The organism is Faecalicoccus sp. LCP19S3_E2, from assembly GCF_052121255.1.
GTDB lineage: Bacteria > Bacillota_I > Bacilli_A > Erysipelotrichales > Erysipelotrichaceae > Faecalicoccus.
The window spans coordinates 1-55252 of record NZ_JBQKEP010000012.1 but is presented as its reverse complement, the minus strand read 5'-3'; the positions used below and the strand labels follow the sequence as shown (position 1 = coordinate 55252).

The 55252-nt window shown below is 42.6% G+C and carries 72 protein-coding genes (1 of these 72 cut by a window edge); 6 read left to right on the top strand and 66 right to left on the bottom strand.

Annotated features, from left to right (window positions below):
* The 48 genes from ACTQX6_RS10290 to ACTQX6_RS10055 all read right to left on the bottom strand — a co-directional run.
* Positions 1-291, bottom strand: the start of a protein-coding gene (locus tag ACTQX6_RS10290; RefSeq protein ID WP_441657463.1) for a phage tail protein. It extends 3327 nt beyond the left edge of the window; the window shows 291 of its 3618 coding nt (coding positions 1-291); it begins with the start codon at positions 289-291; the stop codon falls past the left edge of the window.
* Positions 292-1863: a distal tail protein Dit gene (locus ACTQX6_RS10285; RefSeq protein WP_441657464.1), complete on the bottom strand. Its 1572-nt coding sequence runs from the start codon at positions 1861-1863 to the stop codon at positions 292-294.
* Positions 1864-1865: 2 nt separating this feature from the next.
* Positions 1866-5516: a tape measure protein gene (locus ACTQX6_RS10280; RefSeq protein ID WP_441657465.1), complete on the bottom strand. Its 3651-nt coding sequence runs from the start codon at positions 5514-5516 to the stop codon at positions 1866-1868.
* Positions 5509-5811, bottom strand: coding sequence for a hypothetical protein (locus tag ACTQX6_RS10275; protein ID WP_441657466.1), 303 nt, complete (start codon positions 5809-5811; stop codon positions 5509-5511). The genes ACTQX6_RS10280 and ACTQX6_RS10275 overlap by 8 nt, the downstream gene beginning before the upstream one ends.
* Before the next feature lie 71 nt (positions 5812-5882).
* Entirely contained in the window at positions 5883-6254 is a 372-nt protein-coding gene (locus ACTQX6_RS10270; RefSeq protein WP_441657467.1) for a tail assembly chaperone, read from the bottom strand.
* Positions 6255-6319: 65 nt separating this feature from the next.
* Positions 6320-6883: a phage major tail protein, TP901-1 family gene (locus ACTQX6_RS10265; protein ID WP_441657468.1), complete on the bottom strand. Its 564-nt coding sequence runs from the start codon at positions 6881-6883 to the stop codon at positions 6320-6322.
* Positions 6884-6886: 3 nt separating this feature from the next.
* On the bottom strand, positions 6887-7291 hold the full coding sequence (locus ACTQX6_RS10260) for a hypothetical protein (protein ID WP_441657469.1): 405 nt from the start codon (positions 7289-7291) through the stop codon (positions 6887-6889).
* Between the two features lie 11 nt (positions 7292-7302).
* Positions 7303-7674 carry an HK97-gp10 family putative phage morphogenesis protein gene (locus ACTQX6_RS10255; protein WP_441657470.1) on the bottom strand — a complete coding sequence of 124 codons (372 nt, stop codon included), beginning with the start codon at positions 7672-7674 and terminating at the stop codon, positions 7303-7305.
* On the bottom strand, positions 7674-7976 hold the full coding sequence (locus tag ACTQX6_RS10250) for a hypothetical protein (RefSeq protein ID WP_441657471.1): 303 nt from the start codon (positions 7974-7976) through the stop codon (positions 7674-7676). Before ACTQX6_RS10250 ends, ACTQX6_RS10255 begins: the two co-directional genes overlap by 1 nt.
* The gene (locus ACTQX6_RS10245) at positions 7973-8293 is read right to left on the bottom strand and encodes a phage head-tail connector protein (RefSeq protein WP_441657472.1); all 321 of its coding nucleotides are present in this window, start codon (positions 8291-8293) and stop codon (positions 7973-7975) included. Before ACTQX6_RS10245 ends, ACTQX6_RS10250 begins: the two co-directional genes overlap by 4 nt.
* A 13-nt stretch (positions 8294-8306) precedes the next feature.
* The gene (locus ACTQX6_RS10240; RefSeq protein ID WP_441657473.1) at positions 8307-8462 is read right to left on the bottom strand and encodes a hypothetical protein; all 156 of its coding nucleotides are present in this window, start codon (positions 8460-8462) and stop codon (positions 8307-8309) included.
* 215 nt (positions 8463-8677) lie between these two features.
* A complete protein-coding gene (locus ACTQX6_RS10235) occupies positions 8678-9586 on the bottom strand; it encodes a hypothetical protein (RefSeq protein ID WP_441657474.1) in 909 nt (302 codons plus the stop codon).
* A gap of 13 nt (positions 9587-9599) precedes the next feature.
* Complete coding sequence (locus ACTQX6_RS10230) at positions 9600-10271, bottom strand: DUF4355 domain-containing protein (RefSeq protein ID WP_441657475.1); 672 nt, start codon at positions 10269-10271, stop codon at positions 9600-9602.
* A 346-nt stretch (positions 10272-10617) separates the two neighbouring features.
* Entirely contained in the window at positions 10618-10914 is a 297-nt protein-coding gene (locus tag ACTQX6_RS10225) for a ribosomal-processing cysteine protease Prp (protein ID WP_441657476.1), read from the bottom strand.
* The gene (locus ACTQX6_RS10220) at positions 10911-11258 is read right to left on the bottom strand and encodes a hypothetical protein (RefSeq protein WP_441657477.1); all 348 of its coding nucleotides are present in this window, start codon (positions 11256-11258) and stop codon (positions 10911-10913) included. Before ACTQX6_RS10220 ends, ACTQX6_RS10225 begins: the two co-directional genes overlap by 4 nt.
* 51 nt (positions 11259-11309) lie before the next feature.
* A complete protein-coding gene (locus ACTQX6_RS10215) occupies positions 11310-11441 on the bottom strand; it encodes a hypothetical protein (protein ID WP_275056001.1) in 132 nt (43 codons plus the stop codon).
* On the bottom strand, positions 11420-12964 hold the full coding sequence (locus ACTQX6_RS10210) for a minor capsid protein (protein ID WP_441657478.1): 1545 nt from the start codon (positions 12962-12964) through the stop codon (positions 11420-11422). The genes ACTQX6_RS10215 and ACTQX6_RS10210 overlap by 22 nt, the downstream gene beginning before the upstream one ends.
* Positions 12951-14330, bottom strand: a complete 1380-nt coding sequence (locus ACTQX6_RS10205) for a phage portal protein (RefSeq protein ID WP_441657479.1) — start codon at positions 14328-14330, stop codon at positions 12951-12953. Before ACTQX6_RS10205 ends, ACTQX6_RS10210 begins: the two co-directional genes overlap by 14 nt.
* A 1-nt stretch (position 14331) precedes the next feature.
* Positions 14332-15576, bottom strand: coding sequence for a PBSX family phage terminase large subunit (locus tag ACTQX6_RS10200; protein ID WP_441657480.1), 1245 nt, complete (start codon positions 15574-15576; stop codon positions 14332-14334).
* The gene (locus ACTQX6_RS10195) at positions 15560-15997 is read right to left on the bottom strand and encodes a terminase small subunit (RefSeq protein WP_441657481.1); all 438 of its coding nucleotides are present in this window, start codon (positions 15995-15997) and stop codon (positions 15560-15562) included. Before ACTQX6_RS10195 ends, ACTQX6_RS10200 begins: the two co-directional genes overlap by 17 nt.
* Positions 15998-16204: 207 nt before the next feature.
* The gene (locus ACTQX6_RS10190; protein ID WP_205140299.1) at positions 16205-16681 is read right to left on the bottom strand and encodes a hypothetical protein; all 477 of its coding nucleotides are present in this window, start codon (positions 16679-16681) and stop codon (positions 16205-16207) included.
* A gap of 3 nt (positions 16682-16684) precedes the next feature.
* Complete coding sequence (locus tag ACTQX6_RS10185) at positions 16685-16930, bottom strand: hypothetical protein (RefSeq protein ID WP_441657482.1); 246 nt, start codon at positions 16928-16930, stop codon at positions 16685-16687.
* A gap of 119 nt (positions 16931-17049) precedes the next feature.
* Entirely contained in the window at positions 17050-17292 is a 243-nt protein-coding gene (locus tag ACTQX6_RS10180; RefSeq protein WP_441657483.1) for a hypothetical protein, read from the bottom strand.
* Positions 17289-17639, bottom strand: a complete 351-nt coding sequence (locus ACTQX6_RS10175; protein WP_441657484.1) for a hypothetical protein — start codon at positions 17637-17639, stop codon at positions 17289-17291. The genes ACTQX6_RS10180 and ACTQX6_RS10175 overlap by 4 nt, the downstream gene beginning before the upstream one ends.
* Positions 17640-17656: 17 nt before the next feature.
* Positions 17657-17986 carry a hypothetical protein gene (locus ACTQX6_RS10170; protein WP_441657485.1) on the bottom strand — a complete coding sequence of 110 codons (330 nt, stop codon included), beginning with the start codon at positions 17984-17986 and terminating at the stop codon, positions 17657-17659.
* Positions 17987-18691: 705 nt separating this feature from the next.
* Positions 18692-19042, bottom strand: coding sequence for a hypothetical protein (locus ACTQX6_RS10165; protein WP_441657486.1), 351 nt, complete (start codon positions 19040-19042; stop codon positions 18692-18694).
* A gap of 102 nt (positions 19043-19144) precedes the next feature.
* Entirely contained in the window at positions 19145-19525 is a 381-nt protein-coding gene (locus tag ACTQX6_RS10160; protein ID WP_441657487.1) for a DUF551 domain-containing protein, read from the bottom strand.
* Positions 19522-19782 (bottom strand): hypothetical protein, encoded by a 261-nt coding sequence (locus tag ACTQX6_RS10155; protein ID WP_441657488.1) that lies wholly within the window; start codon positions 19780-19782, stop codon positions 19522-19524. The genes ACTQX6_RS10160 and ACTQX6_RS10155 overlap by 4 nt, the downstream gene beginning before the upstream one ends.
* A gap of 53 nt (positions 19783-19835) precedes the next feature.
* Positions 19836-20132 (bottom strand): hypothetical protein, encoded by a 297-nt coding sequence (locus ACTQX6_RS10150; protein ID WP_441657489.1) that lies wholly within the window; start codon positions 20130-20132, stop codon positions 19836-19838.
* Positions 20129-20434: a hypothetical protein gene (locus ACTQX6_RS10145; RefSeq protein ID WP_441657490.1), complete on the bottom strand. Its 306-nt coding sequence runs from the start codon at positions 20432-20434 to the stop codon at positions 20129-20131. Before ACTQX6_RS10145 ends, ACTQX6_RS10150 begins: the two co-directional genes overlap by 4 nt.
* 2 nt (positions 20435-20436) lie before the next feature.
* Positions 20437-20685, bottom strand: a complete 249-nt coding sequence (locus ACTQX6_RS10140; protein WP_441657491.1) for a hypothetical protein — start codon at positions 20683-20685, stop codon at positions 20437-20439.
* Positions 20686-20687: 2 nt separating this feature from the next.
* Entirely contained in the window at positions 20688-22046 is a 1359-nt protein-coding gene (locus tag ACTQX6_RS10135; RefSeq protein WP_441657492.1) for a DEAD/DEAH box helicase, read from the bottom strand.
* Entirely contained in the window at positions 22036-22335 is a 300-nt protein-coding gene (locus ACTQX6_RS10130; protein WP_441657493.1) for a hypothetical protein, read from the bottom strand. The genes ACTQX6_RS10135 and ACTQX6_RS10130 overlap by 11 nt, the downstream gene beginning before the upstream one ends.
* Entirely contained in the window at positions 22328-22513 is a 186-nt protein-coding gene (locus ACTQX6_RS10125; RefSeq protein WP_441657494.1) for a hypothetical protein, read from the bottom strand. Before ACTQX6_RS10125 ends, ACTQX6_RS10130 begins: the two co-directional genes overlap by 8 nt.
* Before the next feature lie 13 nt (positions 22514-22526).
* Positions 22527-22808 (bottom strand): hypothetical protein, encoded by a 282-nt coding sequence (locus ACTQX6_RS10120; RefSeq protein ID WP_441657495.1) that lies wholly within the window; start codon positions 22806-22808, stop codon positions 22527-22529.
* 268 nt (positions 22809-23076) lie between these two features.
* Positions 23077-25500: a VapE domain-containing protein gene (locus ACTQX6_RS10115; RefSeq protein ID WP_441657496.1), complete on the bottom strand. Its 2424-nt coding sequence runs from the start codon at positions 25498-25500 to the stop codon at positions 23077-23079.
* Between the two features lie 8 nt (positions 25501-25508).
* Complete coding sequence (locus ACTQX6_RS10110) at positions 25509-27458, bottom strand: DNA polymerase (RefSeq protein ID WP_441657497.1); 1950 nt, start codon at positions 27456-27458, stop codon at positions 25509-25511.
* Positions 27455-28057 (bottom strand): DUF2815 family protein, encoded by a 603-nt coding sequence (locus ACTQX6_RS10105; RefSeq protein WP_441657498.1) that lies wholly within the window; start codon positions 28055-28057, stop codon positions 27455-27457. The genes ACTQX6_RS10110 and ACTQX6_RS10105 overlap by 4 nt, the downstream gene beginning before the upstream one ends.
* A 14-nt stretch (positions 28058-28071) precedes the next feature.
* Positions 28072-29214: a DUF2800 domain-containing protein gene (locus ACTQX6_RS10100; RefSeq protein WP_441657499.1), complete on the bottom strand. Its 1143-nt coding sequence runs from the start codon at positions 29212-29214 to the stop codon at positions 28072-28074.
* Positions 29204-29608, bottom strand: coding sequence for a hypothetical protein (locus tag ACTQX6_RS10095; RefSeq protein ID WP_441657500.1), 405 nt, complete (start codon positions 29606-29608; stop codon positions 29204-29206). The genes ACTQX6_RS10100 and ACTQX6_RS10095 overlap by 11 nt, the downstream gene beginning before the upstream one ends.
* A 187-nt stretch (positions 29609-29795) precedes the next feature.
* A complete protein-coding gene (locus ACTQX6_RS10090; protein WP_441657501.1) occupies positions 29796-30116 on the bottom strand; it encodes a hypothetical protein in 321 nt (106 codons plus the stop codon).
* Positions 30097-30423, bottom strand: a complete 327-nt coding sequence (locus ACTQX6_RS10085) for a hypothetical protein (RefSeq protein ID WP_441657502.1) — start codon at positions 30421-30423, stop codon at positions 30097-30099. Before ACTQX6_RS10085 ends, ACTQX6_RS10090 begins: the two co-directional genes overlap by 20 nt.
* 21 nt (positions 30424-30444) lie before the next feature.
* Positions 30445-30618, bottom strand: a complete 174-nt coding sequence (locus ACTQX6_RS10080; protein WP_441657503.1) for a hypothetical protein — start codon at positions 30616-30618, stop codon at positions 30445-30447.
* Positions 30619-30622: 4 nt separating this feature from the next.
* The gene (locus tag ACTQX6_RS10075) at positions 30623-30796 is read right to left on the bottom strand and encodes a hypothetical protein (protein WP_441657504.1); all 174 of its coding nucleotides are present in this window, start codon (positions 30794-30796) and stop codon (positions 30623-30625) included.
* A gap of 59 nt (positions 30797-30855) precedes the next feature.
* Entirely contained in the window at positions 30856-31104 is a 249-nt protein-coding gene (locus tag ACTQX6_RS10070; RefSeq protein ID WP_441657505.1) for a hypothetical protein, read from the bottom strand.
* Between the two features lie 58 nt (positions 31105-31162).
* On the bottom strand, positions 31163-31303 hold the full coding sequence (locus tag ACTQX6_RS10065) for a hypothetical protein (RefSeq protein ID WP_441657506.1): 141 nt from the start codon (positions 31301-31303) through the stop codon (positions 31163-31165).
* A gap of 14 nt (positions 31304-31317) precedes the next feature.
* Positions 31318-31521 (bottom strand): hypothetical protein, encoded by a 204-nt coding sequence (locus ACTQX6_RS10060; RefSeq protein ID WP_441657507.1) that lies wholly within the window; start codon positions 31519-31521, stop codon positions 31318-31320.
* Between the two features lie 40 nt (positions 31522-31561).
* Positions 31562-31765, bottom strand: coding sequence for a helix-turn-helix domain-containing protein (locus ACTQX6_RS10055; RefSeq protein WP_441657508.1), 204 nt, complete (start codon positions 31763-31765; stop codon positions 31562-31564).
* 142 nt (positions 31766-31907) lie between these two features.
* On the opposite strand from ACTQX6_RS10055, the gene ACTQX6_RS10050 reads away from it, so the two are divergent.
* The 3 genes from ACTQX6_RS10050 to ACTQX6_RS10040 all read left to right on the top strand — a co-directional run bounded on the left by ACTQX6_RS10050 (position 31908) and on the right by ACTQX6_RS10040 (position 35203).
* On the top strand, positions 31908-32540 hold the full coding sequence (locus ACTQX6_RS10050; RefSeq protein ID WP_441657509.1) for a LexA family protein: 633 nt from the start codon (positions 31908-31910) through the stop codon (positions 32538-32540).
* An 11-nt stretch (positions 32541-32551) separates the two neighbouring features.
* Complete coding sequence (locus ACTQX6_RS10045; protein WP_441657510.1) at positions 32552-33538, top strand: hypothetical protein; 987 nt, start codon at positions 32552-32554, stop codon at positions 33536-33538.
* Between the two features lie 153 nt (positions 33539-33691).
* On the top strand, positions 33692-35203 hold the full coding sequence (locus ACTQX6_RS10040; RefSeq protein ID WP_441657511.1) for a recombinase family protein: 1512 nt from the start codon (positions 33692-33694) through the stop codon (positions 35201-35203).
* Between the two features lie 37 nt (positions 35204-35240).
* Here ACTQX6_RS10040 and ACTQX6_RS10035 read toward each other — a convergent pair whose 3' ends face one another.
* Entirely contained in the window at positions 35241-36080 is an 840-nt protein-coding gene (locus tag ACTQX6_RS10035; protein ID WP_272002856.1) for a C39 family peptidase, read from the bottom strand.
* A 111-nt stretch (positions 36081-36191) separates the two neighbouring features.
* Between ACTQX6_RS10035 and ACTQX6_RS10030 the strand changes: the two genes are divergently transcribed.
* A complete protein-coding gene (locus ACTQX6_RS10030; RefSeq protein WP_294689194.1) occupies positions 36192-37118 on the top strand; it encodes an alpha/beta fold hydrolase in 927 nt (308 codons plus the stop codon).
* Positions 37119-37181: 63 nt separating this feature from the next.
* Here the strand turns inward: ACTQX6_RS10030 and ACTQX6_RS10025 are convergent, their stop codons facing one another.
* The 10 genes from ACTQX6_RS10025 to ACTQX6_RS09980 form a co-directional block, all read right to left on the bottom strand.
* A complete protein-coding gene (locus tag ACTQX6_RS10025) occupies positions 37182-37748 on the bottom strand; it encodes a TetR/AcrR family transcriptional regulator (protein ID WP_294689193.1) in 567 nt (188 codons plus the stop codon).
* Positions 37718-39016 carry a cation:proton antiporter gene (locus ACTQX6_RS10020; RefSeq protein ID WP_294689191.1) on the bottom strand — a complete coding sequence of 433 codons (1299 nt, stop codon included), beginning with the start codon at positions 39014-39016 and terminating at the stop codon, positions 37718-37720. The genes ACTQX6_RS10025 and ACTQX6_RS10020 overlap by 31 nt, the downstream gene beginning before the upstream one ends.
* Before the next feature lie 116 nt (positions 39017-39132).
* Positions 39133-40071, bottom strand: a complete 939-nt coding sequence (locus ACTQX6_RS10015) for a Gfo/Idh/MocA family protein (protein ID WP_294689189.1) — start codon at positions 40069-40071, stop codon at positions 39133-39135.
* Between the two features lie 11 nt (positions 40072-40082).
* A complete protein-coding gene (locus tag ACTQX6_RS10010; protein WP_294689187.1) occupies positions 40083-40853 on the bottom strand; it encodes a Cof-type HAD-IIB family hydrolase in 771 nt (256 codons plus the stop codon).
* A gap of 107 nt (positions 40854-40960) precedes the next feature.
* A complete protein-coding gene (agaD, locus tag ACTQX6_RS10005; protein WP_117446039.1) occupies positions 40961-41758 on the bottom strand; it encodes a PTS galactosamine transporter subunit IID in 798 nt (265 codons plus the stop codon).
* Positions 41745-42548: a PTS galactosamine transporter subunit IIC gene (gene agaC / locus ACTQX6_RS10000; protein WP_117446040.1), complete on the bottom strand. Its 804-nt coding sequence runs from the start codon at positions 42546-42548 to the stop codon at positions 41745-41747. Before agaC ends, agaD begins: the two co-directional genes overlap by 14 nt.
* Positions 42549-42565: 17 nt before the next feature.
* Positions 42566-43033, bottom strand: a complete 468-nt coding sequence (agaB, locus tag ACTQX6_RS09995) for a PTS galactosamine transporter subunit IIB (RefSeq protein WP_220412071.1) — start codon at positions 43031-43033, stop codon at positions 42566-42568.
* Positions 43034-43127: 94 nt separating this feature from the next.
* A complete protein-coding gene (locus ACTQX6_RS09990; RefSeq protein ID WP_294689184.1) occupies positions 43128-45842 on the bottom strand; it encodes a sigma 54-interacting transcriptional regulator in 2715 nt (904 codons plus the stop codon).
* 3 nt (positions 45843-45845) lie between these two features.
* Positions 45846-46343 (bottom strand): PTS sugar transporter subunit IIB, encoded by a 498-nt coding sequence (locus tag ACTQX6_RS09985; RefSeq protein WP_259295327.1) that lies wholly within the window; start codon positions 46341-46343, stop codon positions 45846-45848.
* Between the two features lie 10 nt (positions 46344-46353).
* A complete protein-coding gene (locus ACTQX6_RS09980) occupies positions 46354-47625 on the bottom strand; it encodes an RNA polymerase factor sigma-54 (RefSeq protein WP_294689182.1) in 1272 nt (423 codons plus the stop codon).
* A 241-nt stretch (positions 47626-47866) separates the two neighbouring features.
* Here ACTQX6_RS09980 and ACTQX6_RS09975 point away from each other — a divergent pair, with 241 nt between their 5' ends.
* Entirely contained in the window at positions 47867-48445 is a 579-nt protein-coding gene (locus ACTQX6_RS09975; protein ID WP_117446044.1) for a TetR/AcrR family transcriptional regulator, read from the top strand.
* 52 nt (positions 48446-48497) lie between these two features.
* On the opposite strand, the gene ACTQX6_RS09970 is transcribed toward ACTQX6_RS09975, so the two are convergent.
* The 7 genes from ACTQX6_RS09970 to ACTQX6_RS09940 form a co-directional block, all read right to left on the bottom strand.
* Entirely contained in the window at positions 48498-48800 is a 303-nt protein-coding gene (locus ACTQX6_RS09970) for a hypothetical protein (RefSeq protein ID WP_117446045.1), read from the bottom strand.
* A gap of 489 nt (positions 48801-49289) precedes the next feature.
* A complete protein-coding gene (locus ACTQX6_RS09965) occupies positions 49290-50078 on the bottom strand; it encodes an ABC transporter ATP-binding protein (RefSeq protein ID WP_117446046.1) in 789 nt (262 codons plus the stop codon).
* Positions 50078-51079, bottom strand: a complete 1002-nt coding sequence (locus ACTQX6_RS09960; RefSeq protein WP_117446047.1) for a FecCD family ABC transporter permease — start codon at positions 51077-51079, stop codon at positions 50078-50080. The genes ACTQX6_RS09965 and ACTQX6_RS09960 overlap by 1 nt, the downstream gene beginning before the upstream one ends.
* Positions 51076-52068, bottom strand: coding sequence for a FecCD family ABC transporter permease (locus ACTQX6_RS09955; protein ID WP_272002890.1), 993 nt, complete (start codon positions 52066-52068; stop codon positions 51076-51078). The genes ACTQX6_RS09960 and ACTQX6_RS09955 overlap by 4 nt, the downstream gene beginning before the upstream one ends.
* A 1-nt stretch (position 52069) precedes the next feature.
* The gene (locus ACTQX6_RS09950; protein ID WP_294689175.1) at positions 52070-53086 is read right to left on the bottom strand and encodes an iron-siderophore ABC transporter substrate-binding protein; all 1017 of its coding nucleotides are present in this window, start codon (positions 53084-53086) and stop codon (positions 52070-52072) included.
* A gap of 145 nt (positions 53087-53231) precedes the next feature.
* On the bottom strand, positions 53232-53819 hold the full coding sequence (locus ACTQX6_RS09945; protein WP_168965261.1) for a histidine phosphatase family protein: 588 nt from the start codon (positions 53817-53819) through the stop codon (positions 53232-53234).
* On the bottom strand, positions 53816-54334 hold the full coding sequence (locus ACTQX6_RS09940) for a GNAT family N-acetyltransferase (protein WP_294689174.1): 519 nt from the start codon (positions 54332-54334) through the stop codon (positions 53816-53818). The genes ACTQX6_RS09945 and ACTQX6_RS09940 overlap by 4 nt, the downstream gene beginning before the upstream one ends.
* Positions 54335-54551: 217 nt before the next feature.
* Here ACTQX6_RS09940 and ACTQX6_RS09935 point away from each other — a divergent pair, with 217 nt between their 5' ends.
* Entirely contained in the window at positions 54552-55115 is a 564-nt protein-coding gene (locus tag ACTQX6_RS09935) for a manganese efflux pump MntP (RefSeq protein WP_294689172.1), read from the top strand.
* The last annotated feature ends 137 nt before the right edge of the window (positions 55116-55252 follow it).

The window sequence follows — 55252 nt, the reverse complement described above, 5'->3', positions numbered from 1 at the left end:
TAGCGTCAGTCCGTATGCCTGCATATAGATCTCATGTTCCGACTTTTCGACATGGACGATAGTGCAGTAATAGTCATGGTTTTTGTAACGGAAACTACAGTGATTACCCTCAACGATAAACTGTGCATCCTCATGATCCGCCAAAGTGCGCAGCTCAAAGGTGTACTGGGATCCTTGTAAATAGGTATGCAGTACGTCGTCCCAGTACGGTGCGCATTTATCCACACTGTTATCTAAAAAAGCGCAGACGGTATCATCTGCGCTCAATATAGCAATTCGTACATTTTCCATTTACAACCATGCCTCCCTGATACGTACCGTGATTGTTGGATCTTGCGTCACCCAAGACGACATATAAAAGCGCACTTTGGATTGACCCGGCGGCGCTTTAAAGTATTGGGTGCCCACGATCTCATCATCCTGTTTTGGCATATTGTTCACGTAGATCTTGGCGTACTCTCCGTCAATCGTGACCGTTGAACCGGCACTGTAACGGTTCGGTACGTCCCGCCATTTTTCAACGTTGAGTTTTTGGAAATTAAAGACGTCAAATCCAAAGTACGTCAACAGTTGGCTGCCGCTACGGTTGCCCCATTGCTTACAAGCAATCTGGATCTTTTTGCATACCATATTCTCAACTTCCGGCACGTTGTAGGCAGGATAGCCGCCCCAATAGAAAAATTGGATCTTGCTACCCTCTTTTTTGATGTCGCAGTGGCCCCAATCCCAGTACCACGGGTTTTGTGTCTGTAGATGACTGGTTGTGTAGTCATAGGTTTTAACCACTTTACCAGCCATTTTATCTGTTGGCTTGGCATCGGGGTTGTGGACGACTAGATCATAGTGAGCCGTATTCCCGGACACATCCGTTTTATTCCAATTGACCCCACAGATCAGCTCGTCATCCTCTGTCAAAAAGCTAATGGACATCTCACCGGTTTGACCCATTAGTCCAGCGTAAAAAATGAGGTGGAAATAGGCGTAAAAGTTTTTACAGCCGGCCGCTCCTTCGGAGTCAACCGGTATGGTGATAGTACGCAATCCACCATTGGCATCGCCTTTGATCGTACCAGGTGTGCCCAGCGTTAGAAACTGTGTACCAAACCATGTCTTTGTGGTCAGTGTGCCATCCGTACCATAAAGCGGATGCATGGCATCATGACCGCCTACATCATCGGGTGCAGAGATAAAATCAGAGAGGTGTAGCAGTGTTTCATTCTGCTTGTACGTTTCCCCATCGACTTCTTCCCTTTTGCCAAACTCCATAACGCCCGATTCGGCCACAATGCCAATATAGCCGTTGTCCTGCCGGTTGATGATTTCGTAATCGATACAGGCAGGCATAGATCCATCATTATCGATCGTGGCCTCCAGGATACCCTCCTCATTGCGACTTGCCGTAAACTCTTTAAGCGTAGTCGCATATTTACGAGGATCGGGGCAGTAGATCTCAAACTCGCTGACAATGGCGTTTATCCCCGGATCAGGAGTTTCATTGCCGACCTTGGTACCAATAAAGTATTTGTCGGTTTCGTCAGCAAAAATGATCTGCACCTGTTCAGCCGATAGGATCTGATTCATCTTGTTAAAGGCCGATCGAAAGGCTGCGTTGTCTTTAGCAATCAATTGATAGCCAATGGTAATGGTACGGGGTGGATAGGTCTTGCCGTAATAGACAGACCCATCAATTCCCGTGATTTCCTTTTCTTGAACCTCCGACTCCATGAGCTCTCGTCCGGATACATAGAGGGTTTGATAGCCAGGTATCTCATCCTCTAAATACACACCGTTATACTTCATGGCCTCGGCCGGCAGTGCCTTACCGCCGGCCGGGCCTGTAGTGGTATCTACAAAGTTGTACATGACTATCTAACCCCCTTTATACGATCTTTTATCTTGGCTCTTGCAGAACCCTCTTTATCAAAGTCATCATATGTGGCTTTAGCAAACTCACGTCCATTGACGTCTAATGGTACCTCGATGGTGTAGTGCACATCATGGTAATAACTGTAGTCATCACTTAAAGATGCGTTGACACCGGCAAAGGCGAGCTTTGGATTGGACAACTGCGGTATATCAAACAGTCCATAAGCCGCTTGACGCACCTTACCGTACATACCCTCGATACCATTGACCAAACCTTGCCCGATCCACATACCATTTTTATCAGCGACTTTTGACGGTGATCCGATCTTGGCTTTGGCACGGATAGCCTCATCCGCGGCCGCTGCTAACTGTGCAGCAACAGCTCTGACCGTACCCAGCTGAGAGCGCATACCGTTGGCCAATCCGATACCAATATATGCACCGGAGCTGTAGGCTGCGGATTGTGCGCTGTTGAGGACACTGATCATTGAGCTTACCGCCGACTGTGCGATTGTCGGTAACTGCTTTAAACCGGACTGTACGCTCTTTGTAAAGTTTGTACCGATCGCTTTACCGGCGCTCTCAGCCTCGCCCTGTGCCTCTCTAAATGAGCTCACGAGTGATTGCATGGCGGAGCTACCTACTGCGCCAAGAGAGCTCAATGCGGAGCCGACAGAGCTTGCTACACCTGTCAATCCACTGATAGCGGACTGCGCCGACTGTGCACCGGACGCAAGACCGGCGAATGCGGCCACTGCGCCTGTGATCACAAGCATGTAGCCCGTAAATACTGCGGTAACCTGCTGTACGGATGCGTTAAGCATCGCCATTGTCATCGTAAAGGTCATACAGCTTACTGTAGATGCCGCCAATGTCGTAAATGCCTGCATGGCGTTATCCGCAAATGTCTTGATCTGCTCACTGACGTTTGTCAGCTGAGGACCTAACTGCGGTAAGGTTGTGGATAATGGAGTGACCGCTGCGTTGATCGTTGTCAATGCGGTAGCTGCCACTGTACCATTTTTGCTCACTTGCTTGATTCCGTCCGCAAATTGTTTCATTCCCGTTCCGGCCTCGGCAAGTCCACCGGATAAGGCTGTTACACCACCTAAGGCTAATACAACCGCTCCTACTGATGCCGCCATATCAAACAGGTTAAGCTTGGTAATACGCTCTACACCCTTTGACAGCTCGTTAAAACCTTTACCGGCATTGAGCGCCGCCTCACCGATCGAGTCGATGATGTTGGCCAAGGAGTCAAGTACACCACTAATGGCATTACCAATAGAGTCAATAATTTTGGACATACCGTCTGTTACGCTTGTTACAACGTCACTGACGGCCGTACCTAAAGATGTAACTACCTCAGAGATGCCTGAACAGGCAGTTTTAACGGCGTTCCCCACCGACTCAAAAATGCCCGGCAGTAAGCTCAGTGCGCTGACGATACCGTTGACTACAATCTGTACGATCGGCGCTACCGAACTGATCACGTTAGCTACGCCATTAAGTACCATCTGCAGCCCCTCACCTTGAGAGCCAACTAAGGCGAGTGCCGCACCAAACATTAAGGCAGCTGCGCCAATAGCCAGCCAGGTCGTTGGAGGGATCATGGCCAATGCACTACCTAGACCTCTTAGGGCAATTGCAATACCCTCGCCAATACCTTTGGCTAGAGTAGCTAAGGCAGTACCTAAGGATTCGATGACAGGTGATAAGCCCTCTAGTACAGATTTGATAGCTGTACCAATGGACTCGATTACGGTACCAACACCCTCAAGGGCTGACTTGATACCCTCACCGATACCTTTAGCAGCATCGGCAATGGCGGTGCCTACAGATTTAACGATATCAGCGATACCATTCAGAGCTTGCCGGATACTGGATCCTGCCTTTTCAACGGTGTTGGCGATACCTTCCCATTTGGCCTTGATGGCGTTCGCACCACCATTGCCGCCACCACCGGTTTGTTCTGGTAATTCCGGCTGATCCTGTTTGCCAAAAATCTTTTTTAGACTGTCTTTTAAACCGTTACCCTCTTTGATAGAGTCCCAAAGCTTTTTAACGTTGCTGCACAAACCTTTGACACCATCGATAGCACCTTTGGCCGTACTGCCAAAACTCTTGACCTTGTCAATCGCAGGTTTGATCAGCTTGTAACCTACGTAAGCCTCAAACAGTTTTTCGATGACTCTGGTAAAGGTCTTGATCACCTCAGGATCAAGGCTCGAAATAAAGTCCGCTATCTTACCGATGACCAGAGAGAGCTGTGTACCTAAATTACCTAAAAAGTTACCAAACTGCTCAATGGCTCCCGACTCCGATACCGCATCGACTACGTTTTTGATGGCGCTTTTGAGTTTGGTAAGTGTATCGACCGCTGTTTCGATGACGCCCGTCTCTTTAAAGGCGTCCCAAGCACCCAATACGGCAGTTTTTAATTTACGGACTGAGGTGTTGATCTCTTTGCAGACATCATTTATAGTCTCTAAATTAACAAACTTGTTAATAATCAGCGCGATATCAGTAGATACCTCCATAATCGCATCATGGATTTGACCAAATACATAGGCCACTGTCCTAAAAGCATTAGATTTGGTAACTACGTCTATAAAGCGACCAAATACCATGCTACAGACACCTATGGCTCTTGCGGTTGATGTGATAGCTCCTGATTTTTCAAAGCCGTCCATCATCTTGGACACGACTGTACCGATACGCTCAAATACATCCTCGATTTTTTTTAGGACATCCGGTTTAAACACGTAGTCGATTCCGTTAGACGATTCCATAAACGCTCCACGGACATTGTAGATAGCCGTCTTGATGTTGTCTAAAACGTCTACGATACCGCCAAAACCTTTGGAGTTAACGATATTATCCACGGCCCCAATGACAGCCATCTCAAAGTTTTCGACCGCCGACTTGATGTTGGTAAAGCCTGTCCGTATCGTCTTACTGGCATCTTTGGCAGTCTCCGCAAATCCGCCAGCCTCTTTGTCGCACTCGATCAGTGCCTTGTTAAACTGATCAAAGGTGATATCTCCCTCTTTCATGGCGTCATACAGTTTCAGAGTATTCCCACTCGCGATACCCAGTTTTTTAGCGACTTTAGTTAAGGCCGGAGACATGGTCTCCTGCAGAGTACGCCAGGATTCGAGGTCTACTTTTCCGACGGCCAGCATTTGTGAGTACTGCTGCTGCGCTCGGGTGACATCCTCGGTGGATGCACTGGATGCCAGGAGGGCATCATTTAAGGCAATCGCTGTGTCGGTCGCTTTATCCATATTGCCGGTGACTGCCGTTAACGATTGGGCACTTTTTACAATATCGGCAAGCGAGGTAGGCAATCCCTGTACTGCCGCATTTAATTTAGATACGGATCCTTGCGCATCCTCAAACGAAAAGCCCAAGCTTTTCATAATTTTCGGGTACGTGTGCAAAGTGTCAAATCGGGTGATGGCCCCATCTAGGGATGTTGTCAATGTGTTCATGGCCGCGCCTAATGCTTTTGTTACGCCGACGCCGGCTACGATCGACTTGACCCTGTCGCCAAAGGTTTCGGCGACACCCATCGCTCTTTTAAAGGTGGATGACATATTTTTATCGGTAGCGCTCAATATTGCGCTAATGCTAAACTTTTCAGCCATTGCCTTCACCTTCTTTCTTTTTACGTATTAAAAAGTCCCTCAACCTAGAGAGACCCTTGTTCGTTTCATTTTCAATTTTTGCGGTTGGATGCAAGACTTCTCGGACCGCCCGGTCATAGTCGAAGAATTTGCTAAACCGGTCATAGACAGGACGTCTTCTCTTACCGCTTTTTTTAGTCGCCTGTACCTCAAAGTTTTTAAAAGCCTGTAAGTGAATCAGATACGCATCATCCACGGCTTTTAATTCAACCGCCTGCATCAGCAGGTTGTACTCCGGGATGGTGAGTTGATCCACCTCGTCAAGACTCCTAAAATTGAGGTACCGGAAACAGTTTAAGGCGATCATTTTATAGGTCTCGTCAAAATCTACTGATTGGATTTGTCCACTGTGCCCTTTACTGTCATCATTATTTTTTTGGACACATTTGCTTGTGATAAAAAATCGATCACCGTTTTAAACAAGGCATCGATATCCGTATCATCATCGGCAATATAATCCTCGATATCTGCTCTTTTCAGACGTGGTGTCTGACCTTTATTGAGCATATCGATGACATCAGCCAAAGCCTCCACATCGCCCTCGATCAGATTGGCAAAATAAAGAGTCATACCGACCTTTTTTTCCTGTTTGATATCATCTAACAGCACTTTAGCTTTGCTATTGATCTCTCTTAAAAAGCCAAAGCCGGCAACCAGTTTATAGACCTCACCATTGATGGTTAATTCAATTGCTTTCATGTTTTCCTCCTTACATACAAAAATTTTGGGAGCCCCGGTTAAGGACTCCCGCTTGATTCTGATTATTAAGCTCCTGCCTGTGTTGTATCTTTAAATACAACGTCAGCCGCTTCTTCCTGTTCTGCAGACAGGGTAGCATATCCGTCAGCTCCCTTTCCGTTGGCGCCGTAAGTCAGAGATACTTCGACCATATCTTCGGCGCTGGATGAGTAAGTAACCTCTGTGATATATCCCTGGTAGTATTTCGCTTTATACTTGCCTTCGTTTGGTGATGTGCCAGGTTCTGCACGGTTGACTTCCCAGCACTCTACCAGCTCATCATCATCCATCGCTTTTTCCAGTTCGGCCAGGATCGTATCCCCCTTAGATAGGATAGACGTGGATGTGATTTCTTCTTCCGCTACCCCCGGAGTACGGATAGATCCGGATTTAGTGGCTGTAGAATCGGCGTCCTTTGATTTGGTGCGTTCGTTTTCCGTGGCAAACATCAACAGCGTAGCTGCATTGGAAGACGCTTTGCTCAACACTCTAAACAAATATACTAACTGCTTACCCTGTACGGCCTCTGCAAACTGCTGCAGCTGGAAAGGACGTAATTTTAGGGCGTGCAAATCTATTTTTTTGTACATGTCTTAGACCTCCTTTTTTTGTCCTGTCATTTTGTACGTAAAATCAATGACTCCATGCAGTAATGGGGTGTTAGTCGTGTCATCGTTTAAGATCCTCTGACTGGACGTAGTCAACATCCAACTGTAGGATTTGGTGTCTGTAATCTTAAAAGCCACTCGCTTAATATCGAGTAGCATTTTGGACACCGTACCTCTCTGCCGGGCATTGTTATGCCACACGTGAATCGTTTGCGTGACATCGGCTAGCACCGCATTTTTAATGCCTAAGTCATCGGTCATTTGGCTATCTGCCAAATACACAAAAGGGTATGGCGTATCTGCAGGCGGCAACGCACCGTCATAAACGTCATACCCTAGTTTTTTCAGTTCGACCAATAAGGTCGTAAATAGCTCCTGTTGCGGATCCATCTAGTACCACCTCACTTTGTGAGTTTTTTTAGATCTCTCTTAAAATCTTTTTTCTGTGCCTCAAAAGCCGGTTTTACAAATGGCTGCGACTCCATAAACCGAGTACCAAACTCCAAATATGGAGAGTAATGTGTAGTCGGCCCTGCCTCGTATCCAAAGCCTCCCTGTATTTTCTCACCGTGGATACTTCTACGGGTAGCACCGGTGGGCTTTACGAACTTCTTGCCCTCGTAATGCCCGTGGAAATCAGCATTTTGCACCATTTTTTGTTGCATCTGCGTGCCGTGCTTGCTTACCACTGTTTTGACATCATTAAGGCTTGCGTTCTTTTTAAGGCGCTTTTCCAGCTTGTCCAAGCCCTTAACCTTTACACTGATTGCCATCACTGCACCTCCGATACGATAAATGACTGTTTGACTCTCAAATGTCTTGTACGATCCACCCGATAGACCTTGTCGCCCACACAGATATTGTCAAAGGTCTGATCATAGTGGTTTTGGATCGTCAAGGTCAGTGATCCTTGCCGAATGTCACCATAAACAAGCTTCATCGTTTCGGTCTGCGTATCCATGACAGAGGCCATGACCATTGTTTCGGATACAACATCCTCTCCATAATTTCCCGTTGACTCATCATAGTCACCAGGCGTAACGGCACGAAAAAAAACAGGTGTATCGTATCTCATAAAAAACGTATCCTACCTTTTGACTCATTGGCCTGTTTATCCCGCCATGCCTGGATGTCGTCGGCAAAATCGGCAAAATCGTTGTCCTTAAAAGACCAGGACTCTCCCTCTACGGAGTGTGAGGTAGCGCCCTCTGAGCCGATACGGTTGTACCGTCTGACGGCAATCTCGACCTCGATATACTCTAGTTCTTGTGGTACAACATCAACGCCTAAGAGAGCCTTTAAACGGCTCTCTGTAAGCGTAATGATCGTACTCAACTGAGTGGAGTCCTTGGTCAGTCCAAGCATGGATTTAATATCGTCAATTACCGCCATACGATATCACTCCTTACTCAGCAAACGAGGCTTTGGCAAAGTTAAAGGTTACAAAAGACTCACCATCAACGATGACCTCAAAGGTGTCGGTTTTAGTCACTCTAAAGACGTTCATGGCTTCCCATGCGATGTCTTTTTTCGTTTCTTCTCCGTTCTTTTTAAAGGTCATTTTGGTACCAGTCTTAGTCAATTTGAATGGGAAGAAATAGCCTTCCTGTTCGGCCGGTACCGTCTCGTTGAACTGTGTATAATCGGTAACATGCTTTAAGGTACCGGTTACCGTACCATCAGCAAGTACCTTAACATCATCCCCGATCAGCGAGCTTACTCGCTTTCCATATAGGGTCTGACCCTGTGTAGGGATCGTTAATACGTCAGACCCGATTATTCCCCCGAGATTGTACCTACTATGACACCGTCTAACAGTTCTGGGAAGAATACAACACCAGTCATGGCCAATGTCTCAACCGTGGCGTTAGATCCTACAACATAGTGCGTCATACCAACCATACCTGTAGTATCTCCTGTCAAATTGAAAGATTGTGCTACATCACCGGAAGAGGCCGGTACATAAGCACCGTTTAAGTTTTCTTTTGCCGTGGCAATCAATTTACCTTTAGTCAAAGATGGGGTAACAACTACAGTACCCAACCCTAAGAAATCCTCAATGTAGGACATACCAAAAGCGGTCTGTAAAGTGATTGGGGCCGTACCTAAGTAGTCAGCCACATCATCGCTGGACACGAAATAGATCGGTGTAGCGTCCTGATCAACGTAGAACTTTTTCAAGGCTCCCCATGCGGCACTTAATGTAGTCTGCAAGTTAGTACCGGATGCCGTACCTGTACCCGTAGCTAACAAATCATAGAAGTCTTTCTTAATTCCACCCTGGATACCAGATAACAGTTTTTCATCTGTTTTGTTAACAGCCAAAGAGCGACCAGAGCGCTGAATAGCTTCGGCAGTTGTAGCCTTACGGAATTTTTTCAAAGTCAAATCAATAGTTTTGGCAACTTTCTGATTGATCTTAGTCAGATTGATTGTTTCGCCCTCAGCAACCTGTGCAGGAGTGCTTTCCTGTGTCATCTTGTAGATCTTAATAGAGGTACCGTTTGCCATTGGAATCATTTCTGTGATTCCCAAGACCTGCTGTAACTCTGTGATGTTAGATGCCAAACGGCTGGCAAAGTCAATAGAAATAGCCGGCTCTAAATCGGTAGTAACGATAGTACCGGTTGGTGCAGCAAAACGCTGCAGGTTAAATTTACGTAACTGTCTCTTTAAATATCGCATATTCTTTTCCTCCTTATTTCTGCGTTTTGAATAGATCCATATTTTCCGTAATCAAGCGCTGACGTTCACGTCTGTTCTGCACTTTCAAGATCTCTTCTTTTGTGATCTTTTTATTGGTGCTTCCGGCAGTTGGTGCCTTTCCCTTTAAGCGTTCAGCTACAGCGTCCTGTACCGCTTTTTCAAAGGCAGCTGCAAAAGAGTCCACCGCATTTTTTGTGGCTTCTGCATCGGTGCTGATTAAGTTCTTGATCAGGTCATCGCTAACGTTGATGTGTCTGTCAGCTAATAAGCCCCTTGCAGTTTTAGCCATCTCACCAAGCGCTCTCTCATTTTTGAGGGCTGCCAATTCTTTCTGCATCTCTTTAAACTCATGAGCACGTTTCTCCTCGTCGGACATATTTTTCAAACGTTCAGCTTCGCTTTTATCTTTTTCTTCTTTGTCGCGCTTTTTGTTGACCTCAGCAGCTTTGCGACGCAAAGCTCTCTGCATGTCTTCCTCTGTGTACTTTGGAGTTTTGCTGTCATCCTGTGGATCAGCTTGGCCATCTTCTGGATCTCCTTCGTTTGGATTGCTCTCGTTTGGAGCTCCATCAGCACCTCCATCTCCCTCATCGGCGAAGCGCTGCAAATCAAAAGGCCTGCGCAAAGCAAAATTGTAAAATTTGGTTCTATTCGTAGATTTCATGTTTTTTCCTCCTTGTTTATGGTCGTGAATAGATGCGACTCCGGCTTGATATTAAGGACCTCAAGCTTAAGGTCACCACGTAGCTTTTATAGCCATCCACGTCTAGGCATAAAAAAAAGACCCAGCTACATATCGCTCAGGTCATGTTTTATAAACTTAGGCAGTTCCCTATGAGGTGGATCTTTCACCCTGATCAACTCCTTTTTTGTTTTACCGCAAAAAATGCAGGTACGTACTCTCACTTCCGTCCTGCATTGATTGTTCTTGTCAAAAAATATTTTTTGGACATTTTCGGTCCATCTATGATTGCACATTCTTCAAATCCTTTGAAATTTAATTAATTTTCTTACGAATCTGACACCGACACGTAATCCGGATACTGAGCCTCCACGCCTCTTACACCGATCCGGAAAATATCGATCGAACTACCGGCCCACTCATCGACACGCTTGATCCTAGCCTTTGCTGGGTTCTCATACTCGTACACTTCCGACGAGGACAATTGTAGGGCGCTCATCAAAGTATCAAACAAAGTGGATATGGCGCTACAGACAATATCCTTTCCCGGCTCAGCGTATTGTGCATGACCGTCAATCGTGATTTCACAATCCTCGTCTGTCTGATGGATACTGATACGGATCATAAGCATCCCGCCTCTTTCCATGCTTCATAAAGTTGAGGACCTTTCCAGGCTATCCAGTCCGTCATTTCTTCGTTCATTGACCAGGCCTCCTCTTTTTTGCTGTTGTACCCTAGACCCGACTCAAATAAAAAGGCGTGCGTGATTTCATGCCGTAACACTTGCTTTTGTGCTGGCTCGATAGCATCTTCTTTGGTCCAGTTACCAAAGTCGGATATGACTATGTCCTTTGTGTAAGGACAACAAAAGCCGGCTTGGGACTCATCCTCGCATAGATCGGGATCGTCATAAGGCCTTATTAGGATACGATAATCAACCCCCAGAATATTTACTTTATTTTTAATCATGTTTACCTCCATTCGGGCATAAAAAAGCCACCCTTATGGGTGGTATGAAAATTACATCTCTGGCCAGTCTGTTAACTTATCAGATTCTTTTTTTAATCTCTCGTATTCTTTGTCAAGCTCCTCCGAAGAAAGGCCAGTAAACACGAGTCCATCATAGTATCCTAATTCTTTATCTCTTCCCATGTTATTCCATACTCCTTTCTAAACTCGTTTAAAGCTTTTATATGTGCTTCCTCTTTAGACAGATTGTACTCTTTTCCTTGATATTTTTCAATTCTGTTATCTAATAAAGAGGCTAAAAAAGGTCTATTTCCGCTAGAATACTTAAATACCCTTCCATCGTGAGTCACTACCACACCGAATTTATAATTTCTATATCCCGCCGCAGCAAAATCGGACCCCGTTGGAAGAATATTAGTTGGGTGGTTGTGAATCCCTATAAGACTCATTTTATTTTTAAGTAAACTCGCGATTTCTTCCCTTTTTACATTGACTTCCAGCACGTTTTTTGAAGAAATTTTTCTTAGAAGTAACTCTCCTGTTTTTGCATTCACAATATACAAATCTTCTCCGTCGGTTCCATTTCGGTGAACTAACGAAGCTGTTGCATACTGTCGAATAGCGTTATTAACTTTAGAGTTATCCGTTATCTGATTAAATTTGCGACGATACGAAGAGGATCTAATATAATCAAGATCAACCCTATTAGTACCTGTTCTGTACGAATTTCCTTTTTCACTGACTGCGCTTTTTCTCCACTCATCAAACGTCAACCCATGATCATCGATTCCGTCCAGCCAATTGTCAAAATCGGACGTGTCCTCATAGGGTGCTGTGCTGCACATACAGTTTGGATGCATCGGAGGCATGTTTAGCCCAGGCTCAGCGTCCTCTACATCAAACACATCACCGTTGATGGCTGCACATATTTCACAAGCTGATCCAAGCGCCATAAACTTGTACTGGGCAAATCCATTGCGCTTGTAGCTCTGCATCTGTGCCTCTGTCTGCACCCTTGCCAACTCTGTCCGCAGTAGGCGCTCTGCCTGGTACCTCGATACATCAAAGATCTTACGCAACTCTGGGATAAAATCACGAGGATTCCGGCCCTGAATCAATGCATTTTTTAAGATGCTGTCAAGGTTATTACGCAAAGCCGATTGATTGACCCAGATACGGTCTGAAAAAGTAGCATTGTGGAATGATGCATTGATCAAGGCATTGGCAAACTCTTTATTGTTGACTAGTGACTGACCTAGTATACCGGCCTGTCGCTCAATCTCTTCAAGAGTTCGCCCTCGCAGTTCCTCTTTCATAAACTTGTCGATCTCGTCCGCCGTACTGCAGAGTTCAAGACCAATCTGCGCTTTTAGCAATTCAAGCCTGTTGGCTTTCATGGTCATGTTGTATAATCGCATCTCTTCGTTGGCTTTTTGCGAAAAGTCCTTTTCGTTAACATACTGTTTAGCTTTTTCTGCAAACGCCTCAATATCCAGTTTGTCCGCCTTTTTCATGGCCTCTGCATAGGTCATCCCTGTCTTTTGCGCATACTGGTTATAAAACGCCCGTATCTGAGAGGATACATCGGCAAGAGTACGCTTATAGATGCCCTCAAGGTGTTTCCGATACTCCTTGAGGTCTTTTATATCCTGTTTACGTTGCTCTTCTTCCCTTTTGCGCCAGTAGTCCTCACTATTCAGCGACATCCTCGATTACCTCATCCTCATTGGTTTCTGGCTCTTGAGTTGCAAAGATCTGATCCAATGCCGGCGGTGCTGACTGCTCCGCCTCGGCCTCAATCTTGTCCATTTCTGCCTTCACGTCATTCACAATCGACAATACGCTTAACTGTGTCTCTTGACTGACAATACCGCTCAACTGCTGGGCTATCTGTGCTTCTTCTTGTAGATTGGCCGGGAAGTTTTGCGTGAATTTGTATTCGACTTTCAACCAATCATCAGCTGCCATGTTGTTAATGGCGTTGCTAAAGATGACCTTGTATCGGCGATTCATGCCGGATACAAATTTTCGTTCTTTCGTCTTCGCCAGGTTGGACATGGACAACAATTTGTACTTAAGAGCGATACCGCTCGATGTACCAAAATTTTCATCGTTAATATTGGCCACCATCGAGTTTTGAAAAATCAATCTTTCCAATCGGTTGATCAAGTTTTCTTGTGTTGTATCTGCATTCGGCTTGTCCAAAAAGTCCACCTCTACACCGGACAGATCGTCTTTTTCGAGATTAATAATGCGGTGGTCTCGCACACTTTTCAATTCTTCCTCGCTTAGTTTTGGCCCCAAGATCTTAAGATAGGCGTCGGCAAAGTAATCCACATCGTTAGCCTTTTCCGATATAGCCTTGTTATAGGCATTGATCATCGAATAGCACGGCTCAAAAATTGACATACGTTCCTCATTTTCAATAAATTCCGTTGCTGGAATATCGCTAAAGCCGTGATCTTTCTCTTCCGTAAAATGGAGATTTCCTTTATCCGTAAAAAAGTAGATTTTCGAGGCATCTCTGACCTCACCGTGGGTAAATCCCTCAGAATCCACTTTGTAACTGACAAAGTATCGAGGATTCTGCTGCACGGTCTCATCGTAAACCATAAACCCCTCAAGTGGGTTTAGATACATAATAGCTACCTGGCTACTCTCATCGTTGTAATACACCTCATAGCCTTTGCCATAGATACTACAGATCCTTGCCAATTCGGCGTTGTTGTCGTCCTGGTCATTGTACTGATCTAACAAGTTTAGATACTCGGCCACTCGCTCATCCTGCGAGTTGACTTTGATCGGTACACCAATAAAAAAACCGATCATGGTGTCAACAATGTACTTGGCAAAGTTGACCACGATTCGGTTGTCTGGTTTGTACTTCTCTTTGTCTTCCTGATGCAAAATCGGATAGTCACCGATGTACGCTTTTCGCAGCGTTTCATAACGCGTGACGCACAGCTTTTGGTGTTCAGCAATCAGATCTTGCAGCACTGCTATGCTCATCTCTTTGTCATCCGGTAAGGTAATGAGCTCATCCGGTTGGATGTAGCTCTTGAGCTTGTCCATACTAGATACCTCCTGTCAATATATTCAGCCTTGCTTTCGGCTTTCTCTCTTCTTCGATTGAGTAACGCAGCATGGCCATCGCGTCATCAAAAAAGTTGACCGGCTCATCTAGGTACTCGTTAGTTTTGTCATTCTTTTTCCACTTCCACTGCTGGATCTCTTTGATCGTATTCACACAGCTTGGATGGATGTGAATCTTGTGTAATTTCAGATAGTCGATTTGAGCCCGTACACTGTTAGGCTCTTTTTTGACGCCTCTTGCCTTGTATCCAGCCTTGCGCCACATTTTGATACGGTCAGGCTCAGCAGAGTCGCACCACATCGTCAAGGACTTGTCAAAGCCTTTCTTGTTAGCCAGATCAATCAACTCTCCTGTATCTTTTTCAAATTCGTAGATTTCTCGGCACAGATACAGCTCGCCATCTTTAAATCCGACCTCGCCAATACAATCGGCATGGTTGTATCCGAAATCCTGCGAGTTGACCATGTAATCAAATCGCTCCGGCGAGGTGTCAAAGTCCTCAACCACATAATTGGTCAATATCAATCCTCCGACCTCTCCCCACTCACCAAGTCCGTAAATACAGTAACCATCGGGGTCAACTTCTTTACGCCTCTCCATGCGTCTGTAATACGCTGCGTCAATAAAGCGGTTGTCCTTGTAAGTCGAGTGATGTGTAAATACGTCTGGATCCGCACGATCAAAGAAATGCTTTTTGATCCAGTGGCTCGAACTAACCGGGTTAAAGGTCAGTCGGATCTGGTAAAACTGTCCTTTTGGCAGCTCTCCACGAAGACGGTCGTCGATAATCTCGAAGTCGCTCTGTGTCAGCTCTGTGGCCTCCTCGATCCACACATCGGTAAGCTTGCCTCGCTTTACAGCGATGGACTTTAGCTTTTCTCGTTGCTTTTCATCGTTCACTCCACGGAAAAAGATCTGGTTGTGGTTAGCGATACACTCCAAGCGCATATCGCTCGAATTGATGTACCAGTACTTTTTGTAGCTCTCTCCAAACATACGAAAAATAGCACCCTGCAGTTCGGCAAAGGTGCTGTCTCGATTGGTAACGTCCGACTTTCGGACGCACAGCAAATTACGACCTGGATCGGACATCAGACGTAGGATGTAGTGCTGGGCGGTGTCAACGGACTTGCCAGAACCGGCAGACCCTTTCATGACGATGTAACGCTTTTGACTTTGGTCCGGCTCTTTGAATACCCGGTTAGCCTTAATCGTCAGATCCATAGTCCACCTTGATATTGAGTGTCATATCGCCATACAAAGTCAATCCATCTTTAAACATCCCGTATCGCTTACCAAGTAATTCGGCTGCACGGATACGGTCTTTTTCTTCCGGATGTTTTTTCACAACAACCTGGTACCCATCGCCATTGAGTTTTAGCACCTCAGATTTCGACTTACCACGCACCACAGAAGTGAGGTACTCCTCGATCTCCTTGATGTCAGCTGTATTCTTATCGTGTATCTCGGCCTGTTTGGCTTGGATATACTCTCTGACATCCGGCCGCTTTAACAGCCTTGATGCGTTAGATCTTGCCGTAATATCTGCCTTGCATGTCTTGTAAACACGTTTATACGCCGCGCTGGCATTGAGCTCTTTGTCTTTTAAATACTCTTCGCAAAAAAGCATCATTTTCTCGGTCATAGGCTACCTCCTTTCTGTCGTGCCTGGTGCTGGCCCGATGCTAAAGACTAGGAGAGATAGAAAGAAAGCATGGTCAGCTGTTGGCATCAAAAAAGGCCGACTAATAAGCCGGCCAATTTTTTAAGGTTTGTCGAAGAGCCCTACTTTTTGTTTCAGACGGTAAGTACTTTATGGAACGTTGCGGGGTCATGAAATGAGTTCTTTACCTTACTTTTCGACACTATCAGTATAGCACCTTGACACACCTAGTTTACTAGATGTATCGCTCTTTTTTATGAGATTCAACACCTTCTCGTAAGGATTTTCATAATGATAGTCAATGGACAGGCGCTTGTACGATACTCCCCGGAAAAAGGCATCGGCAAAGTCCAGCTCTTGCCTTGTACAGACAAGCTTGAGTTTCGTATAGTAATCATCGGCCTCTTTCCGACGGTCTACGAACTTATCTCGCTCTTTGATGAGTTCGGCCTCGTCTGTCATCAATCCAAGCACTAAGGATGACTTATCTGCGTGGCTCTGGACTTTTGGTAAGTCGCCATGCCCCTGAGGGCAAGAGGGCTCCGATATGGTCCGGATCTCCTCATGCACTCTTTTCAGGTCGAGATCAATGCCTTGTATGATTTTCTGATACCTCCGCAAGCTCTTGATCTCGTGGAGTATGTACTTTGCTTTATCGTCTGTCATTGGTTACCTCCTACGACGGCGGTCAATCTTTTCTCTGTATCCCTTAATCTTGCAAATTTGCTCTTGTAGATGTTCGATTGTGGTCTGCTGACCAAAGTACGCTCTTTCGAGCTTTGTATGATCTTCGACAAGTTGGTAATGCTCATCGACTAGCCGCCTCAAGTCCTCCGCCTGGTTTTTGACGTAGGACGATTTACGGCCGTTGCGCTCCAAAAGCTCGATACAGTCCAGATAATGGCCTTTATTCATTTTTGCGGCCTCCCTTAGTGATTGTTTGGATCAACGTCTGCATAATGACTACGATGACAAACGCTAGAAATACAATTAAGGCTATTAAGCCTAGACCTTTAACAGTCTCAATCAACATGTCAATCATTGTTTAACCACCCCATACTCTTTGCGGTAAAATAAATAGCCTCAATCTCTTTTGCGCTCAGTACCACGCTGTTGGCGCTCTCATCGATAACAGCGACCTGTCGGCCCTGCATATCAAAGGTAATGGTCTGATGTCCAATAGCCTTGAAGTAGTTTTTAACAACGCCGGCGATCTTGTTACTCTTGTACCCTAGTTTGTGCCAGAGGACGGCAGGATTGTATTTCCCGCCGCTCATTTTTTACTACCTCCGGCACCGCTGCCATAAGCATTTGCGATTGCCGTCATAGTTTCCGCCCACTGCTCTAACAGGCTTTTCATCCCGAGGTTATCAACCAACTGAAATCTGGCATCATCAAACATCCTGTGCAGTTTGTTTCCCGATATAAACCTTTTAGCGATAGCAATCGCCACGCCCTTTTCCGGATCAAATGGCTCATCCGTGTTACATTTTGCGACGGTCTTTGTCCCGTCGCTCCAAAGTACGATCGTAGCCGGGCCATTGACGATCAATTTTCGTGGCTTCGGCAAAGAAAACGGAAGCCCTGTCTGTTTATCGATAAAGCTTATTTCGATTTGTCCCATTTTTTAGTCCTCCTTTTTTATGCTGCCAGCATCATGGCGCTTTGATCGCCATATGCAAATTTGATTGTTAAGTCTTGGATCAACCGCTCCACACCTTTGGCATCCAAATAGCCATTGGTAAAGATCTCAGTGTAGGTCTCGCCGTCAAAAGAGTTTTTGACAAAGCGAGCCTCAAATGGATGAGCCTTGTCGCCACGAGTTAAGATTTTTGATCCTTTAGCCTTGTACCAGACGATCAGCTCGTAAGGGCCGTGGATCTTAAAGCGCCACGAGGCCAGTACCGTATCTCCAAAGTTGCGGCAAGATTGGCTGATCGGCTTAAAGCCGACGTCTAGCTTAGGCTCCATAACCCTGCACCTCCTCGTCTAGCTCGTTGAGCAGATTTAAGACTTGTCTAAGTGTCATATCGTTATCTTTGATGTGCTCATTGACGACGTGCCGCGTATAGCTCTTGAGAGCCGTTGACAGGTCGCTATGATAGCCGATGGGTGTTACTACCACCTTAGTGGTGTTTGTCTCGCAATCGTATCGTACGTACCTCTTACATAGTTTGAGGCAACTCCCGTCACTGTCGATAAAATAGTCATGTTTAAGATTTAGCATTATTTGTCCTCCCTATAGAGTTTCAGTATTTTATATTTTTTGGGGCTCTGTTTGTGGGCTCTCTGTCTGCTTTCGACGCAGCGGAAAGATACAGGTTTTATACCTAGATAGTTGCAGCAGTCGTAAATATCCCCCACACAAACAGGCAGATCCGTTATAACGTCATACACTCCGTAAATGTTCATTTTGTTTCGTCCTTTCCGTGTTTTCTCGTGCCCGGAAAGGGCCGCCTCGCGTACAGGGCCATTTGTTGGCACTTGTTGTTTTTTCACAAGTTAGATCTTAAGTTAAGTAGAAAGGGGGAAATACTGTAATTATGATCACGCAAGTCGGTCCTTACCGGACACGAGGTTAGTGCTATTTAATCGGTGGAGCTAAACCACCACAAACAAGTATTAGAAAGATCTGCAAGATCCATAACGCCAGGATAAACAGTATGTCTTCCTTTGTCATTCAACGACCTCGCAATTATCTAAGATTTCTTTTATTGATAAATTCCCAATGCCATTAAACCATCCGTCACGATTCAATTCTTGTAAGGTTCTAAAATCTTCAATTCCATCTCCATCTACATAGATATGCAATTTTGTAAAAGCCTTTAGAACATCATGCTCAAACTGTGTTAATTTGATAGGTTCTTTGTGTTCTTCTAAAAGCCAACCAAAACCTTTTTCAGAATATTTTTTAAAATCATCATCTCGTAATGCGATTACTAAATTAACTCCAATTAATTTTCCATTTGGTGCAACTCTGTTTGTAGTAATCATACCGATTTCGTTAAGCCATTCTAAATTCGTCATTCTGTTTCTCCTTTTTACTCTTTTACAGTTCCGAAAATAAAAATAGCAATAACCACCAAATTAAAATAAATATTATGTTATATATCATACGAGCTATTTTTTTCACTTTGGTTCTCCTTTATATGGTTCGGGTAATGGCTGCCATGCAACTATCTCGTTTTCCACTTTCGTTTCTAACTCATCCCACCAGTGCCATCCATCTTCTCTTATAATGGCAATTTGATCAGCATAAATTTTTTTATCCCATGTCATTGTGCTTTTATAAGATACCAATACACATCTGTCTATCTCCGGCAATCGCTCGTCCACCGGGATCCAGTCTATTTTCGGTTGACGGTGGACCATGTTGGTAACGTCAATCAAAGTACCAATGACTCCATTCAAGAAATTCTTATGTTCTCTGCTTTCCGCTTTGGCTAGCTTATATCGGTACTCATCCGTCAGATCTTCCAGGCTTTTGATCAGTTCTTTCTCGTCAATCATTGCTCATCCTCCAATTCGTCTAACTTTCCGGAGAGTACCAAAGCCACCGACTCACATATAATCTGCCATTTCAGTAGTTCCAACACTTCAAAAGTTATATGCTTTGGATGGTCAGATCTTTGCCCTGCTGTTTTTTGGGTACTCATACCAATCAGGGTATAAACAGCGTTTTTTAACGCCTTAACATTGGCTTTCTGCTTCCCGTCTTTTAAAAAATCCCACATACCATCTAGGATTTCATTTGCCGGATTTTCCATAGTATTGAGTCCTCCTTTCGAGTTCTTTTCGAGTTTTTTCGAGTTCCACTCGATTAGTTCACTTCTTCATAAGTCTTTTCAAAGATATCCGGCTTACACGGATAGAACTCCCCGTTGACGCCCTCGATAATGTAATCGCCAATGCTTGCTTCATGCGTTCCCTCTAAGGTTTCAATCGTCAGTTCTATCCCTTCTAGTATTTCCGACTCACCGGTAAAAACATGTTTATGCTTTCTTACCTGGTGTTGAAATTCTGCTTTATCGCAAAAATTCAATATTTCTGTATAGTTGTCACCGGTCCATTGCAGTGCTCTAATCACTACTGGTTTCTTTCTGTATTTTTTAATCATTTTTGTACCTTCTTCCTATAAAAACAATTGGGTTCAAATTCATACTCTAATTCGCACTTTCTATCGATCGCCGAAAGAAACACTAAGTTCTCTTCCTTGTCCACACCCCGAATCAGGACCGTCTCACCGTAGTCTTTAAAGTAAACTTCCTGATCCGGTTTAAGATCATCGATGGCAAGCGGCGGATTGTCAAAGTGCTCATCGATCAGCTCTTTAAAGCAGATGATGGCGTCCACATTTTCATAGTTCACTTGTGCTTTTAAGATTTCCAACGCTTGCCTACACTCTTTTTCGGTCAACATCTCTACAATTCCTCGTTGATAACTTGTCTCAGATAGGCAAATGGACTGTCCGGCCCTCCAAGCTCATTTTTGTAGTAGCAGTCATAGCAACGCTTGATCCATCTCAAAGCATTTGGCACCTTTTCGCCTTTAAGCTTCGCCAGCAATTCAAATTCTTTCTTGTGTGTTCCATCGCCGTACTTGTTCTCGATGTAAAATGCATCGTATTCATTTTCCAATTTATCCACAGCGTCTAAATATTCTTGTTTCATCATTACTCTCCTCTTCTTAATGCTTCAATCAGCCTCTTTTGTGTTACGTCTTTTTTGTTTAATGCGTCGATCATATCTTCGTCGATCGTACCCTTGGCCATCAGATGGTAGATGGTCACTGCCCTTTGTTGACCCTGTCGATAGATCCGGGCGTTGGCCTGCTGATACAGCTCTAAATTCCAGTTAGGCAGCGTGTACCAGATGGCAATGCATCCACCTTTCTGTAAATTCAGTCCGTGTCCTGCCGATGCCGGATGCAGCAGTAGGATATCGATCTCTCCGTTGTTCCAGGCTCGTACATCCTCCGGACCTTTGACCGTCCTCACCCTTTTGCCCATCTCGGTAAAATGGTTGGTCAGTCTGTCCAGCTCGTGTTTAAAGTAGTAAAACACCATGACCGGCTGTCCGTTGGCCGACTCGATCAGATCGTCAAGTGCGTCCATCTTGTGATGGTGGATATCCACTACTTTGCTTGCCCCTGACTCCTGGTAGATCTGACCGGATGCGTACTGCAGCAGTTGGCCGCATAGGACTCCGGCGTTAGCTGCGATAATGGCCTCATCATCGCCTAACTCCAATAGCTTGTCCCGTTTAAAATGGTCATAGCCTCTCTTGGCTTTTTTGAGATCCACCGGGTAATCGATCACGGTCAATGGTGGCAGCTTGGTACAGTCGCCCTGTTGGATCGACATACAGATATCACCGATGCGTTTGTAGATTTCCTCTTCCGCACCATCCTGTAGATTCCACTCATAGACCACATACCCATTTCTTCTTCCTGGTTTCAAGAACCTTCCTCGAAAAGCAGATAAGGTCTTGCCTAATCGTTCGCCTCTGTCCATCAAGTAGATCTGACTCCACAGGTCCGGTAAGCCATTGGGTGCCGGTGTACCGGTCAGACCGATAAACCGATCGACTAAAGGCATCATTTTCCGCAATGCCTTAAATCGTTTGGACTGCGGATTTTTAAAGGTGGACAGCTCATCGATAACAACCATGTCAAAGGGCCAATCTCTCTGATACGTCTCAATCAGATCTGCCACGTTTTCCTTGCCGATCAAATACAAATCTGTAGATAGATCTACATCTTTCTTGCCCTTGGCCATCGGTCCGTCAATGATCGTGTAGCTTAGATCTTTGGTATGTTCCCACTGTTTGATCTCATCCGGCCATGTCGATTGGACGACTCGGACCGGTCCAATGATCAGTACTTTTGAGACCTCGATGTACATCAACTTTTGGATGATGGTCAGTGTACACACCGTCTTGCCTGCACCCATCGGTAGCAGCAGTCCACACTTTTTATGAGCCAGGCCCCATTGGATGGCCTCTCTTTGATATGGATGTGGTCTAAAGATCATGTCCGTACACTCCTTTGCTTAACCCTTTGATCAAGTTATCAACCCCGGCTTTGGAGTCGATGATCTTTGTCCGATGACCCAAGCCCTGTAGTTGGTGTAACCGGAACTGCTGGACTTTGGACACCCGACCTGTCTCTGGCTTTTTTAGCTCGACAAAGACGATCTGCCGATTGCCAATCACGATGCGGTCCGGCACGCCGGTCGTTCCCGGCGACACCAGTTTCCAGCACAGCCACCCTCTGGCCTGTACCTGTTCCTTAAGGTACTTTTCAATCTGTTTTTCAAGCATGTTTACAAATAAATCCGTTCAAGACCTTTTGTGCAGCCTCGATGGATTCATACTTTCCTAGGTACACGTCTTGGCTATTTGGTAATATGCCCATGACCCAAATTCCCTCTTTATCAGAATCGATATAAATTTCTATGCAATCGGCTATCAATGTATTTGTTTGATTCATAATTAACATGTTCTTTTCCTCCTTAATAAATCTTTTCCATATATGGCGAGTCAATAACTACTTCATCTTCTCTGACCCCTTTACTTATTTGATCCGTTATTTGATTTTCAATGTTTTTGAATACAGCACCAAGGTTAGTGGTCTTGCAACATGTCAGATAGTAACTTTTACCTTTGTCGTCGATAACAAATACGTATGAATACTTATCATCTTTGCTTGCTTGACAATGTTCAATCTTAGCCCAATTTTTGACACGTCTTATTCTGTTCTCCCCCTCCGGAAGATATGTTTGTTTTATGATCATTTTTTACTCACCTCCAATATGCTCTGACAACGAGACAACGCGCGCACGCGTATATACGGCCACGCTCATTCACATATGTATATTGCGTATATATATATGTATTTTTATGTTTTTATACTTTTATAAGAAAATGCGTTGTCATTGTTGTCATATCTCAAATAAGTCCTTTGTTTATCTGACTTTTCATTGGCAACGCACTACCCACAATGCGTTGTTTTAGCGTTGCCGTATGTTGTCACTTGTTACAAATCTTAAATTTTTATCAAACTTAGTGCGTTGTCAGCGGTGTCCATTTTCCAGGTCTAATAAATGCCTTTTGTCGCTTATATTCATTGTGGTCGATCCACACCGGGTTTTTGGCTTTTTCCCATCCCAGATGCTTCATGATCGACGTAATCTCCCGTTGCTCGATCGATGTAAAATTCCTCTTTAGCCCCCGGAAGACCTCGACCCAAATCTCGATACCGCTCACACGATCACGCTGCATTGTACCGGTGTTTTTAGTAGCTTCATCTTCCAGCCATGCACATCTATCCGCAGCGCTCATTTCATACCAGTTTTCAGGCAATAAAGTATCCAGATAGTTTGCGATATCTTCTTCTTTAAAGGACCTAAACGTAAATTCATCCTGTACCTCAAGTGCTCTTTGTGCGAGTTCACCCTCTAAATACAAAGGCTCACCGTGCTCATACCGATACTTGGCCTCGGCCCATATCTGATCTCGCTCCTTTGGCAGATCGTCAAACACGGACTTTGTCGGCTCTTGCTCTCTAACCCTTACCGGCCAAAAGCGTCGGTTACCTGTGTAATCTCTCAAAAATTCGTAGTCATTGGTCGTCCCAAAAAACACACACTGCCTTGGATAATCTTTGACATTCGTACCGTAAGCCTTCCTATATCTATCTGATTGCTTGGATATAAACTGTTTCATGGCCTCGATATCTGTCTTCTTCGATGCTGCAAGTTCGGCGATCTCGATGACCCAAGATCCATGCAAAGCCTCATAGGCCTCCTTGCCGGACATTGTCACGATTGAATCGCTAAACCATTGACCACCCATGACTTTTAAAAGGTAACTCTTCCCGACGCCCTGCGGCCCGGCCAAGGTCAAGATATAGTCCATCTTGCATCCTGGTGTATAGATACGGGCCACAGCAGCCGTAAAAGCTTTGCGGGCAACAGCACGCACATATAACTCATCGTGCACTCCCAAGTAATCAATGAGTATGTTGTCAAGTCTAGGCACACCATCCCATTCCAGAGAGTCCAAGTAGTCCCTTACCGGATTAAAGGCATTTTCCTCATGGACAAGTGCCAATGCTTTTCGCATTTTGTCATTGCTTAGATTGAGGTTGTAAACCTTTTCCATATGTAGGCTCAATCCCGCATCATCGACATCATCCCATCCAGGTTCGGCCAGATTGTACTTGCGCCACGGCAGGTCACCAAAACGTACAGCCTTCTGGTTAAACTGGTCATAGCCACCGATCGAGTTTTTCAGTTTTGGATCGTGCTGCATGATGAGTTTGGCATTGTTGATGGACGATACAAAGTTTCCTTTGGTATCGACCTCTAGCTCCTTTTGCCACTCGCCGTCATCCTCGTCCAGGTCTTCTTCGAAGTCTTTCCACGCTTCGGCAATGGCGTCCTGTCCCAAGACAAGCTTTGTCTCCTCATCGTCTTTTAATAGATTGGACAAAGCCTTAAAACTTGGCATATTGCCAGCGGTAACTTTATTGCTGACGCCCTCATCCAGCTCACCGAATTTATGGATGCGGACAAGATCAAAAGCGTTGTGGCTGTGGAAGTCACTTGCCGGATCGGTAGAATGATTGGAGTAAGCCAGTCGGCCGTCTTCGTAAATGACCAACCCTCCGGCGGTAGATCCTTCGGCGTATGTCCATCGGTCGTCCTTATCGGTCGGTGTATAAACCTCCGGTATAAACTTACTGATGGCCTCCTGTACGGTGTAAGCCTTACAGAATGCACCGACGATCCCTTTTTTCTTGGTAGGGTCTTCTTGCTTTTTCGATGGCTTTTTTATGACTTCTTTCGTCCGCTCGCTGTACGGCCACGTGGACATATCCCGCCAATCCGGATGTTGGCTTAACATCGCATCGACGTCTAACCAGGTATCGTCATAGACCCGATACAAATAGTCACCGTCTTTGGATGTTGACGGCCAGAACATCATGCGGCTTGGCTGATAGGTCGTGTCATCGAACATCAGCATCGAGCTGTCCATCTGTTGCGCTACAGTGCGTGCGATAAACTCATACTCGTCGGCATCGACATCTCTTGATAGCGGTAAAATTAGCCTTAGCTTAGGTTTGCTTAGCGTATGCTTATGTGTCGAGTACACCAACATTGCATATCCCGGACTGCCCAACATGTCCCAATCGTCAACAATATCCATGCTGGCGTCATCGAGATCCAGCGTGATCATGGACCGGCTGACCACCGTCTCCTTACCACGCCTACCATCTTTTAAGTAACCGCCGACAAATCCTCCCACATCCTTGATATCGGACTGTCTGTCTTTTGACATAGACCGATACTCGTTCAAGGTTTCATGCGTATGTGTCGTGGTTTCTAGTTTTTTTACAAGGTCGGACCAGGCGACCTCTTGATTGTGATATTTCTTATCTTTACGATTCTTACAGACTGCGATGCTTAACTTTCTGTTTTCCATCAAATCGCCTAATCCTTTCTGTAGTATGGAGAGTTGAACCCATCGGCGGTCAGGAGCAGTCCCGGCGCCCATTCGATCGGCTCTCCCATCAAATCTTCAATTCTTTTTAAATGTCCCTCGGCATTCTCGCTCGGCACCTCGACAATGACCTCATCGTGTACATGCATGACAATGTGGTATCCTGACTGTTGGATCTTTGTCATCGATACGGCCAGACAGTCACGAGCGATGGCCTGGATCAAGTTTTCGGTCAGCTTTCCACCCCATGTCTTGGTACGTTCCCACTTTCTCGTGGTTTGATTCATCCCCATATAGGTCAACTCTCGGCCATCAAATCGAGGCTGTACATAGGCCAGTGAGCGTCCGGACGGCAGTTGCATAAACAGGATGCCTTTGGCGTACTTGAAACTGACACCATGACGGCATTTGACTCTTAGACGTGTATCGATGGCCTCAATGGCTGCATCACCCAATTCCCGCCATAGTCTTACGACATGAGGACTTGACCGGCGCCATTTCTTGACGATGTCATCCATCTCTTTTTCGGTGAGGCCCATCTGCTCACCACCCATCTTTCGCAAAGCTCCAACACCGCCGCCATAACCACATGCCAATTCCGCTACCTTGCCTTTTTTCCGCAAGTGACTGTTTTGACCATGCTTTTCTACTGGCACCCCAAACATCTGTGTAGCCGACATACAGTAGATATCTCCACCACTGGCAAACACCTCCTGTCGCCATTTTTCGTCGGCCATCCATGCGACTACCCTTGCCTCAATGGCCGAGTAGTCGGCGATGGCAAACGTCATGGCCTGAGGCGGTACGATCAGCGTCCTTATTAATGTTGAGAAGACATCGTTCATACTTCCGTATAGCATTTCGATCTCGTCCCACTTTCGGTCCTTGACCATCTGCCGGGCTAATGCAATATCCTCAAAAGCGTTACGAGGGAAGTTCTGCGGCTGGATCAACCGTCCGGCCCATCGACCGGTACGTCCAGCGCCGTAAAACTGAAAAGCCCCGTGGATTCGTCCATCACTGCAGATGGATCTCTCGAAGGCCTCGTACTTCTTGACCGAGGTCTTGCCTGTCTCTTGTCTCAGCTCCAAGATGCGCTTTGAGCTAGGCTTAAGATCTAACTTGAGTAGTTGATCCACGTCATCTTTTGTCAGACTGTCAATCTGTCTGCCTTCCTGTTCCGTCAGCCATTGCTTGAGCTGTACGATGGAGTGGACATTGATTCCGCCTGTGAGCTCTTCACATTCTTTTCTAAGAGACGCCTCATAGTCTTTGGAGTAACTGATGACGTTAGCCATTAGCTCTGTATCGACCCCAATGCCGTAATCATTGATTGACTGATCCAGGCAGTACAGGCGCTGCTCACTTTCCGGCAAGGGGAACTTCATCAGCTTGTCATAGATGGCTTGTTCGGTGACAACGTCCTGGCGGTTGTACTCTTTAAAGAGCTCCCATTTTTCCAAGTCATGATATGGGTAGTTCCTTGTTCGTTGCCCGTTGGCCTGTGTCGGCTTACAGGGCTTGCAGAAATATGTGATCAGCCTTTTACCTACCGCCATCTTCTGTTTGTCCTCGCCAAGATTGAGGGCTTTACCGACATCAGCCAGTGATGCCGGAAAGCCTAGCGATAAAGCATGGACCATTGTGCAGTGCCACGCCTTTGGATCTAAATGAGTATTGAGAAACTTTGATAAACAGATTCTTTCAAACGCTGCGTTATGGGCAACTTTTGCGATATTGGAACTGAGGATGTCGTCAAGAACTTGCGTTGGCCATCCTTCCCTTTGCGCTACATCAATGACCGTTACCGGCTCATCATCGTAGGCATAGGCAAGGAGCAGAATTTCAAAGTTGGGGCTATCGACGTATCGATACGCCCCGCACTTGCCGATGTCGATGTCAGAGTATGTCTCCAAGTCGATGTGTAATACTCGACTCATCCAAGCAGATCGTCATCGTAGTCTTCGTCTTTGAACTCATCCTCAAAGTCATCAGATGCCGAAGTCCAACCGCTGAATCGTTCACCGTCTCTTGTTTTCAGTACATTGTTCAAAGACGCAGAGATCCCTGTCTGCACGTTGTTGTAAGGGTAAACACTTAATGAGACTTTTCCATAACATCCACTGTAAACGATATCTTCTCCGCCGTTTTCTTTCGTTAAAAGGGTACCTTTTCCTGTTTCTCGTGATAAAACTTGTGGTGCCTTCGTACTCTTTAAGTTCATAATGTAGTGGCCGGCGTAGTTTTCATCCGTTGACAACTCTTCGTCCTGATCGGCATCTCGTAATAGTCCGTAGTTGCTTCCAATAGGTCTGATCAGTGGACTGGCCTTACTGGCAAAAGATTTACCGTATTTTTCGACACCTTCCTGTTTGGCTTGTTCGTACGCTGCTTTAATAGCATCGAGCGTCTTTTTATCGGTCTTTGAAATCAAGATCGCCATTGAATAATTGGCCTCCTGTGCTTCCTGGAACGCATACGGCTCGAATAAGTGACAAAAGCTAAATCTTACTTCTCCTGTTTTTACTTTTACTGACATTGTGTGTTTCCTCCTTATTTCAAATCTTCCGCAAAGTCATTAGCGGCACTGTCATATTCCGGTCTTTTATCGCTTTCCGGCACAAGCGTTGGCTTGCCTTTCGGCTTTCCGATGTATGGCATAGCGATACCGGTAAATAGTTTCTTTCCGATTCGCTTTTCCAATGTGGTGATCGTTTCTAATTTTGGTTTGGTCATGATGACATCATCGCCATACTCCATCTTATGGAGCGCCTCGATCAGTCCATGTTCGTCCATCACTTTTCGATTGGATCTTCCCTCGACGACCTTGAAACCTTTAAACTTAATACCCTCTAAGGCTTTGTCTAAGGCATACTGCTGTAGATCCTTGGCCCAGCTGATGATCTCGTCCAGGATCGGCAAGGCCTGTTCGATCTGTTCCTGTGTCAACAGACCCGGTTCATTGGCAAAGCCAGTTTCTTTTAGATTTTCCGTGTTGGCTTTCATGCGAGCCGCACAGTTGCCTCGGACCTTACAGAATTTGCACCAGTCGCCAGGCTTTTGTTCACCCTCACCCTTGATGGCGAGTTCGGCTTTCGGTTTAACTTCCTTGTCCATCCACTCTTCCAATTCCTCAACGGTGTAATCGGCTGTTGAGATGTTATCAATGCGTGGTTGATAGATATGTACCCGGATCTTGTCAAAGCCATATAAGAGTCCAAACGTATCTAAGGCACCGGCCGCATAGAGGCGAGCTTGGGTATTGCCGACCGCATCAACCTTGACACCCTTACCGTACTTGAGGTCAATGACATGGAGCGTGTCATCGCCAATAATGACCGCATCGCCGGTCCCGAAGCCTTCAGGCACCCATCGGCTAAAGTCAAGCTTTTGCTCGATGAGCAGTTGCGCATCCGGTGTCTTGGCTTTTTCTTCATTGAAGATTTCGATGACGTAATCACGATAGGCGTCTGTGCACTCCTGCATCTCACCATCTAAAGCCTTAAACCTACTGCTCTTCTTCCCGGACTTGAGCCAACCATTGAGTTTCTTTTCGGCCAGCTTATGAGCCTCTGTACCCTCCTGTGCAAACTCACTGGTCGTGTCCGGTACATTTTTTTCGAGTAATGCCGATGGCGTACATTCCAGCCAACGATGCGAGGCAGAAGCGGATAGTGTTGCATGCTTATCTGGCATTATCGCAATCCTCCATAAAGTCGTTGTACTTCTCTTCCGGTAACTCCGTGAGTTTGTTGATGTTATATAGTGTCAGCAAGACTTTAAATGCAGGCTTGCCTTTTCGCTTGATATAGTCTGCCCCAGCCGCACGGATCTCTTCGGTCGTGTACTTTTTAGCCGGCTCTTCCTTCGGTGCCTCATCCACCTTGATTGGATCTGGCTCAATGGTCTCCCACGGTCTGTCCGGTTCTTCCTCTTTTTCCACATCCGCCGTCTTATCGACTTTTGCGATTGCCTCCTTTTTCTCGTCAGCTACAAATCCCGATACCACGAGATTGGCGTAAAAGTTTGACAAGTTACGGCTAAACTCCAAAGCCTTGTCATCAGCTGTAATTTTGATTTGTACGTCCATTATCTTTTCTTCCTTTCTCTTTCTGCCTGGATACCTCGTATCCGGCCATAGTTGTAAACGTAGATCAGTCCCATGATGATTTCCGGTTGAGACTGATAAATCCGGGGTATCAGATGCAGTGCTTCCGCATCTGGTAAGTACTGCTTATCCAGTATCTTTAGTAACCCCCCCCCGTAGGGATTTGGTGTTATTCATCAATGCTCCTTATCCTTTCTTTCCATTTCTTTTTGTTGGCTAAGTAGCCATCCTTGTAAAATTGACCATCTATGTAAGACGGATGATCAAACTCTTTGAGATACCTGACTGTGTCAAATAAACCGCCCTCTTCGAAGTAGCAGCTTTTGCAACCCACAAATCCACTGATCATATAGGTCAACCCAACTTCGGTTTCTTGCCCACAATATGGACACTTGATGATGATCTTCATTTCGTTTGGATCATCTCTAACGATTGGGATAAGTGGTTGGGTAATAGACAAGGCTATATATTTACCGTCCCATGTCCGCATGTCTGATCTCCTCTCTCATCCGCCACGCCTTGCTGAGCTGCGCCTGAAGTGACATCAACCGGTGGTTGGTTTCGATGATAAAGTGCGTCAGTTCTGCCTCCATATCGGCGAGCTTATAGCCTTTACGGTCGCTAAATCCAACGATCAACGTATTGGCAAATCGACCCGTGCCAAGATTGATACGCTCCTTAATATTGCGGAGTTGTCTGTCCGGATGTTTGGATTGGATGTTTAGTGCTTTGACGAGATCATCTCTCGACATCTTTCCGGTGCGTCTTAATACATCAACAAGTACATCGTCGATCATAGTTAAGCCTCCACATTGTCATCAGTCTGCCCCCCCCCCCGCATGGAATAATTCACGCGCTATAATGGAGGTCATAATTCCCATAGGCAATATGATTTCAGGATCTTTCGTTCCATTAAAAACCTTTTCCGTGGCTTTCGCCGCTGCCTTAACAAACTGTTCCTCGGTTATTGTGATTGGTTCTTTTTTAAACATTTTTTTATTCTCCTTCTTTTCGACACCATTCGGGATATACCCAAAAGTGCGTACCTTTAATACGTCCAAGCGTTACGCTCGTTCCGTTTCCGCCCCCTGCGGGATAGGTCTTTGACTGTACGATCGGCCGTCCGTCCATCTTGTAGATCCAGTCATTTTTTCTCGGTTGACGTCCCACGTCGGCCAGGAACGCCTCAGCTGAGAAATAGAGGCGCTTAGCTCTAAATACATCGAGGGTCATTGATCCTCACCCTCAAGGTAGTCATGACAGGCCCACATTTTGCCCAGTAAGTAAAAGTGGGTATCATTATCTTTTTCTGCGTCTGGTAAGACGTCCTTAAATTTGTAAATAAACGATTCTGCTCTTCCACAAGCTTCCATCGAATCCCAAACTTTCTCATAGTTGTACAAATCTTGTAATTTACCGTGATAGTTGATCAGAAAATCCAAATTTCTTCCTTTCGGCTTGTCCGGTAGTTGATACATAGTTTCTAATCTCCTTTCTTTTGTGTTAAAATGGAGATGGATTATAAAAGTAATCCACCTATTGAGCGCTCTCTACTTTGGTCGGTGATTGCGCTTTTTCCTTTTCTATGGCCAGGAAGAATCTCCTAACCGCTTCTTCCCGCCTTTTTTGGACGACCTCTGGTGGGTCCTTTGACGGGATCACCGTAACCTTGATCATGTCACCCCTCCTTTCTATTGCAGAATATTGAGCGCCATCATCAACGCTGTTGTGCACAGGCATCCGGCTGCAAACGCCATGATGTAAAAGGCTATTTGCCATGAGTCCTTAGTTTCTTGACTATCGATAATCTGCTGCACTTCTGCGTGCTTGCTGACGCGGCTCATCATCTGTAATGTTTGACGATCATGTTCAAGCTCTTTCTCTTTTTTAGTCATCTCTATCTCCCTCTTCCCTTTTTACGGTTAAACCGTAATTTTAAGTTAAAAAAATAAGCTGATTGTAAGAAACTTCGTAAACCTCTTCGATGCGCTTTAAGGTTTTTACATCCGGGAAAGTTTTGCCCCGCTCATAATTACTAAGCGTATCTACACTAACCCCGATTTGTTCGGCAGCTTCTTCTTGACTCAGCTTTTTTAATTCTCTTGCAGTTTTTAATGTAACTTTGATGTTGTCCGGCATATGTGTCACCCTCTTTCTTTGTACCTAAAGAATACTACGGTTTAACCGTAATGTCAACGGTTTTTCCGTAAATAGTTACAAAAACCTTGAATTTTTTACGGGTTATCCTATATAATATAGGTGCACGAGAAGAGGTGATAATATGTCTAACTTAGGTAATAAGGAAGTAATGGCAGAAAACATACAGCGCTTTTTAGATATATCAGGAAAAACTCGCACAGAAGTATGTAGCGATTTAGATATACCCTATACCACTTTTGTGGATTGGTTGAAAGGAAATACTTATCCTCGTATTGATAAGATCGAGCAGATGGCCAACTATTTTGGTTGCGAAAAAGCTGACCTTGTTGAGCCAAAAGAAATGAGATATGTACCGAGTCTGATCAATATACCGTTGTTTGACAATATATCCTGCGGTGCGGGCATGTTTGTTGATGAGCGCCCCGAGGACTATATCGCAATACCAGACAAATACATGAGGCTTGGCGTTGAGTATTTTGCCAATACCGCCCACGGCGATAGCATGATCGGAAAAGGTATAAAGGACGGAGATATCCTTGTTTTCGAAAAAACAAGTCATTTAGAGAATGGACAAATCGGTGCGTTCTGCATAGATAATGAATCTGCTTATTGCAAAATATACCGTTGTCTCCCTAGCGGGATGATCATGCTAGAATCGGCCAATGACAAGTATGACCCTATCATGGTAGATGTAGCTAATGAATGTTTCAGAGTTATAGGAAAATATAAATTCAAGTTTTCAGTAGAACAATAGGAGATCACGTTATGGGACTATTAAGCTGGCTTTTTGGGATGAACAACGAAGAAAAAGTAACTACAGCGAATAAAGAAGAAAGTGTAGAAAATAAAGAAGAAATCAAGACAGTCCCACCCAAAGGTAGACAAGTTAAATATCTTGATATTGATGAGGCTCAAAGAAAGGCTTTACTCTCTGACGTGAAAAAGCTTAATCATCTAGTTGAAGAAGCAAATCATATTATAGATGATTGCTACCCCAAGCTATCAGTCGGAAGCAGAACGATACTAAATCTGTTAGAAGAACCAAAGACGCGAACTGGGAAAGATCCAAAGTGCCCATTTACATTAACCTTTAACGCTCATGATAATCCAGGTGCTATTTACTACTTTAAAGATATGACTGTCGCAGGAGCCAGATTTACGGTGTGGAAAAAGCAATCTAGCATCACTATTGATACAGGCCCCAATGACGGAAACATGGAAGTAGAGAGAATAACACTTAATACCTTGCCAGATGGATACAGGAAAAGAATTTATACCAAGCATCCAGCTCCTAAAAAATCGCCGCAAAAGAATTTCAAAAAATATGTGCCCGATGAGCGTGATCTTGCTGGACAAAGAGATGCAAGTAAGTCATATAGAAAAGAAATCATCCAAAAATATTATAGTGATTACCTATACGATCCTTTCATTTCTGAGGATCGTGAGCTGAATTCTACGTGGCTAAAGCAAGTCGCAATGTTTCCGGATCAGTCATTGGTTAAAAGAGAAATGATGACAAGATTTAAGGATGGCTTTTTGCCGGGCCACGTATATATGCTTTACTGGCTTAATAAATACCCCTATGGCTATCAAAGGATACCATCATATTTTGAATATAAGTACGGAATATGCTTTGGTAGGGAACTCAAGCTTTTGCAAAGATATGGATATGTAGACGATAAAGGAAAACCTACAGATAAAGGACTAGAGAAATTAAAAGAACACTACGAAGTTGTTGAAAAGCACAAGTAAATAAAAAATCCCCAGTGTTACCAGCACCAAGGGATTGTTTGGATGTGTTACCAGCACATCCGGGATACATAAAAAGTATGACCGCTAATCATATAACTTTTTATGTACCCATTTTATCAGATTTACCAATAAAAAGAAAGGATGGGTACTTTTATGAATTACTACATTATGTATTTAAGGAAGTCTCGTGCGGATCGACCGGACGAGTCAGTCGAAGAGGTGGTCGCAAAGCACGAGAGCATTTTACAGGACTACGCAAAAAGAAGGCTTGGTCACGCCATACCGGAGGAAAATATCTATAGAGAAGTAGTGTCCGGTGAGACGATAGCCGACCGCCCCTATATGCAGAAAGTCCTACAGATCATCGAACAAAAAGAATGTCTTGGTGTCCTTGTAGCTGATCCGCAGCGTATAACTCGTGGCGATCTGCTGGACTGTGGAACGATAGTCAATGCTTTTCGATATTCCGATACCCACGTGGTAACCCCGATGCATGACTATGACCTATCATTGGATATGGACCGCCGATATTTCCAGGATGAACTACTGCGAGGTAATGACTACTTGGAGTACAGTAAACGCATCATGCGTGCTGGAAGGGAGGAGTCAGTCAAACGTGGGAACTACATAGGATCCACAATACCTTTTGGATATGAGAGATATTACATCGATAAGCACCCCACTCTAAAAATCAACGACTATGAGGCGTACTATGTGCGTAAGATTTTCAGAATGAAAAGAAATGGCAAAGGCTTTAACGAAATTGCGACATGGCTGAATGCGCAAGGAGTAAAGACGAGAAAGGGGAACCCTTTTACTATGCCAGCTTTACGAAGTTTGGTTAAAAACGATATCTATATCGGGTACATTAGATGGAATGGCACCAGCGTTATAAAAGTTTATGAAGACGGGGAAATAAAGAAAAAACGGGTAAAAACTGAAAACGAGATCCGCGTGAAAGGATTACACGAGCCAATTGTTGACGAGAATCTTTTTTATGAAGTCCAGGATATACTCGCTAAGGCAGCTGCGAAAGTACCGAAGAAACGCAAGCTAGTAAACCCTTTTGCCGGTATATTGAGATGCGGAGTATGCGGATCAGTCTTATGCCTTATGCGCCTTGACGGTAAAAAGCGGAGATATGTCTGTCATGCGAAAATGTATGGTCAATGTACAAATGTATCGGTGCTTGAAACAAGTATAAAAACAGAGGTGATCAAAGTCTTGAAAAGTAGTTTAAAAGATTTTGAGGTGCAAATCTCTAACGGAAAAACAAGCAGACCGGATCATAAGGTCATACTCGATAATCTTCATAACGAGCGAAAAGAGATAGAAAAAAAGCAGATGAACTTGTACGATCTGCTGGAATCGGGCATATATACAAAAGAGGTTTTTAAGGAGAGAAACGATAAGCTTGCACAGGAAAGGGCAGAGAATATACAAGCCATTGAGGAGATAAAAAAAGAAGCAGAAAACAAAAACCATATAGTGGATATGACCAAATCTTTGAAGCACGCAATCGACGCGCTAGAAGATAACACCGTATCCGTAGAAGCTAAAAATCATTTTTTAAAGGGTATCATCGAGTCAATATATGTTACAAAGACCGAAATTAAGAAGCGTGGAGAACCGGAATCGTTTGAACTAAGGATCAATCTAAAATAAGGGTTATAACATCAACAGTCAGATTCGTTGTGCTTTTTTATACGGAATATGACCATACTGCCTGCATTTGTGACAGTAAAGTATCTGGATCCCATGTTTGATTCGTATGCTTTTTGCTGTTTGGATCAATAACGGTAAACTCTCCATCTTCCATACCGGTTACCAAGATAAAATGACCGACTTGTGTAAAATCACCGGGAAGCATACTACATACAAGAATCTGATGATTTTCTAATCGTGCCTTCATATCTTGTAAAGAGACTTGTGCTCTTTCCACCTGTACACCATAGTGTTGGGCTGCATCCGTTAAAAATTGCCAGTCTGTTCCTGCTCCATTGACATAAAATCCCTGCTGGGAAGAATAGCTTGCCAAAACATCCGGTGTAAGTGACGCATCTTGTAGAAGATAACTAAAAACCATAGACAGACAGGTAGGAGCGCACCCTGTCAAATAAATATCATTTTCCCCATAAGGAATATAGCCCCATCTAAGATCCCATTGTAATAGTTTAGGAATGGTATCCAGCGATTCACTTAATGTTCCAGGACCATTTGTATAGTTTTCTTTCTGCGGATATGCTTCTACAAAAGACAGTCGATCTTCATCCTTCAATAAAAATTCCAGTATATCCTGTGAATATTGATCCAAATGTAAAAAGATTGGTTTATACTCGTGATTTTCTAAAGTTTTCTCTTTAAGTTGATCAAATGTTTCCTGCGTAATGTGTTCCGGCTTTTTCACTTGCAGTATTTCTTCTGTGGGATACGACAGGAGCTTATATACACCAAAGCCTATGAATCCCAAAACCAAAAATACAGGTAAGATCAAGACCAGTAATCTTCCCCAATACACTTTTCTTTTTGATACCCTTTTCATAATGTGCCCATTATATCATTTTCAGGTCAAAAAAGCTTGTATTCTGCCAGAAAAAGCGTAATCATGTAAGTGACAATAAAACATAAAGAAAACATACAGGAGGTGTTATATATGTTACATGAAGTTAGTTTTCTTTCTTACAACAAGCGAGATCAGGTACAAGGCTGGATCTATGTTCCTGCCTGCAAGCCAAAAGGAATCGTTCAGTTGATTCACGGATTCGGAGAACATTCCCGCCGTTATCTTCACATGATTGCTCACTTGACCGAAGCCGGATATATTGTGGCGGCCGATGATCATGTGGGCCATGGAAAAACGGCAATGATTAATAATACCTGGGGCGATTGGGGCAATGCAGGGCCTCATACGATGATGGAAGATGAGCATACACTCAAAACAATCGTGCAGGAAAAATATCCGAATCTTCCATACTTTCTGTTTGGCCACAGCATGGGTTCTTTTATTACTCGTGATTTCATGGCCACTTATGGCGACGAATTAACAGGCGCTACGATATGTGGAACAACAGGTATTTTTAGAGGTGCCAAAGAAGCGGCTGCTAAGATCAAAGAAGCAATCGATGCCGGTAAAGGAAAAGAAAGCGATTCACAATTTACTGTCGATTTAATGGGCTGGATGTGCGAAAGAATTCCAGATGCCAAATTAGGAAATGAATGGATCTGTGCTGATCCCTATGTTCAACAAGATCATGCCAACGATCCTTTTGATGCCTTTACAAAAGCGACAACAAATCAGGCCTTGTATGATTTCACACAAATGATGCAGTGTATCGAAGGCACAGAATGGGCAAACAAAGTTCCAGTTGATCTGCCAATTTATAATATCGGCGGCGATCAAGATCCGGTTGGAGAATATGGAAAAGGAATCTATGAAGTGACCAACTGGTTAGTACAAACAGGACACAAAGTACAAACAAAAGTATATAGCGGTTATCGTCATGAAATCCATAACTATGCTGATATCAAGAATGAAGTAGAACAAGGTATCATTGATTTCATGGATCAAATCCTTCGTTAAATATTTCCAAAAAGAGCATCCCCAGTCCATAGAGATGCTCTTTTATTGTGTATTTTACAAGTCCTATTCTAGGATGCCAAAAAGAAGCAGATCTAACAAGTCATTCACACCCTGTATCAATGTATTCATATTTTGTGTTCTGTCAGATACAAATTCTCTTAGGATAGACTGAAAAAAGATATCTAAGGTTTCTATATATCGAATTGCTTTTTCTTCATCGATTTCCTTTCTCAAATTTATCTTTTTCAGCTGCTCTTTTAAAAATTTATGATTTATTTCAATTAACGGTTTTCGCAAATCATGAATTTGAACCTTTAAATGTGCCGGTGGTCTGACCATGGCGGTTTCCATGATTGCCTTTTGTTGTAAATGGTGATCAAAATAAGTCTGTCGAAGCAGAATAAAATCTCGGATAGAAAGTGAAACATCTTTATTTTCTATTTCCGGCAGCTGTTTTTGTACAAAACTTGTTAAATCTTCAATGACCTTTTGTACACAAGCTAGAAAAAGATCATCTTTATTTGAGAAATAATGATACATCATTCCTTTGGAAATTCCATGTACTTTACATATTTTCTCTATGTTGACATTTTCGTAACCTAGCGTCCCGAATTCTTGGAAAGCAGCCATGAAAATACTTTGCCGGCTCTTTCTTTTTCTTTCCTCTTGTCGCATGTTTTTCCTTCTTTCCCTTGATTTAGCTCATTGGCCCATTCAAATCCCTTTTTGGCAAAGAATACGGCAATGACTTCATTTATTACAGCGGCTGCCGCAATTGTTCCTTGTAAAATAGTTGCACATTCTAAAGCTGTACTTTGAAGCATAGATACCGCTATACCGGTAAAAACTAAAGATACGCCGGAATGAGGCAGTAATGTGAATCCCAAATATTTGCGAACTGTATCCGGTGCATGACTCCATTTAGCACCCACATAGGCTCCAATATACTTTCCTATTGCACGAACCAAGATATATACTAGTGTATAAAAGCCAGCGTTTAAAATCAAATGATAATCTAGCGGTGCCCCTAAATTTAAAATCACAATCACAAGAGAAAAATGAATCGCAGGATTTATATATTTCATAATCTGATCCAATTTGTTTGGTGGAATACAGTTGGCAAAAGCTGCCGAAAAACCCATTCCCAACAACATAAAATTAAATATAGGCAAAGGTAATTGTTGACTGATCCAGAAACCGCTTCCTACACAAACCAATAACATTCCAATCAGGACCATCAGCATGGATTGTATTTGTTTTAATTTTTGAAGCCATTTACCGGTCATAAAACCTAGAATAAGTCCTAAGAAAACAGGAATAAACACAAACAACAACATAACACCAATGGAGATCGAAGTCGTTGAAAGTTGTGTGGCAACAATCGCAATGACGGTAAAGAAGATTATGGCCCCCACCAAATCATCTAAAGCCGCCATGGGAATCAATGTTTTTGTGACAGGTCCGTCGGTTTTAAATTCATTGACGATGGATAAAGAAGGAGCTGGTGCTGTGGCTAGAGCTATGCCGCCAAATAGGAATGCCAAATAGAGAGGAACATCAACAATGGAAAAGATGATACCAAAGGCCACAGATACAGCTATAAAAGTACCTATAGATTCTGTCAATGTCATGATGAGAATTTGTTTCCCCGATTTTTTCAACTTGTTCCAAACCATTTCCGTTCCAATCATAAGACCCACGATACATTCCAATAATTTTTCAATCATGATAAACCAGTCTGATTCCAATATTTGTGCATCTAACAAATGAAAAGCATGGGGCCCTAAAAGCATTCCTGCAAGCAACCATCCCAAGATAGCCGGAAGTTTTATTTTGGATACGAATTTTCCCATCACCAAAGCCATTAAAATAGACATTCCCAAATAGAACAACTCCATGTTCAAGATCCTCCTTATAGACGAAATCGTCTATTTATGATTATACATATTAAAGACGAATACGTCTATAATTTTGTATTAAAAAAACTGGACATAATGCCCAGATTCTAACCATATCAGGATTCAATGACTTGAAGGATTTGACGAGATGCCTCTAACCCCATCACTTTACTTTCCGTGAATCCTTTTTCAATACATTCGATTGCGTGTTGTACTTCTCCTGTAAAATCACTTTTCATCGATACTTTGATTTTTTCTTCTTTGCCGTCACGCATCAATGTAGCTTCGGTATTCTTCCAGAAATTCTGACAGTGAATAGACCCTTTTTCTCCATAAATATGCGCTGTGTTTTCCATTTTTGATACCCAGCTGGTGGCAATATGCGCCATTATACCGTTTTCATATAAAATATTAGCCTGTGCATGAATCGTAAAATGATCATTCATCTTTTGATCCATAAGCTGTATTTGTTTGATTGAACTTTGTGCCATGAAATTGGCATAAGCAATAGGATACACGCCAATATCGTACAAACAACCGCCACCTTCATCTTCAAAATGCCAGGGAGACACTGCTTTCTTTTGGACCCATACATCATCCGCATCCTGCGCTTCGATCAAATGCACCTTGCCGATGATTCCTTCATGTATCATTTGATGAATTTTTTGATTCAGCGGTGTAAAGACACACTTATGCGCTTCCATCAAAAACCGATGTTTCTCTTTAGCCATGACAAAGCACTCTACCAGATCTTGCGTATATAATACCATTGGCTTTTCACAAATCACATGTTTATCATGGGCTAAGCAATTTAAAATATGAGCTTTATGCAATGGGTTGGGTGTGCATATATAGATGACATCCACCTTTTCATCTTGTAACATAGCGTCCATGGAGTCAAAGAAACAAGGAAGGGTAAAGCGTTGAGCAAATTCTCGTGCCTTTTGATAACTGCGAGAGCACACCGCATACAATTGCGCATTTTTAGCTGCTTGTATGCCTACAGCAACTCTATGCGCTATCGAGCCCAGTCCTAAAATGCATATATTTTTCATAATGCCTCCATCTATAAAATTCCATAATGTTTTAAAGCATAGACAATTCCATCCTCTTTTGCGCTCTTTGTCACAAAATCCGCTGCTTTTTTGGCCACGGGATCAGCTTCCTGCATTGCAATACCAATTTTGGTATACTGAAGCATTTCCCTATCGTTTTGTCCATCTCCAAAAGACATGGTTTCTTGAGCACCCATCCCAAAATAAGCAAGCATGGCTTGAATGCCTTTATCTTTTCCTCCCTGTTTGGAAATGATATCCACCCCATAGGGATTCCAGCGTGTAATCACGCAATTTGTTAATTCCCGGGCTAATTGACGGCTCTTATGTTCATCAATAAATGCTGTACATTGATAAAATGGCTGATCCTTGTATTTTGCCACCTCTGGGACTGTACTTGATATAGCTTTTTGCGCCCGTTGTACTTGATCTGTTACCGTATTGATGTAAAGACGCTCTTTTTCAACGATGACCATGGGAAAAGCACGCGATATAAAAAGATGGATTAATCTTTCTTTATCCTTGCCCTCAACGGGATTGGAAAAAATCACTTGTCTTTGACGATCCAGACAAAGCTGCCCATTTAACAACACATAGCCATCAAATGGAAAATCAATCTGCAGTTCTTTTAATTCTGTAATGTGTCGCCCTGTTGCCAGAAACAGTAAAATTCCTTTTTCCTTTAAAGTGTATAAAGCTTTCAGAGTATTCTCTGAAATTCTTCCATGGTCATGACAAATCAATGTTCCATCCACATCAAAAAAAATTCCTTTTATGTTCATATCGATATCCTTCCTTATAATTAGTATATCAAAAAGGATCGACTTTAGGTGCCGACCCTTATAGAATCTCTTGCCGCCAAACTGACAAGATCATGAAAGGAGCTTTACTACATTAAGCCAATCCAGGAGCATCCAATAGAAATTACGATGATTCCTACAATCAAGACAACCGGACTGATTTGTTTTTTCTTTAACAGCCAGAAACAAAGCAGAGTAACTGCCATAGGCAAGATGTTCGGGAAGATGTTATCAAAGAATTGTTCCTGTACCGCTACTTCGATACCACCATCAACAGTGATAACCGGAAGCAATGTAATCGATACATAAGATGCAATCAAAGCCCCGATAACTGTAATACCCAAAATTGTTGCCGCATTAGCTAAAATATCAGAGTTGGATGTGATCATATCAATGGATTTTGTACCTAGACGATAGCCTAGTTTAGTCCATACGATACGTAAGATCCAAATAATGAGATATGTTAAGAAGAATACGATAGGACCTAATACAGAGCCTTGTGTCGCAAAGGAGCAGGAAATACCGGCTACGATCGGAAGAATCGTAAACCAGAAGATCGCATCACCAATACCGGCAATTGGCCCAAACAAAGCCAGTTTCAAACCATTGACAGTTTCACGGTTAGCGCCTCCTTCTTCCAAAGAGATCATTAACCCCATCAAGAATCCAACCAGGTTGGGATGGGTATTGATGAATCCTAAATTATCGACCATAGCAGCGGATAATTTTTCTTTATCATCTCCATAGATTTTTTTCAATGCCGGTAACATGGCCCATGTAAAGCCACAAGACTGCATACGCTCATAGTTAAAGGAAGCCTGCAGGAAAGATGAACGAATACCCAGCATCGTAATATCTTTAGATGTCAGTTTTTTAGATTCCGACATTAGTGTCACCTCCATTTAATCCAGCTTCTTCAATGGCCGCTTCAACTTCTGCCTTACGCTGTTTTGCCCCAAAGAAGTCCATCAACGCAAAGATCAGACCTAACAAGGCTACCGGTAACAAGTTTGGCATATCGATAAAGCATGCCATTAAGAAACCAGCGATAAAATAAGGAATATATTTGACTTTCATCATAACGCGAAGCAGCATACCAAAACCAACAGCCGGTAAGATACCTCCGGCAATTTCCAAACCGTGTGTGACGATTTCCGGCAGCCATTCTACAAATGCCTGCATAGGAGCCTGTGCCACATAAGCACAAAGGAAAGCCAATACACCATAAGTAATTGAAACAATTCCCATTGTCAGATAGTTGATATGTGCAATTCCTTTAATATCGGCATTGGCAGCACAATCGTCTGCTTTTCCCATAAAGAATGAGAAGGCGGAGTAGTAGAACAAAATAATGTATTGTCCCAAAAATGAGAATGGTAAACATAAAGCCAAAGCTTGTTCAGGTTCACAACCGGTTGTATAAGCAAGAACAGTTCCCATGAGTCCGGCCATAACCGGGTTTGGTGGTTGTGTTCCTCCAGCCGGTGTTAAACCGGCAAAAGCTAGTTCAATCAAAGCACCTACCTTAAGTCCTAGAACAACATCTCCCAAAATAATTCCGGTAAATGTAGAAACCATTAAAGGACGGAACAGGAAAAATGCTTCCAGGAAGAAATCCAAACCTACGATAATACACATGATCGCAAGTAAGATTCCCTGTATAAATGTAATTTCCATAAATCTCTCTCCTTGTATTATTCAATCGTAGTTTTTGTATCTCCGGGAACATCTTGTGCATACACATGAATGCCTTTTGATGCCAGGTATTTCAAATCCTCCATATCCTGATCATCAACATAGACCTTAGCGGTAAGCTGATGTTTCCCATCTGCATAATGCATGTTGCCGACGTTGACTTCTTTTATTTCAACTCCGGCATCCACCAGTCGACGCACATCTTTAGGCGTCTTACAAATGATGAAGATTTTTTGACTTGGTGCTGCTTTGTCAATGATGGCAGCTGTTTTTTCAATTGAGAAAAAACGAATTCCTACACCGGATGACTTTGCGGTTACAGTCATTAACCGCTGGGTCAGTTCATCTTGTGCAGTTTCATCGTCAGCTACAACCAGTAAGTTAGCACCGATAGTTTTTGTCCATGTCACTCCAACTTGACCATGTACCAGACGATTATCAATTCGAGTTAAAAGTATGTTTGGCACTTTCATCTCCTCCTTTCTCTTTACACCTATATTATAGCAAAAAGCGTGCCAACTTCTGTCGAGCACGCCAAATACGCTTTATATAAAGCAATTTTTATAGATAATTTAAAATATACATAATTTCAGGATCCGGTATTTCGACACTATAATGCATTTCAATCCCACTAAAAGCCTGTCGTACGATTTCCATTCGATCTTTGTTTTTCGCTTTGAAATCTTCCATGCCTTCCACATTTTCAATTCCCTGTCGAAGCATCAGTCTTTCAATCAGACAACTAATATGTACATATAATCCCATTCGAACTGTCGCATCCATCGTTTTATGCAGAGCACTTTCCACCTGTACGACAAAATCTTCTACATCATCAATAACCTTTTCCGCATTTAATATTGTCAAATGATTTACGATATTGGAAAGAGTAAAATTCTTCATGATATTCTGTTCGAACATACTCTGCTCATCCGAATTTAAATACGGGCTGATATACTTCATCAACTCCTGAATTCCATCGCTGGCTACCAAACTTTCCAAAGATAGGTATTCTACGTCCTCTACACATGGATCTAACGTTCCAACGATCAAGCGTATATTGTATTGTGAAAAGATCGCATCTTCTTTGCCATGATCTAAAATAGACTGATAATCATAAGGAATGATATCCAGTTCAACCGGCTTAGGCAAAGAGCTTTTCAACAGTTCAGAGATCTTCTTGGCCACTCCAAATCCTGTCGCACAAAGTGTTAAGATCGCATCTTCTTTTCGAATTCCTTCTATAAAGTGTGTGGATAAAGAAAATTCAGCTTTTACATCCTGTAAGATTTCTTTTACCACTTTTCCATGTTGAATCGCATGCCCTACTTCCAAAGCCGTTGCCGTGGATACGTAATTGATCAATCCGATATTACAGTTTGAAAGATGTATCTTCTTATAAATGGCTTCCAAGCTTCCCATGTCCACTAAAAGAATCAATTCCTGAATTGGGCTTTTGCGTTTCAAATAATCTTCCACCAGCTGCACGATCTTATCAATGGAAATCTTAAGTTCCATATCAATACCGTCAAAGATATGTTCCGACAATAAATGATTAGCTGTATCGGCAATACTGCTGGCAGTCGAATATCCATGACATAAGATCAAACCTACACGTCCATTATTTTCTTTCTTTTCTGTATCAATCAAAGCAAGCGTCATGATAACACGCATGAAATCATCCATTTTGATATCTAAGTTCAATGATGCATTATCGACAATTTCACTGGCTACACTGTAGTCACGGGGAAATTGCTCTTGAATCAATGTCTGAATGGATTGTACTTCCTGCACATGAAAAGATTGCCACAACATCGCATCTGTTGCGTTTTTAGAGTATTCCACAAACGCCTTGGAATAGATTTTAATTTGGTTATTTGGCACCGTAAAAGAATACCGATTCATCACGATAGAACAAATCTTGTCCAACATCTTTAACAAGTAATCTTCGTTGGAACTGATAGAACGATACTTCTGTCGAAAGAATAAAAGATCAAAAAAGTTTTGAATCAAATATTTACAGCGAGTAATGATCTGATGTAGGTCTTCCTCTTCGTCCTGACAAGTCTGAACTGTTTCCAACAATCGATCATACAACTGCAACAGCGGTGTTTTAGACTTTCGTTCTTTATTCAGATCCGTAATAGAGATCATTGCCTCGTCTTCCTGATCATAGTTTTTTAACTGCAGTGTATTCATCGAAGCAAATAAATATTCCGGTAAATCTAAAAGTCGAATTCGAAGTGCATTCTGTTGTTGATGAACAAGTACATTGGCACATGTAGCACGTATCACATTCTGCAGTTCTCCGATATTGCCTTTATATTCATGATCCAACAAGGCCTGATATGCCAGATTCGAAATAAACACATCTTTTCGAAGATGGTTTCTTTCTTTCATCAACATCGTATAGATCAACTCGATCTTTTCTACCTGCGGTCTTTGACTGAGAGAAGGAATTGAAATCACGATCGGTATTCGTCTAAGCATTGTCCTTAAAAGAACTTGTTGAGGATCTTCCGTCGTTGCGAAAATCAAACGACAGCTGGAACGATACCAGTTTTCATTATCTCCTACTTTATGATAGATTCCCTTATCCATGAATTGAAACAATTTTTCCTGACACTCGGCTTTTAAACAATGAACCTCGTCTAAAAAAAGCGCTCCTTGATCAGCTAATTGGATCAAACCTGCCTGTTCATTTTCTGCACCGGTATAAGCACCTTTGACATGTCCAAAAAGATTGTCGGTCAAAAGCTCCGGATTGTTGGCATATTCAGAACAATTTAGAGCAATAAATTTTGATTTTTTATCTAAGATACCCTGATGTATGCCATATTCATACATCAAATTCGCAAGCATGCTTTTGCCTGTACCGGTAGGACCATAAATCAAAATGGGAAGTCCGTGATCTGGATATGTCACGGCAGCCTGACAATGTGAAATCAAAGCACGAAGTGATCCGTTGCAGCCAATCATTTTCTCAAAGTCATGATTGGTCACCCGCATCAGATCGTCCATCGAATCATAAACGGAATGTTCCAAAGACACTTTTAATTTTTCTTCTAAAATCTGGCGATCAAAAAAATAGACAGGACGTGAATTTACTTTGACTACGGTACCTTTCTTTACAAGTTCATTCAGATATTGTGATGCCGTATTCCGTGTAATGTGAAACGCACCTGCCAGAGAGGCAGCACTAAAGCGTTCATCTTCACAAAGTTTAAGAGTTTCACACCGCTTTTTTAACTCTTGTGACAGTGATTTTTTTATATCCATAGTCTATCTCCTTTTCAGCTTTTCAAAATCCAACAATTCAATTTTTTCTGTCATCGTTCCCGGCACATCCTGATAAAAAATCGTATTTCCTACTTCGTTTAGATAGTTTAAGTCCTGCACATCCGTTTCTGTCAAATACATTTTCTTATTTAACGGATAGCGTCCTCTTTCATAGTGAATATTACCAATATTGATCTTAGGAAAACGAATTCCTTTTTCATATAACTTGCGCACTGTTTGGATATTTTTAACGATTACAAAAATTTTCTTTGTATCTTTTTGTTTCTGAAACGTAGTCACAAAATCTTCAATTGTATAGAAAGCAATGTCCAGATTAGCCGCTTTGGCAATACTGGCCATCAGCTTTTGTGAAAAGACATTATAAACCACTTCTTCATCCACCACGACAATCGCATCAATATTTAAAGCACTGCTCCATGTCATACCTACCTGTCCATGCACCAGACGGTTATCTACTCGAATTAATTGAATCTGCGACATCATACCACCTCTAACCTTTACTCTTTCTCTTACTGGAAGAAAGGATTCCGCAATGTTCTCTATATTTCGCAATGGTTCTTCTTGCGATAAAAATACCTTGGTTTTCTAAAAGAAGCTGTAATTTGGCATCACTGTAAGGATGCACATGATCCTCTGCATGTATCAAATCAACGATTTTTTCTTCAATTGTTGCCGCATCCACATCCATGAAACCATCATGTGACAACAACTTTTTGATCGGATAATACCGATTTTTAAACTCAAAAGATTTTCCTTGAATAGCTCTGGATACCGTGGATACATGCAAACCACATTCCTTGGCTACTTGTTCCAGTGTACAATGTTTCAAACCGGCTCCGGAAACAAAAAAATCCCTTTGATAAGAACATAAAATCTGAAGAATCTGTAAAATCGTAAGACTGCGTTTTCGCACCTGATTTAAGATTCTATCCGCTTCCTGGCGTAGAGCTTTCAATTCCCTGGAAGAATATTCCAATACATCCAACTCAAAATCCTGGTTGATCATCTCTACAAGAACTTGTCCTTGTTCAACTGATACTCTTGCTTCCGGCTGTAAAGCTATAGAATCTTTGGCGTAGTTACATCCTGGCTTTGGATTCAAGCTTTTAATAAACTGAAACCCTTCTTCAATTTCTTCCAGGCTCAAACCTGTACCCTCAACAATAGTTGAATAATCATGAGAAGAAAGCTCTTTTAAATAATCGCAAAGAATTTCTCCGGTTTCACTGGCAGCATGCGGTGAAACTTCGCATTGTACTTTTAACGATTCTTTCAAGTGAAAACAATAACACCCCAGCGGCTCCATATGTCGCAGTTGATCAATAGCCTGCATGATTTCTTTTTTTGTATATATGGACTGTGATACAAGAGAAGAGAGGTTTTCTTTAAAGTAGCCATTTGAATCTAACATCGAAGTTAAATAGGCAATCATATCTTCACTAAGACTGTTCTTTTCGAATCGGTTTTGTTCCAACATGACATCCAATAAAGATGGCTTCTGGGTCGCAAACATCGTAAAATCAGTTTGTGCCTCATCCGATGCCTGATAGCGTAGAAAAGGGTTATGTGAACTGATTTCCATCAAAAAAGCCTGAAGATCTTTATTATTGAGCTGTAAAACTTCCAGTGATCGTTTCATATCCTTATTAAAGACCGTTCTCTGTATTTGATCCGGTTTTAAGATCATTCTTTGTTTCATGACTTCAATATAACGAAAATCCATTTCTTTTTCAAACAAAAAAAGGATGGCTCTTTCTTCCATCCTCCTCATCAACCATTGATGCCTTATAAGATCTTATTTTCGTGGAAAGCGCTCATACTTCATATTGTATGCCTAATCTTATTCATGACGTGCAACGGTTAATTCTGTCATCATTGTCACACCAAATTCGATAATTTTCAATTCCTTTTCTCAGAATTCGCAAATTGAGAATCTGGATAGAACGAAATACTTTTCAACTCTTTCTACTTTTTGATACAATATTGGCATTGGGGGAATATCTATGCCAAAAATCTATACCGAAGAAGAAAAGTACCAACAAAAAATCAAAATGTATACAGCCGGATTAAAGATGATTTCTCAAAACGGCTACAAAAATGTTAAAGTGGATGACCTTGTAGAAGTAGCCGGCGTGTCAAAGGGTTATTTTTACCTGTTGTTTGAATCCAAGGAAGAATTCATCTTAGATGCCTTGATGTGGCAGATGGGTAACGTATTCTCTGCTTTAAAATGGGCCGATAATGCCGGCGCCAGCAGTCAGGAAACCGGTTTTCTTTATCAGTCTATGTTCAAAAATTTAAACTTTATCCAATATTCAGATATTACATATATCAAGAAAAAATGCACCCAACAGATGTGGGATAAGTTTAAACACTTTGAAGAACAGTATTTCAAAAACATTTTAAAACTACTGGGAAAAGACGATGATAAACACGATCCTCGTGTGATCAGTAACCTTTCTTCCGTAATCTTTTTATCCTACAACAGCATGAAAGATGAAGAATCTTCTTTCTTTACCGATAAAGCAAATGATGTAACACAATTATTGTTGGAGACATTACATCGATATCTACATGAATAGTCGATCTATTGATCGGCTTTTCTTTTATGAAAAAATCTATATTTCGAAAGTATTAATTTTTGCTTTCGATAACAGACTGCAAATATACAATTTTTGTATCCTTTCTTTTTAATTCTCGAATCAGCTGTTCTCTGGTATAAGAATCATAGCGATGCGCATCCATTCTTCTTTTTTCAAAGATATAGCCTTCCGGCACTTCAAAAACTTTAGGGTCCTTATAATAAGCAGTCACCCATTTTTCTACTGTTTTTAAAGGAATATCCATCTCTTTGGCAACCATAGAAGTTGATTCTCTGTTTTTACAGATTCTTACACAAACCTTATTTTTTAATTCATTTGAATAGGCTCTGACCATGTTATCCCTTTCTTTCTTAATGGGACAAATATAAAGAACTATATAAGAAGACGAAATCATCGCTTCTATACCAACTATTTCGCAAAAAAAAAAAAAAAAGAAAGGCCCCTATGCATAGAATTTGGACACTATTTTAAGACGGTAAAGGATCGTTAGGCCTTTCTTTTTATAGACGTTAACTTAAGATGATTCGGGGAATAGGAGAATCCCTATAAACAATGAAATCAAAATATATGGAGTACCTATACAAAACACAGCAAATTTTAAAGGATCTCATTGTTTAAATAAGGGTAGTTTATTATATCCTTACCGTCAAAAATAATGACTAATTTTTAAACGCAGTCAAATTATACGTAAACAAACTGTATTTAAATTTGGTCATTACATAGATATCATATCAGATTTATCTGAAAAATTCCATAGCTTTCCATTTTATTTTACATATTTGGCAAAGAGGGAATCTTGTGAAAAAAAGGCGGCACAACCGCCTTATGCTTTATGTTTTCCGATAGGTAAAACCATTGGACAATGATAATAGGGATCTTCGATGATCTTACATTCCAAGCCATAAACCTCTTTTATCAGGGAGGAAGTCAAAATGTCTTTCGGTTCTCCCTGTGCAACCAATTTACCTTTTTTTAAGGCAAACAGTTGATGGCTATAACGTACGGCCAAATTAATATCATGTAAAACCATTAAAATCGTTATCTGCTTTTTCTGATTCAATTCATAAAGACGATCTAAGATCTCTATTTGATATTGAATATCTAAAAAGGTAGTTGGTTCATCCAAAAACAGGATATCCGTATCTTGTGCCAGAGCCAGGGCCATCCAGACTCTTTGTCGCTGACCACCGCTTAAAGAATCTACCTGCTTATCCGCAATATCTGTGATATCCATCCATTCCATAGCCACTTGAATCGCATCCAGATCTTTTGTATCCATAGTCTTAAATGCCTGACGATAGGGAAATCTTCCCCGCGAGACTAAATCAAAAACGGTTATGCCCTCAGGAACCTGGGCAGATTGTGGCATCAACCCCATCTTTCTGGCTAAGTCTTTTGATTTATACGTCCAAATTTCCTTTTGATCCAGTAATACCTGACCTTTCTGCGGACGCAGAACCTTACACATATTTTTCAATAAAGTGGATTTTCCACATCCGTTTGCTCCTAAAATTACGCTGATTTTTCCAGAAGGGATTTGAAGTTCTATATCTTTCAGTACTTCTTTTTTATCATAGGCAAAGCTTAGTTGTCGAACCTGCAATGTATGCATTATCCTCTTCCCCCTTTTTTGTTTAATCGCAATAAAGTATAAATCAAGTAAGGCGCTCCCAGTACACCGGTGACGACGCCTACCGGATAGCGAATCGGCAGCACATTCTGTGAAATACAATCTGCCAATAAAACAATCAGGCTTCCTACCAGTCCGGCAATCAATAGGCTATTCTGATTGTATCGACTGATCTTTTGGGCAATCGGACCAGATAAAAAGGCAACAGAAGCAATCGGACCGGTCGTAGAGGCTGCAACCGCCGCAAGAAACACAGCACAAATAAAAACAATGATTTGTGTTCTTTTCACATTTACCCCCAGTGAAACAGCCATTTCCTTTGATAGTTTTAAGATCTGCACATGGGGCTGTATCAAGGTCAAGATGACTCCAAATATCACTACGATTGGCAGCAGGCGGAACACTTCATCCATAGAGGAATGATTTAAACTTCCTGACAGCCATCGCATGGCGTTAGAAAGATCGTTAGGTGCTGCTTTTAAGATCATATAGGAAATCAAGGCTTGCAGAAAAGCCTGTATACCCAAACCGATTAAAATCATCTTTGTCAGCCTGGAAGAGGTATTGCGGGCAAACAGGTTGATCAAAAATGATATCAATAATGCCCCTATAACGGATAATATCGAGATAGAAATTCCACTCCAGTGTAAAATAAGCAATCCAAACATCGCAAACACAGCCGCACCGCTGTTTACCCCAATAATATCCGGGCTTGCCAAAGGGTTTCGGAACAATGTTTGAAACGAATGTCCAGCCATGCCAAACGCAAAACCGCAAAGGATTCCTACCAGTAAACGAGGCAGCCGAAGCTGCACAATCGTAAAATTGTCTTGATGAATCAAAGCATCAATCACTTCCGCAGGTGTATAAAACGTATTTCCACACATCAGTTCGAATCCGGCCGCAAGCAGGATAACCCCACTTAAAATCAGCAAACAGATCCACATTTGTTTTCGTTGCTTATATGCCAGTTTTTTGATCATAAACCTTTAACCCTGGCCTTTCTAACGATCCAGATAAAAACCGGTGCTCCCAACAGCGCTGTAACAATGCCGACTTCAAGCTGTGATGGTGCAAGCAGAACTCTTCCTAATATATCCGATATCAATAACAATATACTGCCGCCCATAGCCGAAAACGGAAGAAGTACAAGCATATTATTACCACAAAAAAGGCGCATGATATGCGGTATCATCAAGCCGACAAACGCAATAGGGCCAGCCAAAGCTGTAACAGAAGCACAAAGGAGAACCCCGGCCAAAGCGGCTAATGCTCTTGTTCTCTGCACTCTAACCCCTAATCCGGTAGCCAGCTCATCCCCTAAAGAAGTCATATTTAAAGAATGCGCCAATACAAACGACAAGGTCATTCCGATTCCAAAGCATATCAAGAGTGATTGTACACCTGACCAGTCAGCTCCGCTTATGCTGCCAGTTTGCCAAAATCGAAATGTATCCATCACCTGTGTATTTGGCATTGTGATCATACTGATAAAAGACTGCAGGGCAATTGAAACCGCTGCTCCGGCTAATACCAGTTTCAAAGGTGTTGCTCCTGCTCCTGAAGATGCGATCCCATAAACCAAAAAGCTGCTCAACAACGCCCCCAGAAAACCTAAGACTATATAGGGAAACGGACCGCTGATCCGAAAAAAGGAAATGCCGCAGACCACAAATAAAGCGGCTCCGCTGTTCACACCTAGAATACTGGGATCTGCAATCGGATTTCTTGTGATGTTCTGCATCAGACAACCAGATACAGCTAAAGATGCACCGGCCAATACACCAAAAACCGTTCGAGGCAGTCTTTGTTGGATTACGCTGATTTCAAACGATTCTTTTGATGTCGTAAAAGCTTCCAGCAGCGAAGAAAACGAAAAAGATTTTGCCCCGATCGATAAAGATAAAATCATCACAACTACCAGTAAAATAACTAAAAGAACAAATACATATATTTTGCCTTTTGTCTTCATACTATACTTGATCTGCGGCCGTGGCCAATTCTTTTAAATAAGAATCAATGGTAGCTTGAATGCTTAAAACCGTCGGTGTAGCAGCACCGGCTAATTCTCCATCATTTTCTAAAACCACTACCGATCCTCTTTGAATAGCTTTGATCTTTCCAAACAACGCATCTTTTCGCAATAAATCTAACGTAGTGCTATCTCCATATGTTACCAGGATATCTACATCATTTAAAAGATCAGCATATTCACTGGATAAGGAGATAGAGAAATCATCGGCATCTTTTACCTGATCTTCTAAACTTTTTGGGAAGCTTAAGCCTAAATCTGTTAAATAAGATGCTCTGGGATCTTTAGGTAAGTACACATAAAAGGAACCTGTATCCGATGTATCTACCCATATAAAAGCAGCACTCTTTCCTTCCAACTGCAAATATTCTTTTTGTTTATCCTGAATCAGCTTTTCTGTATCGGCAACCAGCTGTTTTCCTTCTTCTTCCATTCCCATGCCTTTGGCATCCAACAATACCTGCTGGCGCCAAAGTGTCTGCCAAGGTTTGTCGGGATAAGCAATCACAGGTGCAATTTGTGATAACGTGTCATAATCTTCCTGTGTAAGTCCAGAATATGCCGCAAGGATCACATCCGGACTGGTATCGGCAATAGCTTCAAAATCCAATCCATCCGTATCATCAAAAACAACAGGATTTGTCACACCGAGATCCTCAAAAGCTTTTTGTGTCCAAGGATGCAATCCCTGTTGACTCACAGAACCAAAATTTGCCTTTGACACACCGACAGGAACCACACCTAAAGCCAACGGCACATCCTGATTCCCCCAGGAAATCGTTGCGATTCTTTCTGGTTTTTGATCTAAAACAGTCTTACCGAAAGCATGTTCAATCGTAATAGGATAACCTGTTGAATCCGACTCTTGTTTATTGGTATCCACTCCACTATCTGTACTACAGGCAGCAAGAACAAAACTTAAAATTGCTGCCAGACTTACTTTCCATATTTTTTTCATACAACCTCCTCCTTAGTTAGTTCTAGCTAACATAGTGTATCGAAAAAATAGAATGATGTCTAGTGAAATTATAGATTTTATAGATGATGAACTTTCATCTCTTTGATCGTTTAATCTTTAGAAAATAAAAAAAGGGATTTCTCCCTCAATGATAAACGGTTGGCAATTGTATCACATCGATGTTCTCATTTTCTATCTCGACAATACTGACAGAACAATTGGGAACCAATGCTTTGGTCAAATTTTTGGTAGCTGCGAGCTGTCGAAACGCTTCTGAATTCTCCTCTAAGAACTGTCGAATGATCGATCCATGACTGACAATTAAAACATCTCCGGTTTCTTTCTTTGAAATCTCTTTGCATGCACTCAAAAATCGTTGAGCAGCATCATGTCGATTCTCTCCGCCATGCTCGTAGAACACCTCCGGATTTACGACACCATCCGGGAAAATTGTTTTTGTATATTCTGCCTCGTAATCTCCAAAAAACACTTCTTTAAAGCGTTTATCCTTGTGAATAGGAATATTTCGATCATGAAGTATCAGCTCCAATGTATCCCCTGCTCTTTCACTTCCCGAATAATATCCAGCGGACAAGGAAACTGTATCAAAAAATAAGCGCAGTTTCTTTGCCTGCTCTCTTCCCTTTTCCGTTAAAGGAGAATCACACCATCCCTGAATACGACCGATTACATTAAACCAGGTTTGACCATGTCGAACAATATATAGCTTCATGCACTGCTCCTTTCCAAAACATTGACTATTTCTTGTCTTTTTGTTCCCAGAACCATTTTATCTTTTATCGTATATTGATAACGGAACCCAAACTTCTCCTGAACTCTTTGGCTTTGTTTGTTTTCACTATAGTAGCCACAGAAGATGCGCGTAAGTTCTAATTGGGAAAAGCCATAAGTCAATAAAGAATTTGCCACTTCCGGTACAATTCCTTGTCCCCAATACGCTTTGCCAATCCAATATCCAAGTTCTGCCTCTTTATCATGCAGTTCCACATTTGCCTGTCCCTGAAACATCAACGAAATACATCCGATGATCTCATTAGTCTCTTTTAGAACAATGGCATAGGTTTCCGGAAAATTAAATACATTTTTAATGATCTCTTTGGACTCTTCTACACTTTGATGAGGCGGCCATCCTGCTCTCGGTCCGATATCCGGATCCTTTGCCAAATCGTATAATCGCAAAGCATCCTCAATCTTCCAGTGTCGTAATAAACATCTTTTTGTTTCCATGTGTTTATTGTACCACAAATTATATTAGTGGATACTAACTGTATAAAATTGCAGTTTTTGTTGGTCTTTGTTAGAATGAAACATACGTAAGGGAGTAGTTATCTTACAAATAGGTAAGTGAGTAAATCAACATATTGATCTGGTGATCTGGTTTACTGTAAAAAACGAGACTTATGCGATTTTTTCGCATGGGTCTCGTTTCTTTTTGGGAGGAATTATGGATACTTTTACTTTACTTTTAACCGCTGTTTCTCTGGCCATGGATGCAAGTGCGGTCTCTTTAGCCAAAGGTATGGCATTGCCAAAAAAGAGTCTTTTACAATATGCTTTTATTCTAGCTTTAGCCTTCGGTATTTTTCAAGGCATCATGCCTTGTATCGGCTACTTTGCCGGCAGTCAATTTTCCATATTTATATCCAAGATCGATCACTGGATTGCTTTTGTCTTATTAGGCATCATCGGTATCAATATGATCAAAGAAGGACATGAAGCAAAAGAAGAATGTGAAATTCTTCATTCCATTCCTTTTAAAACCGTTTTATTATTGGCGATTGCCACCAGCATTGATGCTTTGGCTGTCGGTGTAAGTTTTGCCTTTTTACAAGTCCCTATCCTATGGGCTGCTTTGTGGATTGGTGTCATCACTTTTATTTTATCTTTCTGTTGTGTCCTCATAGGAAAAAAAGTCGGTTCTGTTTTTCAAAAATACGCTGAATATCTTGGTGGATGCATGTTGATTTTCCTCAGCTTTAAAATTCTTATTGAACATTTATTCTTCTAAAAAAGACAGAGAGTCATAAAAGCTATTGATATGATCCCACTAAAGTGGACACACGAAATAAATAAACGTGTATCTATGGAGGTGGGATTTTTCTATGGGAAGAAAGCCAAAATTATCTGCTGATATGAAGGTATGTA

Coding starts and splice junctions, on each gene's coding strand:
- ACTQX6_RS10285 (WP_441657464.1), bottom strand. CDS start 1,863: ATGTACAACTTTGTAGATACCACTACAGGCCCGGCCGGCGGTAAGGCA.
- ACTQX6_RS10280 (WP_441657465.1), bottom strand. CDS start 5,516: ATGGCTGAAAAGTTTAGCATTAGCGCAATATTGAGCGCTACCGATAAA.
- ACTQX6_RS10270 (WP_441657467.1), bottom strand. CDS start 6,254: ATGAAAGCAATTGAATTAACCATCAATGGTGAGGTCTATAAACTGGTT.
- ACTQX6_RS10265 (WP_441657468.1), bottom strand. CDS start 6,883: ATGTACAAAAAAATAGATTTGCACGCCCTAAAATTACGTCCTTTCCAG.
- ACTQX6_RS10260 (WP_441657469.1), bottom strand. CDS start 7,291: ATGGATCCGCAACAGGAGCTATTTACGACCTTATTGGTCGAACTGAAA.
- ACTQX6_RS10255 (WP_441657470.1), bottom strand. CDS start 7,674: ATGGCAATCAGTGTAAAGGTTAAGGGCTTGGACAAGCTGGAAAAGCGC.
- ACTQX6_RS10250 (WP_441657471.1), bottom strand. CDS start 7,976: ATGAGATACGATACACCTGTTTTTTTTCGTGCCGTTACGCCTGGTGAC.
- ACTQX6_RS10245 (WP_441657472.1), bottom strand. CDS start 8,293: ATGGCGGTAATTGACGATATTAAATCCATGCTTGGACTGACCAAGGAC.
- ACTQX6_RS10240 (WP_441657473.1), bottom strand. CDS start 8,462: ATGACCTTTAAAAAGAACGGAGAAGAAACGAAAAAAGACATCGCATGG.
- ACTQX6_RS10235 (WP_441657474.1), bottom strand. CDS start 9,586: ATGCGATATTTAAAGAGACAGTTACGTAAATTTAACCTGCAGCGTTTT.
- ACTQX6_RS10230 (WP_441657475.1), bottom strand. CDS start 10,271: ATGAAATCTACGAATAGAACCAAATTTTACAATTTTGCTTTGCGCAGG.
- ACTQX6_RS10225 (WP_441657476.1), bottom strand. CDS start 10,914: ATGATCCGTATCAGTATCCATCAGACAGACGAGGATTGTGAAATCACG.
- ACTQX6_RS10220 (WP_441657477.1), bottom strand. CDS start 11,258: ATGATTAAAAATAAAGTAAATATTCTGGGGGTTGATTATCGTATCCTA.
- ACTQX6_RS10215 (WP_275056001.1), bottom strand. CDS start 11,441: ATGGGAAGAGATAAAGAATTAGGATACTATGATGGACTCGTGTTTACT.
- ACTQX6_RS10210 (WP_441657478.1), bottom strand. CDS start 12,964: ATGTCGCTGAATAGTGAGGACTACTGGCGCAAAAGGGAAGAAGAGCAA.
- ACTQX6_RS10205 (WP_441657479.1), bottom strand. CDS start 14,330: ATGGACAAGCTCAAGAGCTACATCCAACCGGATGAGCTCATTACCTTA.
- ACTQX6_RS10200 (WP_441657480.1), bottom strand. CDS start 15,576: ATGGATCTGACGATTAAGGCTAACCGGGTATTCAAAGAGCCGGACCAA.
- ACTQX6_RS10195 (WP_441657481.1), bottom strand. CDS start 15,997: ATGACCGAGAAAATGATGCTTTTTTGCGAAGAGTATTTAAAAGACAAA.
- ACTQX6_RS10190 (WP_205140299.1), bottom strand. CDS start 16,681: ATGACAGACGATAAAGCAAAGTACATACTCCACGAGATCAAGAGCTTG.
- ACTQX6_RS10185 (WP_441657482.1), bottom strand. CDS start 16,930: ATGAATAAAGGCCATTATCTGGACTGTATCGAGCTTTTGGAGCGCAAC.
- ACTQX6_RS10180 (WP_441657483.1), bottom strand. CDS start 17,292: ATGAGCGGCGGGAAATACAATCCTGCCGTCCTCTGGCACAAACTAGGG.
- ACTQX6_RS10175 (WP_441657484.1), bottom strand. CDS start 17,639: ATGGGACAAATCGAAATAAGCTTTATCGATAAACAGACAGGGCTTCCG.
- ACTQX6_RS10170 (WP_441657485.1), bottom strand. CDS start 17,986: ATGGAGCCTAAGCTAGACGTCGGCTTTAAGCCGATCAGCCAATCTTGC.
- ACTQX6_RS10165 (WP_441657486.1), bottom strand. CDS start 19,042: ATGACGAATTTAGAATGGCTTAACGAAATCGGTATGATTACTACAAAC.
- ACTQX6_RS10160 (WP_441657487.1), bottom strand. CDS start 19,525: ATGATTGACGAGAAAGAACTGATCAAAAGCCTGGAAGATCTGACGGAT.
- ACTQX6_RS10155 (WP_441657488.1), bottom strand. CDS start 19,782: ATGGAAAATCCGGCAAATGAAATCCTAGATGGTATGTGGGATTTTTTA.
- ACTQX6_RS10150 (WP_441657489.1), bottom strand. CDS start 20,132: ATGATTAAAAAATACAGAAAGAAACCAGTAGTGATTAGAGCACTGCAA.
- ACTQX6_RS10145 (WP_441657490.1), bottom strand. CDS start 20,434: ATGTTGACCGAAAAAGAGTGTAGGCAAGCGTTGGAAATCTTAAAAGCA.
- ACTQX6_RS10140 (WP_441657491.1), bottom strand. CDS start 20,685: ATGAAACAAGAATATTTAGACGCTGTGGATAAATTGGAAAATGAATAC.
- ACTQX6_RS10135 (WP_441657492.1), bottom strand. CDS start 22,046: ATGATCTTTAGACCACATCCATATCAAAGAGAGGCCATCCAATGGGGC.
- ACTQX6_RS10130 (WP_441657493.1), bottom strand. CDS start 22,335: ATGCTTGAAAAACAGATTGAAAAGTACCTTAAGGAACAGGTACAGGCC.
- ACTQX6_RS10125 (WP_441657494.1), bottom strand. CDS start 22,513: ATGTTAATTATGAATCAAACAAATACATTGATAGCCGATTGCATAGAA.
- ACTQX6_RS10120 (WP_441657495.1), bottom strand. CDS start 22,808: ATGATCATAAAACAAACATATCTTCCGGAGGGGGAGAACAGAATAAGA.
- ACTQX6_RS10115 (WP_441657496.1), bottom strand. CDS start 25,500: ATGGAAAACAGAAAGTTAAGCATCGCAGTCTGTAAGAATCGTAAAGAT.
- ACTQX6_RS10110 (WP_441657497.1), bottom strand. CDS start 27,458: ATGAGTCGAGTATTACACATCGACTTGGAGACATACTCTGACATCGAC.
- ACTQX6_RS10105 (WP_441657498.1), bottom strand. CDS start 28,057: ATGTCAGTAAAAGTAAAAACAGGAGAAGTAAGATTTAGCTTTTGTCAC.
- ACTQX6_RS10100 (WP_441657499.1), bottom strand. CDS start 29,214: ATGCCAGATAAGCATGCAACACTATCCGCTTCTGCCTCGCATCGTTGG.
- ACTQX6_RS10095 (WP_441657500.1), bottom strand. CDS start 29,608: ATGGACGTACAAATCAAAATTACAGCTGATGACAAGGCTTTGGAGTTT.
- ACTQX6_RS10090 (WP_441657501.1), bottom strand. CDS start 30,116: ATGCGGACATGGGACGGTAAATATATAGCCTTGTCTATTACCCAACCA.
- ACTQX6_RS10085 (WP_441657502.1), bottom strand. CDS start 30,423: ATGATCGACGATGTACTTGTTGATGTATTAAGACGCACCGGAAAGATG.
- ACTQX6_RS10080 (WP_441657503.1), bottom strand. CDS start 30,618: ATGTTTAAAAAAGAACCAATCACAATAACCGAGGAACAGTTTGTTAAG.
- ACTQX6_RS10070 (WP_441657505.1), bottom strand. CDS start 31,104: ATGTATCAACTACCGGACAAGCCGAAAGGAAGAAATTTGGATTTTCTG.
- ACTQX6_RS10065 (WP_441657506.1), bottom strand. CDS start 31,303: ATGATCAAGGTTACGGTGATCCCGTCAAAGGACCCACCAGAGGTCGTC.
- ACTQX6_RS10060 (WP_441657507.1), bottom strand. CDS start 31,521: ATGACTAAAAAAGAGAAAGAGCTTGAACATGATCGTCAAACATTACAG.
- ACTQX6_RS10055 (WP_441657508.1), bottom strand. CDS start 31,765: ATGCCGGACAACATCAAAGTTACATTAAAAACTGCAAGAGAATTAAAA.
- ACTQX6_RS10050 (WP_441657509.1), top strand. CDS start 31,908: ATGTCTAACTTAGGTAATAAGGAAGTAATGGCAGAAAACATACAGCGC.
- ACTQX6_RS10045 (WP_441657510.1), top strand. CDS start 32,552: ATGGGACTATTAAGCTGGCTTTTTGGGATGAACAACGAAGAAAAAGTA.
- ACTQX6_RS10040 (WP_441657511.1), top strand. CDS start 33,692: ATGAATTACTACATTATGTATTTAAGGAAGTCTCGTGCGGATCGACCG.
- ACTQX6_RS10035 (WP_272002856.1), bottom strand. CDS start 36,080: ATGAAAAGGGTATCAAAAAGAAAAGTGTATTGGGGAAGATTACTGGTC.
- ACTQX6_RS10030 (WP_294689194.1), top strand. CDS start 36,192: ATGTTACATGAAGTTAGTTTTCTTTCTTACAACAAGCGAGATCAGGTA.
- ACTQX6_RS10025 (WP_294689193.1), bottom strand. CDS start 37,748: ATGGCTGCTTTCCAAGAATTCGGGACGCTAGGTTACGAAAATGTCAAC.
- ACTQX6_RS10020 (WP_294689191.1), bottom strand. CDS start 39,016: ATGGAGTTGTTCTATTTGGGAATGTCTATTTTAATGGCTTTGGTGATG.
- ACTQX6_RS10015 (WP_294689189.1), bottom strand. CDS start 40,071: ATGAAAAATATATGCATTTTAGGACTGGGCTCGATAGCGCATAGAGTT.
- ACTQX6_RS10010 (WP_294689187.1), bottom strand. CDS start 40,853: ATGAACATAAAAGGAATTTTTTTTGATGTGGATGGAACATTGATTTGT.
- agaD (WP_117446039.1), bottom strand. CDS start 41,758: ATGTCGGAATCTAAAAAACTGACATCTAAAGATATTACGATGCTGGGT.
- agaC (WP_117446040.1), bottom strand. CDS start 42,548: ATGGAAATTACATTTATACAGGGAATCTTACTTGCGATCATGTGTATT.
- ACTQX6_RS09990 (WP_294689184.1), bottom strand. CDS start 45,842: ATGGATATAAAAAAATCACTGTCACAAGAGTTAAAAAAGCGGTGTGAA.
- ACTQX6_RS09985 (WP_259295327.1), bottom strand. CDS start 46,343: ATGTCGCAGATTCAATTAATTCGAGTAGATAACCGTCTGGTGCATGGA.
- ACTQX6_RS09980 (WP_294689182.1), bottom strand. CDS start 47,625: ATGGAAGAAAGAGCCATCCTTTTTTTGTTTGAAAAAGAAATGGATTTT.
- ACTQX6_RS09975 (WP_117446044.1), top strand. CDS start 47,867: ATGCCAAAAATCTATACCGAAGAAGAAAAGTACCAACAAAAAATCAAA.
- ACTQX6_RS09970 (WP_117446045.1), bottom strand. CDS start 48,800: ATGGTCAGAGCCTATTCAAATGAATTAAAAAATAAGGTTTGTGTAAGA.
- ACTQX6_RS09965 (WP_117446046.1), bottom strand. CDS start 50,078: ATGCATACATTGCAGGTTCGACAACTAAGCTTTGCCTATGATAAAAAA.
- ACTQX6_RS09960 (WP_117446047.1), bottom strand. CDS start 51,079: ATGATCAAAAAACTGGCATATAAGCAACGAAAACAAATGTGGATCTGT.
- ACTQX6_RS09955 (WP_272002890.1), bottom strand. CDS start 52,068: ATGAAGACAAAAGGCAAAATATATGTATTTGTTCTTTTAGTTATTTTA.
- ACTQX6_RS09950 (WP_294689175.1), bottom strand. CDS start 53,086: ATGAAAAAAATATGGAAAGTAAGTCTGGCAGCAATTTTAAGTTTTGTT.
- ACTQX6_RS09945 (WP_168965261.1), bottom strand. CDS start 53,819: ATGAAGCTATATATTGTTCGACATGGTCAAACCTGGTTTAATGTAATC.
- ACTQX6_RS09940 (WP_294689174.1), bottom strand. CDS start 54,334: ATGGAAACAAAAAGATGTTTATTACGACACTGGAAGATTGAGGATGCT.
- ACTQX6_RS09935 (WP_294689172.1), top strand. CDS start 54,552: ATGGATACTTTTACTTTACTTTTAACCGCTGTTTCTCTGGCCATGGAT.